The sequence below is a fragment of the Rhizomonospora bruguierae genome, from assembly GCF_018397995.1.
GTDB classification, from domain to species: domain Bacteria; phylum Actinomycetota; class Actinomycetes; order Mycobacteriales; family Micromonosporaceae; genus Rhizomonospora; species Rhizomonospora bruguierae.
The window spans coordinates 1-56,693 of record NZ_BBQH01000021.1 but is presented as its reverse complement, the minus strand read 5'-3'; the positions used below and the strand labels follow the sequence as shown (position 1 = coordinate 56,693).

Annotated in this window: 53 protein-coding genes, 1 tRNA gene and 1 pseudogene (1 of these 55 running past the window's edge); 16 read left to right on the top strand and 39 right to left on the bottom strand. The window is 71.0% G+C overall.

Annotation, left to right across the window (positions count from 1 at the left end):
- Both galK and KJS59_RS12215 read left to right on the top strand, forming a co-directional pair.
- Positions 1-1,120, top strand: partial view of a galactokinase gene (galK, locus tag KJS59_RS12220; RefSeq protein WP_213452965.1) — the 3' portion only. The gene continues 29 nt to the left of window position 1, outside the view; 1,120 of the gene's 1,149 nt are visible here — the last part of the coding sequence; the start codon falls outside the window, past its left edge; its stop codon occupies positions 1,118-1,120.
- Positions 1,121-1,160: 40 nt separating this feature from the next.
- On the top strand, positions 1,161-2,318 hold the full coding sequence (locus KJS59_RS12215) for a glycosyltransferase family 4 protein (RefSeq protein WP_249714064.1): 1,158 nt from the start codon (positions 1,161-1,163) through the stop codon (positions 2,316-2,318).
- Here KJS59_RS12215 and KJS59_RS12210 read toward each other — a convergent pair.
- From KJS59_RS12210 to KJS59_RS12170, 9 genes are all read right to left on the bottom strand, one after another.
- Complete coding sequence (locus KJS59_RS12210) at positions 2,260-3,558, bottom strand: sulfate adenylyltransferase subunit 1 (RefSeq protein ID WP_213452963.1); 1,299 nt, start codon at positions 3,556-3,558, stop codon at positions 2,260-2,262. The two genes, KJS59_RS12215 and KJS59_RS12210, sit on opposite strands and share 59 nt — an antisense overlap.
- The gene (gene cysD, locus KJS59_RS12205; RefSeq protein WP_213452962.1) at positions 3,558-4,472 is read right to left on the bottom strand and encodes a sulfate adenylyltransferase subunit CysD; all 915 of its coding nucleotides are present in this window, start codon (positions 4,470-4,472) and stop codon (positions 3,558-3,560) included. The genes KJS59_RS12210 and cysD overlap by 1 nt, the downstream gene beginning before the upstream one ends.
- 41 nt (positions 4,473-4,513) lie before the next feature.
- A complete protein-coding gene (locus tag KJS59_RS12200; RefSeq protein ID WP_213452961.1) occupies positions 4,514-5,338 on the bottom strand; it encodes a 3'(2'),5'-bisphosphate nucleotidase CysQ in 825 nt (274 codons plus the stop codon).
- A complete protein-coding gene (locus KJS59_RS12195; protein WP_249714063.1) occupies positions 5,338-6,879 on the bottom strand; it encodes an exopolysaccharide biosynthesis polyprenyl glycosylphosphotransferase in 1,542 nt (513 codons plus the stop codon). The genes KJS59_RS12200 and KJS59_RS12195 overlap by 1 nt, the downstream gene beginning before the upstream one ends.
- Positions 6,880-6,976: 97 nt before the next feature.
- The gene (pth, locus tag KJS59_RS12190; RefSeq protein WP_213452960.1) at positions 6,977-7,576 is read right to left on the bottom strand and encodes an aminoacyl-tRNA hydrolase; all 600 of its coding nucleotides are present in this window, start codon (positions 7,574-7,576) and stop codon (positions 6,977-6,979) included.
- Between the two features lie 78 nt (positions 7,577-7,654).
- Positions 7,655-8,305 carry a 50S ribosomal protein L25/general stress protein Ctc gene (locus tag KJS59_RS12185; RefSeq protein WP_213452959.1) on the bottom strand — a complete coding sequence of 217 codons (651 nt, stop codon included), beginning with the start codon at positions 8,303-8,305 and terminating at the stop codon, positions 7,655-7,657.
- Between the two features lie 248 nt (positions 8,306-8,553).
- A complete protein-coding gene (locus KJS59_RS12180; protein ID WP_213452958.1) occupies positions 8,554-9,534 on the bottom strand; it encodes a ribose-phosphate diphosphokinase in 981 nt (326 codons plus the stop codon).
- A gap of 35 nt (positions 9,535-9,569) precedes the next feature.
- Positions 9,570-11,057: a bifunctional UDP-N-acetylglucosamine diphosphorylase/glucosamine-1-phosphate N-acetyltransferase GlmU gene (gene glmU / locus KJS59_RS12175; RefSeq protein ID WP_213452957.1), complete on the bottom strand. Its 1,488-nt coding sequence runs from the start codon at positions 11,055-11,057 to the stop codon at positions 9,570-9,572.
- 53 nt (positions 11,058-11,110) lie between these two features.
- Positions 11,111-11,181: transfer RNA gene (locus KJS59_RS12170), tRNA-Gln, on the bottom strand.
- Between the two features lie 165 nt (positions 11,182-11,346).
- Here KJS59_RS12170 and KJS59_RS12165 point away from each other — a divergent pair.
- Both KJS59_RS12165 and KJS59_RS12160 read left to right on the top strand, forming a co-directional pair.
- Positions 11,347-12,312, top strand: coding sequence for an acyl-CoA desaturase (locus KJS59_RS12165; RefSeq protein WP_213452956.1), 966 nt, complete (start codon positions 11,347-11,349; stop codon positions 12,310-12,312).
- A gap of 107 nt (positions 12,313-12,419) precedes the next feature.
- Positions 12,420-13,025, top strand: a complete 606-nt coding sequence (locus tag KJS59_RS12160) for a TetR/AcrR family transcriptional regulator (RefSeq protein ID WP_249714076.1) — start codon at positions 12,420-12,422, stop codon at positions 13,023-13,025.
- Here KJS59_RS12160 and KJS59_RS12155 read toward each other — a convergent pair whose 3' ends face one another.
- The 7 genes from KJS59_RS12155 to KJS59_RS12125 all read right to left on the bottom strand — a co-directional run bounded on the left by KJS59_RS12155 (position 13,026) and on the right by KJS59_RS12125 (position 19,119).
- Complete coding sequence (locus KJS59_RS12155) at positions 13,026-13,496, bottom strand: DUF4383 domain-containing protein (RefSeq protein ID WP_213452954.1); 471 nt, start codon at positions 13,494-13,496, stop codon at positions 13,026-13,028. It abuts the gene before it with no gap.
- 40 nt (positions 13,497-13,536) lie between these two features.
- Positions 13,537-14,025, bottom strand: coding sequence for a DUF4383 domain-containing protein (locus KJS59_RS12150; protein ID WP_213452953.1), 489 nt, complete (start codon positions 14,023-14,025; stop codon positions 13,537-13,539).
- A 92-nt stretch (positions 14,026-14,117) separates the two neighbouring features.
- Positions 14,118-15,890, bottom strand: coding sequence for an ABC-F family ATP-binding cassette domain-containing protein (locus KJS59_RS12145; RefSeq protein WP_213452952.1), 1,773 nt, complete (start codon positions 15,888-15,890; stop codon positions 14,118-14,120).
- Positions 15,890-16,852 carry a 4-(cytidine 5'-diphospho)-2-C-methyl-D-erythritol kinase gene (locus tag KJS59_RS12140; protein ID WP_213452951.1) on the bottom strand — a complete coding sequence of 321 codons (963 nt, stop codon included), beginning with the start codon at positions 16,850-16,852 and terminating at the stop codon, positions 15,890-15,892. The genes KJS59_RS12145 and KJS59_RS12140 overlap by 1 nt, the downstream gene beginning before the upstream one ends.
- On the bottom strand, positions 16,849-17,241 hold the full coding sequence (locus tag KJS59_RS12135) for a Uma2 family endonuclease (protein WP_213452950.1): 393 nt from the start codon (positions 17,239-17,241) through the stop codon (positions 16,849-16,851). Before KJS59_RS12135 ends, KJS59_RS12140 begins: the two co-directional genes overlap by 4 nt.
- Before the next feature lie 32 nt (positions 17,242-17,273).
- Positions 17,274-18,143 (bottom strand): 16S rRNA (adenine(1518)-N(6)/adenine(1519)-N(6))-dimethyltransferase RsmA, encoded by an 870-nt coding sequence (gene rsmA, locus KJS59_RS12130; protein ID WP_213452949.1) that lies wholly within the window; start codon positions 18,141-18,143, stop codon positions 17,274-17,276.
- Positions 18,144-18,216: 73 nt separating this feature from the next.
- Positions 18,217-19,119 carry a TatD family hydrolase gene (locus KJS59_RS12125; RefSeq protein WP_213452948.1) on the bottom strand — a complete coding sequence of 301 codons (903 nt, stop codon included), beginning with the start codon at positions 19,117-19,119 and terminating at the stop codon, positions 18,217-18,219.
- A 99-nt stretch (positions 19,120-19,218) separates the two neighbouring features.
- On the opposite strand from KJS59_RS12125, the gene KJS59_RS12120 reads away from it, so the two are divergent.
- Positions 19,219-20,400, top strand: coding sequence for a hypothetical protein (locus tag KJS59_RS12120; protein WP_213453038.1), 1,182 nt, complete (start codon positions 19,219-19,221; stop codon positions 20,398-20,400).
- On the opposite strand, the gene KJS59_RS12115 is transcribed toward KJS59_RS12120, so the two are convergent.
- Both KJS59_RS12115 and metG read right to left on the bottom strand, forming a co-directional pair.
- On the bottom strand, positions 20,394-20,573 hold the full coding sequence (locus KJS59_RS12115) for a hypothetical protein (protein ID WP_213452947.1): 180 nt from the start codon (positions 20,571-20,573) through the stop codon (positions 20,394-20,396). The genes KJS59_RS12120 and KJS59_RS12115 overlap by 7 nt on opposite strands.
- The gene (gene metG / locus KJS59_RS12110) at positions 20,570-22,366 is read right to left on the bottom strand and encodes a methionine--tRNA ligase (protein ID WP_213452946.1); all 1,797 of its coding nucleotides are present in this window, start codon (positions 22,364-22,366) and stop codon (positions 20,570-20,572) included. The genes KJS59_RS12115 and metG overlap by 4 nt, the downstream gene beginning before the upstream one ends.
- A gap of 77 nt (positions 22,367-22,443) precedes the next feature.
- On the opposite strand from metG, the gene KJS59_RS12105 reads away from it, so the two are divergent.
- Positions 22,444-23,103: a hypothetical protein gene (locus KJS59_RS12105; RefSeq protein ID WP_213452945.1), complete on the top strand. Its 660-nt coding sequence runs from the start codon at positions 22,444-22,446 to the stop codon at positions 23,101-23,103.
- 52 nt (positions 23,104-23,155) lie between these two features.
- Here the strand turns inward: KJS59_RS12105 and rsmI are convergent, their stop codons facing one another.
- A complete protein-coding gene (rsmI, locus tag KJS59_RS12100; protein WP_213452944.1) occupies positions 23,156-23,992 on the bottom strand; it encodes a 16S rRNA (cytidine(1402)-2'-O)-methyltransferase in 837 nt (278 codons plus the stop codon).
- A 65-nt stretch (positions 23,993-24,057) separates the two neighbouring features.
- Here rsmI and KJS59_RS12095 point away from each other — a divergent pair, with 65 nt between their 5' ends.
- Entirely contained in the window at positions 24,058-25,650 is a 1,593-nt protein-coding gene (locus KJS59_RS12095) for a dolichyl-phosphate-mannose--protein mannosyltransferase (RefSeq protein WP_376771157.1), read from the top strand.
- Between the two features lie 210 nt (positions 25,651-25,860).
- On the opposite strand, the gene KJS59_RS12090 is transcribed toward KJS59_RS12095, so the two are convergent.
- From KJS59_RS12090 to KJS59_RS12060, 7 genes are all read right to left on the bottom strand, one after another.
- Positions 25,861-26,376 carry a DUF1360 domain-containing protein gene (locus KJS59_RS12090; RefSeq protein ID WP_213452943.1) on the bottom strand — a complete coding sequence of 172 codons (516 nt, stop codon included), beginning with the start codon at positions 26,374-26,376 and terminating at the stop codon, positions 25,861-25,863.
- Between the two features lie 88 nt (positions 26,377-26,464).
- Entirely contained in the window at positions 26,465-26,638 is a 174-nt protein-coding gene (locus tag KJS59_RS12085; protein WP_213452942.1) for a hypothetical protein, read from the bottom strand.
- Positions 26,639-26,656: 18 nt separating this feature from the next.
- Complete coding sequence (locus KJS59_RS12080) at positions 26,657-28,276, bottom strand: glycoside hydrolase family 13 protein (protein WP_249714062.1); 1,620 nt, start codon at positions 28,274-28,276, stop codon at positions 26,657-26,659.
- 10 nt (positions 28,277-28,286) lie between these two features.
- A complete protein-coding gene (locus KJS59_RS12075; RefSeq protein WP_213452941.1) occupies positions 28,287-29,159 on the bottom strand; it encodes a carbohydrate ABC transporter permease in 873 nt (290 codons plus the stop codon).
- A complete protein-coding gene (locus tag KJS59_RS12070) occupies positions 29,159-30,091 on the bottom strand; it encodes a carbohydrate ABC transporter permease (RefSeq protein WP_213452940.1) in 933 nt (310 codons plus the stop codon). The genes KJS59_RS12075 and KJS59_RS12070 overlap by 1 nt, the downstream gene beginning before the upstream one ends.
- Before the next feature lie 80 nt (positions 30,092-30,171).
- Entirely contained in the window at positions 30,172-31,545 is a 1,374-nt protein-coding gene (locus tag KJS59_RS12065; protein WP_213452939.1) for an ABC transporter substrate-binding protein, read from the bottom strand.
- Positions 31,546-31,800: 255 nt separating this feature from the next.
- Positions 31,801-32,805, bottom strand: a complete 1,005-nt coding sequence (locus KJS59_RS12060) for a LacI family DNA-binding transcriptional regulator (RefSeq protein WP_213452938.1) — start codon at positions 32,803-32,805, stop codon at positions 31,801-31,803.
- Between the two features lie 85 nt (positions 32,806-32,890).
- Here KJS59_RS12060 and KJS59_RS12055 point away from each other — a divergent pair, with 85 nt between their 5' ends.
- Complete coding sequence (locus KJS59_RS12055; RefSeq protein ID WP_213452937.1) at positions 32,891-33,262, top strand: MmcQ/YjbR family DNA-binding protein; 372 nt, start codon at positions 32,891-32,893, stop codon at positions 33,260-33,262.
- Positions 33,263-33,550: 288 nt separating this feature from the next.
- Here KJS59_RS12055 and KJS59_RS12050 read toward each other — a convergent pair whose 3' ends face one another.
- Complete coding sequence (locus KJS59_RS12050) at positions 33,551-34,522, bottom strand: extracellular catalytic domain type 1 short-chain-length polyhydroxyalkanoate depolymerase (RefSeq protein ID WP_213452936.1); 972 nt, start codon at positions 34,520-34,522, stop codon at positions 33,551-33,553.
- Between the two features lie 189 nt (positions 34,523-34,711).
- On the opposite strand from KJS59_RS12050, the gene KJS59_RS12045 reads away from it, so the two are divergent.
- Positions 34,712-35,203, top strand: coding sequence for an SANT/Myb domain-containing protein (locus KJS59_RS12045; protein ID WP_213452935.1), 492 nt, complete (start codon positions 34,712-34,714; stop codon positions 35,201-35,203).
- A 175-nt stretch (positions 35,204-35,378) separates the two neighbouring features.
- Here the strand turns inward: KJS59_RS12045 and KJS59_RS12040 are convergent, their stop codons facing one another.
- Positions 35,379-35,969 carry an anaerobic ribonucleoside-triphosphate reductase activating protein gene (locus KJS59_RS12040; protein WP_213452934.1) on the bottom strand — a complete coding sequence of 197 codons (591 nt, stop codon included), beginning with the start codon at positions 35,967-35,969 and terminating at the stop codon, positions 35,379-35,381.
- Positions 35,966-37,753 (bottom strand): ribonucleoside triphosphate reductase, encoded by a 1,788-nt coding sequence (locus tag KJS59_RS12035; protein WP_249714061.1) that lies wholly within the window; start codon positions 37,751-37,753, stop codon positions 35,966-35,968. The genes KJS59_RS12040 and KJS59_RS12035 overlap by 4 nt, the downstream gene beginning before the upstream one ends.
- 407 nt (positions 37,754-38,160) lie before the next feature.
- On the opposite strand from KJS59_RS12035, the gene KJS59_RS12030 reads away from it, so the two are divergent.
- The 4 genes from KJS59_RS12030 to KJS59_RS12015 all read left to right on the top strand — a co-directional run bounded on the left by KJS59_RS12030 (position 38,161) and on the right by KJS59_RS12015 (position 41,003).
- Positions 38,161-39,042 (top strand): helix-turn-helix domain-containing protein, encoded by an 882-nt coding sequence (locus KJS59_RS12030; RefSeq protein ID WP_213452932.1) that lies wholly within the window; start codon positions 38,161-38,163, stop codon positions 39,040-39,042.
- Between the two features lie 19 nt (positions 39,043-39,061).
- Entirely contained in the window at positions 39,062-39,265 is a 204-nt protein-coding gene (locus KJS59_RS12025; RefSeq protein WP_213452931.1) for a DUF397 domain-containing protein, read from the top strand.
- Between the two features lie 23 nt (positions 39,266-39,288).
- Positions 39,289-40,521, top strand: coding sequence for an MFS transporter (locus KJS59_RS12020; protein ID WP_283775771.1), 1,233 nt, complete (start codon positions 39,289-39,291; stop codon positions 40,519-40,521).
- A gap of 284 nt (positions 40,522-40,805) precedes the next feature.
- Entirely contained in the window at positions 40,806-41,003 is a 198-nt protein-coding gene (locus tag KJS59_RS12015; RefSeq protein ID WP_213452929.1) for a hypothetical protein, read from the top strand.
- A 59-nt stretch (positions 41,004-41,062) separates the two neighbouring features.
- On the opposite strand, the gene KJS59_RS12010 is transcribed toward KJS59_RS12015, so the two are convergent.
- Positions 41,063-42,445, bottom strand: a complete 1,383-nt coding sequence (locus tag KJS59_RS12010) for an MDR family MFS transporter (protein ID WP_213452928.1) — start codon at positions 42,443-42,445, stop codon at positions 41,063-41,065.
- Positions 42,446-42,529: 84 nt separating this feature from the next.
- Between KJS59_RS12010 and KJS59_RS12005 the strand changes: the two genes are divergently transcribed.
- Positions 42,530-43,114, top strand: coding sequence for a TetR/AcrR family transcriptional regulator (locus KJS59_RS12005; RefSeq protein WP_213453035.1), 585 nt, complete (start codon positions 42,530-42,532; stop codon positions 43,112-43,114).
- Between the two features lie 13 nt (positions 43,115-43,127).
- On the opposite strand, the gene KJS59_RS12000 is transcribed toward KJS59_RS12005, so the two are convergent.
- Positions 43,128-43,727, bottom strand: coding sequence for a class I SAM-dependent methyltransferase (locus KJS59_RS12000; RefSeq protein WP_213452927.1), 600 nt, complete (start codon positions 43,725-43,727; stop codon positions 43,128-43,130).
- A 250-nt stretch (positions 43,728-43,977) separates the two neighbouring features.
- Here KJS59_RS12000 and KJS59_RS11995 point away from each other — a divergent pair, with 250 nt between their 5' ends.
- Together KJS59_RS11995 and KJS59_RS11990 are read left to right on the top strand one after the other, a co-directional pair.
- Positions 43,978-44,187: a hypothetical protein gene (locus tag KJS59_RS11995; RefSeq protein WP_213452926.1), complete on the top strand. Its 210-nt coding sequence runs from the start codon at positions 43,978-43,980 to the stop codon at positions 44,185-44,187.
- A 461-nt stretch (positions 44,188-44,648) separates the two neighbouring features.
- Positions 44,649-46,034 (top strand): tyrosine-type recombinase/integrase, encoded by a 1,386-nt coding sequence (locus KJS59_RS11990; RefSeq protein ID WP_213452925.1) that lies wholly within the window; start codon positions 44,649-44,651, stop codon positions 46,032-46,034.
- 1,299 nt (positions 46,035-47,333) lie between these two features.
- Here KJS59_RS11990 and KJS59_RS32200 read toward each other — a convergent pair.
- The 8 genes and pseudogenes from KJS59_RS32200 to KJS59_RS11950 form a co-directional block, all read right to left on the bottom strand.
- Positions 47,334-47,792 carry a MucR family transcriptional regulator gene (locus KJS59_RS32200; protein ID WP_376771161.1) on the bottom strand — a complete coding sequence of 153 codons (459 nt, stop codon included), beginning with the start codon at positions 47,790-47,792 and terminating at the stop codon, positions 47,334-47,336.
- Between the two features lie 109 nt (positions 47,793-47,901).
- Complete coding sequence (locus KJS59_RS11980) at positions 47,902-49,452, bottom strand: tetratricopeptide repeat protein (protein ID WP_213452923.1); 1,551 nt, start codon at positions 49,450-49,452, stop codon at positions 47,902-47,904.
- Positions 49,453-50,277: 825 nt separating this feature from the next.
- On the bottom strand, positions 50,278-50,637 hold the full coding sequence (locus KJS59_RS11975; RefSeq protein WP_213452922.1) for a hypothetical protein: 360 nt from the start codon (positions 50,635-50,637) through the stop codon (positions 50,278-50,280).
- Between the two features lie 211 nt (positions 50,638-50,848).
- Positions 50,849-52,357 (bottom strand): ATP-binding cassette domain-containing protein, encoded by a 1,509-nt coding sequence (locus KJS59_RS11970; RefSeq protein WP_213452921.1) that lies wholly within the window; start codon positions 52,355-52,357, stop codon positions 50,849-50,851.
- The gene (locus tag KJS59_RS11965) at positions 52,354-53,250 is read right to left on the bottom strand and encodes a branched-chain amino acid ABC transporter permease (RefSeq protein WP_249714060.1); all 897 of its coding nucleotides are present in this window, start codon (positions 53,248-53,250) and stop codon (positions 52,354-52,356) included. The genes KJS59_RS11970 and KJS59_RS11965 overlap by 4 nt, the downstream gene beginning before the upstream one ends.
- A gap of 92 nt (positions 53,251-53,342) precedes the next feature.
- Entirely contained in the window at positions 53,343-54,215 is an 873-nt protein-coding gene (locus KJS59_RS11960; protein WP_213452919.1) for a branched-chain amino acid ABC transporter permease, read from the bottom strand.
- Between the two features lie 27 nt (positions 54,216-54,242).
- Complete coding sequence (locus KJS59_RS11955; protein ID WP_213452918.1) at positions 54,243-55,055, bottom strand: class I SAM-dependent methyltransferase; 813 nt, start codon at positions 55,053-55,055, stop codon at positions 54,243-54,245.
- Between the two features lie 16 nt (positions 55,056-55,071).
- Positions 55,072-56,402 (bottom strand): annotated as a pseudogene (locus tag KJS59_RS11950) (ABC transporter substrate-binding protein).
- Between the last annotated feature and the right edge of the window lie 291 nt (positions 56,403-56,693).

Genomic DNA, 56,693 nt, shown 5'->3' with positions numbered 1-56,693 from the left:
GGCGTTCGCCGAGCGGTACGGCGAGCCGCCGGCCGGCGTGTGGGCGGCGCCGGGGCGGGTCAACCTGATCGGCGAGCACACCGACTACAACAACGGCTTCGTGCTGCCGTTCGCGCTGCCCGCCCGGACGGCGGTGGCGGCGGGGCGGGCGGGCGAGGGCTGGGCCGCGTGGTCGGAGCACGCCGGCGGCGAGCCCGTCCGGTTCGGCGTCGATGACCTGACCCCCGGCGCGGTCCAGGAGTGGGCGGCGTACGTGGCGGGCGTGGTGTGGTCGCTGCGAAAGAACGGGCACCGCCCGCCCGGCGCCCGGCTCGCGATCGCCTCGGACGTGCCGACCGGCGCCGGGCTGTCCTCCTCCGCCGCGCTGGAATGCGCGGTGCTCACCGCCCTCAACGACCTCGGTGACCTCGGCATCCCCGAGGCGGCCCGGCCGGCGCTGGCGCAGCGGGCGGAGAACGACTACGTCGGCGTGCCCTGCGGGATCATGGACCAGACCGCGTCGGTGCGCTGCCGCTCCGGGCACGCCCTGCTGATCGACTGCGGGCGGGACGAGGTCGAGCAGGTCCCGTTCGACCCGGCGGCCGAGGGGTTGGCGATGCTGGTCATCGACAGCCGGGCACCGCACCAGTTGGTCAGCGGGGAGTACGCGACGCGCCGGAAGGCGTGCGAGGCGGGCGCCGCCGCGCTGGGGCTGCCCAGCCTGCGGGAGGTCGGCGACCTCGACGCCGCCCTGGCCCGCCTGGACGACGAGGTGATCCGGCGCCGGGTCCGGCACGTGGTGACCGAGAACCAGCGGGTCCTGGCCGCGGTGGCCGCCCTGCGCGCCGGCCGGATCCGGGCGATCGGCCCGCTGCTGACCGCGTCGCACGCCTCGATGCGGGAGGACTTCGAGATCACCGTGCCGGAGGTCGACACGGCGGTGGAGACGGCGCTGGTGGCCGGGGCGCACGGGGCCCGGATGACCGGCGGCGGCTTCGGGGGCTGCGTGATCGCCCTGGTGGAATCGGGTGCCGCCGGGGCGGTCGGGGAGGCGGTCCGGGAGGAGTTCGCCCGCCGCGGTTTCCGCCCGCCCGCCCCGTTCGTCACCGTTCCGGGCGCCGGAGCAGAACGAATCGGTTGAATCACCGTTTATGGTGACCGATCCTTGGTATCGGTCAGTCGTGGAAGCGCACAGTACCGGCGGGCGACCCCTGCGGGTCGCCCTCGTCGCCCCGCCCTACTTTGACGTGCCCCCGGCCGGGTACGGCGGCGTCGAGGCGGTGGTGGCGGACCTGGCCGATGCTCTCGTCGAACGGGGCCACCACGTCACGCTGCTGGGAGCCGGCCGCAGCGGTACCCGCGCCGAGTTCGTGCGCCTGTGGGACCGCCCGGTGGCCGACCGGATCGGTGAGGCGTTCCCGGAACTGGCGCACGCCGCGATCGCCCGCGCGGCGATCCACCGCCTCGACCGCTCGCACCGGTTCGACGTGGTGCACGACCACACGCTCGCCGGCCCGCTGAACGCGGCCTCCTACAGCGCCGCCGGGCTGCCCACGGTGGTCACCGTGCACTGCTCGGTCAACGACGACCTGCGCCGGATGTACGGCTCGCTCGGCAGCGACGTGGGGCTCATCGCGATCAGCGAGCGGCAGCGCGCCCTGGCCCCCGAACTGAACTGGGTGTCCACCGTCTACAACGGACTACGGGTCGGCGGCTGGCCGTACCGCAGCCGCAAGGGCGACTTCGCCCTGTTCCTCGGCCGGTTCCACCCGCAGAAGGCGCCGCACCTGGCCATCGAGGCGGCGCACGCGGCGCAGATCCCGCTGGTGCTGGCCGGCAAGTGCTCCGAGCCGGTCGAGCGCACCTACTACGCCCGCGAGGTGGCGCCCCGGCTCGGCCCGGACGACCGGGTGTACGGGGTCGCCGACGCCGCCGCCAAGCGCATCCTGCTCTCCCAGGCGCGCTGCCTGCTGTTCCCGATCGTCTGGGAGGAGCCGTTCGGGATGGTGATGATCGAGGCCATGGCCTGCGGCACCCCGGTCGTGGCGCTGCGCGGCGGCGCCGTCCCCGAGGTCGTCGTGCCCGGCGTGACCGGGCTGATCTGCGAGGACCCCGCGCAGTTGCCGGCGGCCCTGACCCAGGTGGGCGAACTGGACCCGGCCGCCTGCCGCACGCACGTGGCCACCGCGTTCAGCGTGGACCGGCTCGCCGCCGGCTACGTGGCCGCGTACCGGCGGGCGATCGCCGGGCGCACCAGCGAACCCAGCCTCGTGCTGCCGGTCAGCCGGCCTCGAGCACCATACCGGCGCCTACCGTCCGGTTCGTCGACTCGTCGATGACGATGAACCCGCCGGTGCTCCGGTTCCGGCGGTAGCCGTCGGCGAGCAGCGGGACCGTGGTGCGCAGCCGGACCCGGCCGATCTCGTTCAGCCCCAACTCGGTGGCGCCCTCGTCGCGGTGCAGGGTGTTCACGTCCAGCCGGTACTGGAGGCCGCGCACGATCGCCCGGGCGGACCGGGTGGTGTGCTTGATCGCGTACTTGCCGCCGGTGCGCAGCGGCGCCGTCTCGTCCATCCAGCAGATCATCGCCTCGATGTCCTGCGCGGTGGACGGCGCGTTGTTCGGCCGGCAGATCATGTCGCCGCGGGAGACGTCCAGTTCGTCCGCGAGGCGCACGGTCACCGACATCGGCGGGAACGCCTCGGCGACCGGGCCGTCCGCGGTCTCGATCGCGGCGATCCGGGTGGTGAACCCGGACGGCAGCACCATCACCTCGTCGCCCGGCTTCAGCACACCCGAGGCGACCTGCCCCGCGTACCCCCGGAAGTCGGTGACCGTGGTGGACTGCGGCCGGATCACGTACTGCACCGGGAACCGCACGTCGACCAGGTTGCGGTCCGAGGCGATGTGCAGGTGCTCCAGGTGGTGCAGCAGCGAGGGGCCTTCGTACCAGGGCATCTTCTCGGACCGGCTGACGATGTTGTCGCCGAGCAGCGCGGAGACCGGGACGACGGCCAGGTCGGGCGCCTCCAGCTTCGCCGCGAACGAGGTGAACTCGTCCGCGATCCGCTCGAAGACCTCCTGCGAGTAGTCGACCAGGTCCATCTTGTTCACACACAGCACGATGTGCGGGACACGCAGCAGCGAGCAGAGGAACGCGTGCCGGCGGGACTGCTCCACCAGCCCCTTGCGGGCGTCGACCAGGATCAGCGCCAGGTCCGCGGTGGACGCCCCGGTCACCATGTTCCGGGTGTACTGGATGTGCCCGGGCGTGTCCGCGATGATGAACTTCCGCCGCGGGGTGGCGAAGTACCGGTACGCCACGTCGATCGTGATGCCCTGCTCCCGCTCGGCGCGCAGGCCGTCGGTGAGCAGCGCCAGGTTGGTGTACTCGTCGCCGCGCGCCGCGCTGACCGCCTCGACCGCCTCGAGCTGGTCGGTGAACAGCGACTTGGTGTCGTACAGCAGGCGACCGATCAGAGTGGACTTGCCGTCGTCCACACTGCCGGCCGTGGCGAACCGGAGCAGGTCCATCGGGCGGGACTCGGCGGCCCGGCCCTCGGTGAGCGTGGCGGTCATCAGAAGTACCCCTCCCGCTTGCGGTCCTCCATGGCGGCCTCGCTGACCCGGTCGTCGCCCCGGGTGGCACCGCGCTCGGTGATCCGGGTGGCCGCCACCTCCTCGATCACCGTGGCGACCGTGTCGGCGTCCGAGCGTACGGCCGCGGTCTGCGAGGCGTCGCCCACGGTGCGGTACCGGACCCGGGCCGTGAACGGCGTCTCCCCCGGCCGGGTCCGGAAGAACTCGTTGACCGCGTACAGCATGCCGTCCCGCTCGACCACCTCGCGGTCGTGCGCGAAGTAGATCGACGGGAGTTCCAGCCGCTCGCGGGCGATGTAGTGCCAGACGTCCAGCTCGGTCCAGTTCGACAGCGGGAACACCCGGATGGACTCGCCCGGGTGATGCCGGCCGTTGTACAGCGCCCACAGCTCGGGGCGCTGGTTCTTCGGGTCCCACTGGCCGAACTCGTCGCGGAAGCTGAACACCCGCTCCTTGGCCCGCGCCTTCTCCTCGTCCCGGCGGGCGCCGCCGAACAGCGCGTCGAACCGGTACTTCTCGATCGCGGCCAGCAGCACGGGGGTCTGGATGCGGTTGCGGGTGCCGTCCGTCAGCTCCCGGACCAGGCCCGACTCGATCGCCTCCGGCACGCTCGCGACCACCAGTTGCAGCCCCAACTCGGCGACCCGGGCGTCCCGGAAGGCCAGCACCTCCGGGAAGTTGTGCCCGGTGTCGACGTGCATCACCGGGAACGGGACCCGGGCCGGGGCGAACGCCTTCTCGGCGAGCCGGAGCATGACGATCGAGTCCTTGCCGCCGGAGAACAGCAGCACCGGCCGTTCCAGCTCGGCGACCACCTCGCGCATGACGAAGATGCTCTCCGCCTCCAGCGCGTCCAGATGGGAGACGCGGTATGCGGCTGCTGCCTGGCTCATGGTTTCCAGACCTCTCAACTAGATCACGCCAACGACGAGCGCTACGCCACCGTGTGCGCCCGCAGCGCCGCGAGCAGGCGGGGTCCCAGGTCCTTCCGACAGACGATCAGGTCAGGCAGCCGGGGATTCGCCTGATTGTATTTCAGCGTGGCGCCGTCGATCCGGGAAGCGTGTAGGCCCGTGGCCATGGCCACAGCCACCGGCGCGGCCGAGTCCCACTCGTACTGGCCGCCGGCGTGCACGTAGGCATCGACTTCACCGGATATCACTGCGGCGATCTTAGCGCCGGCCGAGCCCATCGGGACCAGCTCGGCGCCCACCTCGTCGGCCAGGCCCGCCAGGAACGCGGGCGGCCGGCTGCGGCTCGCGGCCAGCCGGATCGGCCCGCCGGCGGCGGACGTCGCGCTCATCGGCGGGTACGGCGGCGGCGGGTCCGAGCCGAGCACCCGGTGCTGGGCGGGCAGGGCGACGGCGCCCGTGGCCAGCCCGTGGCCGGCCCCGGACCCGCGGGACCACAGCGCCACGTGCACCGCCCAGTCGGACCGGCCCGGCTCGCTGTACTCGCTGGTGCCGTCCAGCGGGTCGACGATCCACACCCGGTCGGCGGTGACCCGGGACGGCCCGTCGTCGCGCACCGCGGCCCGGGCGTCCGCGTCCTCCTCCGACAGCACGGCATCCCCCGGCCGCCACCGGGCCAGTTCGCTGCGCAGCAGGTCGTGGGCGAGCTTGTCGCCGGCCTGCCGGAGCCCGGCCGGGTCGTCGAAGCCCACCTCGGCGCGGGTGGCCAGGAGCAGTTCGCCGGCCCGCTCCGCCAGCCAGCGGGCGAACGCGGCGTCCGACACGGGTGGGTGTGGATCGTGGACCATCAGTACGCTCCCGAGCCTCGCGCGACCGCCGTGAGCGTCCGCAGCAGGATCACCACGTCGAGGGACAGGGACCAGTTCTCGACATACCACAGATCCAACCGGACCGCCTCCTCCCAGGGCAGGTCCGAACGGCCGGAAACCTGCCACAGCCCCGTAAGCCCCGGCTTGACCGCCAGGCGCCGCAGCGCGTCGTCCGGGTAGGCCGCGACCTCGCGCGGCAGCGGAGGGCGGGGACCGACCAGCGACATGTGCCCGAGCACGACGTTGCCCAGCTGCGGCAGCTCGTCCAGAGACAGCCGTCGAAGTATACGGCCGGCGGGGGTGATCCGCGGATCTTGCCGGATCTTGAACAGGACGCCGTCCGACTCGTTCAGGTGCGCCACCTCGCGCCGGCGCTCCTCGGCATCCCCGTACATCGTGCGGAACTTCAGCATGACGAACTCGCGGCCGCCGCGGCCCACCCGGCCCTGCCGGAACAGCACCGGACCGGGCGAGGTGGCGCGCACCAGGGCGGCCAGCGCGAGCAGGACCGGGCAGAGCAGCACCAACATCGCCGAGGCGGCCACCCGGTCCACCAGTTCCTTGACCACCCGGCTGCCGCCGGCCAGCCGGGGATGCTCCACGTGCAGCATCGGCAGCCCGTCCACCGGGCGGATCGTGGTCCGGCCGCCGGCCACGTCGACCAGCGCGCTCGCCACGATCAGATCGGTGTCGTCCCGCTCCAGGTGCCAGGCCAGCCGGCGCAGCCGCACCCCGTCCAGTTCGGGGCAGGACAGCACGATCACCGTGTCCGCCCCGGCTGCCGCGACCGCCTCCGCCACGTCGTCGAACGTCCCGTACACCGGGACGCCGGCCACGCCGTCGTGCACCGGCGGCAGGCAGGCGCCCACCACCTCCAGCCCGTGGTACCGCTCGCGGCGCAGTTGCCGGGTCAGGTGCAGGACGGCCAGTTCGTGCCCGACCACGATCACCCGGCGCAGGCACTCGCCCCGGCGGCGCGCCCGGTGCAGCCGCTTGCGCAGCGCGAACCGGACCAGCACCCCGGTCGCCGTGGCGGTGGGCAGCGCCAGCACCACGTACGAGCGGGCCAGCGGCAACTCCAGCGCGTACGCCACGATCGCCGCCGCCGCGATCAGCCCCAGCCCGGCCCGGATCACCCGGGCGTACTCCTCCGAGCCGACGAACAGGTACCGGCGCTCGTAGGCGCGGTTCAGCGCCAGCGCGCCGGTGAACACCAGCGGCAGCAGCACCGTGAGTAGGAAGTAGATCCGGTTGTACGCGGTGACCGTCTGCCCGAACCGCACCCCGAACGCCAGCCCGCCGCCGGCCAACCCCACGGCCAGGTCGGCCAGGACCAGCCCCCGCACGTACCGCCCCGCCCAGCCAAGCCGGCGCCGCGGCGCGGCCGGCGCGCGCCGGAACAGGCTCCGGTACGGCGGGTTGATCGGGGCCGCGACCGCGGCGGGATCGGGTGGTGGTGGACCCGCCGACGCCAGCGTCAGCGTGGTCTCGTCGGGTTCCTCCGGCGACCCTGCGCGCACGAGTCCTCCCCGCGGGTTCCCGGACGCGTCCCGGCACGCGTCCGAGATGACCAACGGGTGAGCGCGCAGAGCGACACGGGAGTGGCCGGTGGGGCGGTCAGGCGCCGTTGTAGGCGTTCTGCGCCCAGGCGACGCCCTTCGTGATGACCGCCTCGGCCACGTCGGCCGTCCGGTCGACCAGGAACTCCAGTTCCTTGCGCTCGGCGGCGGAGAAGTCCGACAGCACGAAGTCCGCCGGGTCCTGGCGGCCGGGCGGGCGGCCGATGCCGAACCGCACCCGCGCGTACTGCTTGCCGCCCAGCGACTTCGACATCGAGCGCAGCCCGTTGTGGCCGCCCTCGCCGCCGCCGAGCTTGGTCCGCACCTGCCCATACGGCAGGTCCAGCTCGTCGTGGACGGCGATCACGTGCTCCAGCGGCACCTTGTAGAACTGGCACAGCGCCGCGACCGGGCCGCCGGAGAGGTTCATGTAGGTCAGCGGCTTGGCCAGCACCAGCCGGGGACCGCCGAGGCCCAGCCGCCCCTCGGCCACCGCCGCGACCGCCCGGCGCGACCGGCCGAACTTCGCGCCCACCCGCCCGGCCAGCAGGTCGGCCACCATGAAGCCGACGTTGTGCCGGTTGCGGGCGTACCCCTTGCCGGGGTTGCCCAGCCCGACCACCAGCCACGGCCCGGCGGCGTGGGTGTCGGCGTCCATCCCGGCCTCCTGACACGTCGAGGCGCCCCCGGCCGGACACGCCGGGGACGCCCGATCCCGCTCCGCTCGTTACCCGGCTCAGCTCTCGGCGGTCGCCTCGGCCGGCACGTTCTCGGTCGGCTCCTCGACGGCCTCGGCCGCCTCGGTCTCCGCCGCCTCGGTCTCGCCCTCGAGCTGCTCGGCCGACGGCGCCACCGACACCACCGCGATGATGGCCTCGGGGTCGCTCACCAGCTCGACGCCGCTCGGCAGCTTCAGCTGCGCCGCGGTCACCTGCGAGCCCGCCTCGAGGCCCTCGACCGAGGCCTCCAGGTTCTCGGGCAGGTGCAGCGCCTCGGCGGTGACCGACATCCGGTCCAGCTCGTGCATGACCAGGGTCCCCCTGGCCGCCTCGCCGACCACGATCACCGGCACGTCCACGGTCACCTTCTCGCCCCGGCGGACCAGCAGCAGGTCCACGTGCTCGAAGCTGTCTTTGATCGGGTCCTTCTGGATCGCCTTCGGCAACGCGAGCGCCTGGGTCCCGTCGGACAGGTCGATCGCGAACACCTGGTTGATGCCACCGTGCCGGAGCGCGGCGGCGAACTCCCGCGCGGGCAGCGCGATGTGCTTGGGCTTCTCGCCGTGGCCGTACAGCACGGCGGGCACCTTGCCGGCCCGGCGGGTACGGCGGGCCCCACCCTTGCCGAACTCGGTACGCAGTTCGGCGCTGATCTTCACCTCGGACACGGAAGTGCTCCTGTTGTTTCGTCAGACTGGCTGCTGCGGTGCCGGGGAGAGGGAGGTGCGCGCGGGGCACGGGCCCGAGCACCGCGTCGATCACGGAACCCTGGTCGGCCCAACCGCCGCGTGACGGGGGCCGCCCACGAAGCACCCTCGCCGTGGCAACCGTCCTAGCCTACCCTGACAGACCCCTGCCGTTCACGCCGGGTCCGCGAATCCGACTCCGCGCGCTGTGGCGGGAGGGCCGGGTGAGGTCAGCTCAGCCCGCCGAAGAGGGTGGTGACCGAGCCGTCGTCGAAGACCTCGCGGATGGCCCGGCCCAGCAGCGGCGCGATCGACAGCACGGTGATCTTGTCGAGTCGCTTCTCCGGGGGCAGCGGCAGCGTGTTGCAGACCACCACCTCGCTGATCTGGCTGTTCTTCAGCCGCTCGGTGGCCGGGTCGGACAGCAGCGGGTGGGTGGCGGCGACCACGATCTCGGCGGCGCCGGAGGCGCGCAGGATCTCGGCGGCCTTGGTGATCGTGCCGCCCGTGTCGATCATGTCGTCGACGATCAGGCAGACCCGGTCCTCGACCTCGCCCAGCACCCGGTTGGCGACCACCTGGTTGGGCTTGAGCGGGTCGCGGGTCTTGTGGATGAAGGCCAGCGGACAGCCGCCGAGGCGGTCGGTCCAGCGCTCGCCGACCCGGACCCGGCCGGAATCGGGGGCGACCACCGTCATCGGCCGGCCGGCGTACTTGCGCTCGATGTAGCTGGCCAGCGTGTCCATGGCGAACAGGTGGTCCACCGGGCCGTCGAAGAAGCCCTGGATCTGGGCGGTGTGCAGGTCGACCGTGAGGATCCGGTTGGCCCCGCAGGTCTTGAGCAGGTCGGCCACCATCCGGGCGGAGATCGGCTCGCGGCCGCGGTGCTTCTTGTCCTGTCGCGAATACGGGTAGTACGGGAGCACCACGGTGATGCGCTTGGCGGAGCCGCGCTTCAGCGCGTCCACCATGATCAGGGTTTCCATCAGCCAGGTGTTCACGCCGTGGGTGATGGACTGCACCACGAACGCGTCCGAGCCGCGGACCGACTCCTGGTACCGGACGAAGATCTCGCCGTTGGCGAACTCGTACGCCGTGGTGGGCGTCGGGGCGATCCCGAGGATCTCACCGATCTCCGCGGTCAACTCCGGAAAGGCGCGGCCGGAGAAGAGCATCAGGCTCTTGCGGTTCTCGGCGACGATGCTGCCCATGAACGAGGCTCCCGTGCGGGTGGGGGGTGGTCGGATTACGCACCTGCAGTATCACCCGCGGGACCCCCGGCTCCGCCAGCCGACTCTCGGTGCGATGTCTCACCTCGCGCGCCCGCGCGAGCGGCGGCGTCGGCGTATGTGGTACCCGGGCGCTTGCGCGGCGTCCAGCCGGCGGAGTTGTGCTGGGGCGCCCGGGTGATCGCCAACGCCCCGGGAGGGACGTCCTGGGCGACCGCGCTGCCGGCGGCGGTGAACGCGCCCGCCCCGATCCGGACGGGCGCCACGAGCACGCTGTTGCTGCCGACGAAGGCGGCCTCGCCCACCTCGGTGTGGTGCTTGTTGACGCCGTCGTAGTTGGCGAAGATCGTCCCGGCGCCGACGTTGGCCTTCGGACCGATCGTGGCGTCCCCGGCGTAGCTGAGGTGGGGCACCTTGGCGCCGGCGCCCAGGGTGGCGTTCTTGGTCTCCACGAACGCCCCGACCTTCGCCCGTTCCTCCATCCGGGTACCCGGGCGCAGGTACGAGAAGGGACCGACGGTGGCGCCCTCCCCGATCACCGCCTCCTCGGTGTGGCTGCGCAGCACCGTGGCGCCCGCACCGATCGTGGTGTCGATCAGCGTGCAGTCCGGACCCACGACCGCCTCCGCGCCGACCACCGTGGCGCCGCGCAGCTGGGTGTTCTGGTCCACCACCGCGTCCCGCTCCAGCCGGACGGTCACGTCGATCCAGGTGGTTGCGGGGTCGAGGATGGTGACCCCGGAGAGCATCCACTCCCGGTTGACCCGGTCGCGCAGCAGCGCGCGCAGGGCGGCGAACTCGGACCGGTCGTTGCAGCCGAGCGTCTCGGTGACGTCCGTGGCCAGGTGCGCGGCGATCGGGTGACCGGCCGCGCCGAGCAGGCCGAACACGTCCGTCAGGTACTCCTCGCCCTGGTCGTTGTCGGTGGACAGCTTGCCCAGGGCGGCCCGCAGCAGGGCGGCGTCGAACGCGTAGATGCCGGCGTTGATCTCCCGGATGGCGAGTTCCTCGGCGGTGGCATCCCGGTGCTCGACGATCCGCTCCACCCCGCCGCCGGGGGCGCGCACGACGCGGCCGAGGCCGGTCGGGTCGGGCACCTGGGCGGTGAGCACGGTCGCCGCGGCCCCGCCCGCCTCGTGCGCCTCGACCAGCGCGGTCACGGTCCGTGAGCGCAGCAGGGGCACGTCGCCGTTGAGCACGACGACGGTGCCGGTCGGCTCCGGTACCGCCGCCAGGGCGACGCGCACGGCGTGCCCGGTGCCCCGCTGCTCGGCCTGGAGCACCGCGGTGGCCTGCGGGGCGATCTCGGCGAGGTGCGCGGTGGCCTGGTCGGCGCCGAAGCCGACCACGACGACGGTGCGGTCGGCCGCCGCGGGCGCCGCGGCGGCCAGCACGTGACCGAGCAGCGTCCGGCCCAACAGCGGGTGCAGGACCTTCGGCAGTGCCGACTTCATCCGCTTGCCCTCGCCGGCGGCGAGGACGACCACGGTGCGGGCCTGGCTCACGATGGGACTCCCGTCACGGCGACAGCGAGGCGATACGGAGAGTGATGTGACTGCTCCCGGGAGAGGATTCGAACCCCTATAATCAGGACCAAAACCTGACGTCCTGCCATTAGACGACCCGGGACGGGCGGCGTCGGCCGCAGGTACACCTTACCGGTCCCGACCGTGGTGATTAGCCCACGGCATCCAGGGAACGCACAGTCAGCCGACATTCGCGGAGCACTGTCACACTACGGTCCCGTAGGTTACGGTGACGTAAGCGTAACCAGACCCCTTTGGTGAGGTGCCAATGCCGTCCACTATGGTCGATCAGCAGACAACCCCGAGTCAGGGCGGCCCCAAGCCGCTGACCGAGGGCCGCCAGTCCCTGGGCATCCTGATCGGCCTGTGGTCGTTCGTGGTGATCCCGTTCCTGGCCCTGATCGCGGCCGTGCCGGTCGCCTGGGGTGGCTGGCTGAGCTGGACCGACGTGGCCATCGGGGCGGTCATGTACGTGATCTCCGGGCTGGGCATCACGGTCGGCTTCCACCGGTACCTCACCCACGGCTCATTCAAGGCCAAGCGCTGGCTGCGGATCACCCTGGCGATCGCCGGCACCCTCGCCGTGGAGGGCAACGTGACCCAGTGGGTCGCCGACCACCGGCGCCACCACGCCTTCTCCGACCTGGCGGGTGACCCGCACTCACCCTGGCGGTTCGGCGCCACCTTCTGGGGCCTGACCAAGGGCCTGCTGCACGCGCACGTGGGCTGGCTGTTCCACCGCGAGTTGTCCAACCGGTCGCGGTTCGCCCCGGACCTGCTCGCCGACAAGGACATCCGCCGCGTCGACAAAGGCTTCCCGCTGCTGATCGCCACCACGCTGATCGCGCCCGCCGCCGCCGGCGGGCTGGTCACCTGGTCGTGGCAGGGCGCGCTGACCGCGTTCTTCTGGGCCGGGCTGATCCGGATCGCGCTGCTGCACCACATCACCTGGTCGATCAACTCGGTCTGCCATGTGTACGGCGAGCGCCCGTTCGAGGTGCGCAACGGCGACAAGGCCACGAACTTCTGGCCGCTGGCGATCGTCTCGTTCGGCGAGAGCTGGCACAACCTGCACCACTCCGACCCCACCTGCGCCCGGCACGGCGTCGACCGGGGCCAGATCGACATCTCGGCCCGGGTGATCTGGCTGTTCGAGAAGGTCGGCGCGGTGTCCGACGTGCGCTGGCCGAAGGCGGAACGGCTGGACGCGAAGCGCGTCAAGATCGCAGCATGAGCGCCGCGGGCCGGTCCCAAGCCGGCCCGCCTGGCAGGATGGGTCCGGTGACCGATATCCCGCCCGTCCCGCCCGCGTCGCCCCCCAAGAACAGCTCCCGGGTGCGGATGTCCGCGACGCAACGGCGCGAGCAGTTGATAGCGATCGGGCGGCAGCTGTTCGCCGAGCGCGGTTTCGATGCCACCTCCATAGAGGAGGTGGCCTCCCGCGCCAAGGTCTCCAAACCCGTCGTGTACGAGCACTTCGGGGGCAAGGAGGGCCTATACGCGGTGGTGGTGGACCGGGAGGTCCGCTCGCTGCTGTCCCGAATCACCACCGCCCTCACCGCCGGGCACCCCCGCGAACTGCTGGAGCAGGCCGCCCACGCGCTGCTCACGTACATCGAGGAGGAGACCGACGGGTTCCGGGTGCTGGTCCGCGAGTCGCCGCCGATGTCCGCCACCGGCAATTTCTCCAGCGTGCTCAACGACATCGCGCACCAGGTCGAGCACATACTCGGCGCCGAGTTCAAGACCCGCGGGTACGACCCGAAGCTCGCCGAACTGTACTCGCAGGCCCTGGTCGGCATGGTGGCCCTGACCGGCCGGTGGTGGCTGGAGGTGCGCAAGCCACGCCGCGAGACGGTCGCCGCGCACCTGGTGAACCTGGCCTGGAACGGCCTGTCCCACCTCGAGGCGAAGCCGACGATGCCGACCCGAAGCGGCGGGCGGTAGCTACCGGCTCACGTCCGCGCCGGCCTCGCGCAGGCGGTGCATGGGTACCGTGTCCGCGAGGTTGCCCGTCTGGCTGTAGAGCCCCGCCGCGATCAGCAGCAGGCCGAACACCAGCATGGCGAGCGCGTTGACCATGGAGAGCGCGAAGACGTTCGCCCGCGTCTGCATGACCGCCATGGCCGCGAAGCCGGCGCCCACGAAGATCCAGCCGATGACCATCAGCGGGAAGTGCAGCAGCCGGCCGTCGACCAGCGCGCAGGCCAGCACGACCGCGCCCGTGACGATGGACAGGATCGCGAACGCCAGGTTCGTGCGCAGCAGCAGCACCCAGGTGCCGTGCCGGTCGAACGCCGGCTGGCCCCAGGTACGGGTCGCGCCCAGGATCCCGAAGGCCAGCACGTACGCGCCGATCAGGAAGGTCAACACCCGGTAGAACGGCCGTAGCGGGTGGTTGACCGGGTAATGCGCCATATCCGGATTGTGCGCCCGATACCGGGGGCGCGCAGCCGGGTCACACGGACGCGCGCTCCGCCTCCCGGTCGACTGCCTGGACGGCGCCACCCTCGGCGGGCGGGACGGACGCCGGCCGCACCGGGCCGACCTTGCCGTACAGGCCGGCGGTCACCAGCATCAGGCCGACCGCGTACGCGACGATACAGGTGATGATCGTGAAGTTGAGGACGTTGGCGTCGGTGTGCGACACCAGCATCGACAGCGTGCCGATCCCGATCAACGACCAGCCCAGGTAGTTGTTCAGCAGGACGTCCAGGTTGCGGCCGACCAACACGCCGGCCAGCACGACCACGCCGAGCACCAGGAAGATCACCGCCAGCGTGAGGTTCGCGCCCTGACCGAGCACGCGCGCGTCGCTGCGGCCGATCCCCTTCTCGTCGCCCGTGGTGACCAGGCCCACCACGCCGAAGACCACCAGGTACAGGCCGGTGAGCGCGACCAGGGTCCGGTAGAACGGGCGGAGCGGGTGGTTGACGGGTGTGTGCATGCTGATCTCCCGCGCGGGTCGGCTGCTCGGTTAGCCAAGATTGTTGCGTACGTCGGCTCCGGCAACCCTATCGGGGCCGCTCGAGCGCCCGCTCACGCCTCCGGTGCGGTCTCCGCCAGCGCCAACCACGCCTCCTCGACCCGGGTCCGCTCGGCCTGGACCTCCTTGAGCCTGGCGTCCAGTTCGGCCAGGCGGGCGTAGTCCGTGGCGTGCTCGGCGAGCTGCCCGTGCAGCCGGGCCTCCTGCTGCTCCAGCCGCTCCACCTGCCGCTCCAGCCGGGCCAGCTCCTTGCGGGCCGCCCGACTGTCGACACCCGGGGTCCGGGGCGGCGCCGGGACCGCCGCCGAGGGCCGCTGCGAAACGCGCTCCAGGTACTCGTCCACGCCGCCCGGCAGGTGGGTCAGCCGCCCGTCGCCCAGCAGCGCGTACGCGGCGTCGGTGACCCGCTCGACCAGGTACCGGTCGTGGCTGGCCACGATCAGCGTCCCCGGCCAGGTGTCCAGCAGATCCTCCAGGCTGGCCAGGGTGTCCGTGTCCAGGTCGTTGGTGGGCTCGTCGAGCAGCAGCACGTTCGGCTCGGCGGCCAGCAGCCGCAGCAGCTGCAACCGGCGCCGCTCGCCGCCGGACAGGTCCGCGACGTGGGTCCAGAGCCGCCGGTCGGTGAAGCCGAAGACCTCGGCGAGCTGCGCGGCGGACAGCTCCCGGTCGCCGAGCCGGACCCGGCGGGCGACCTCCTCCACCGACTCCAGCAGGCGCAGCTCGCCGGACAGCTCGGCCAGCTCCTGGGACAGGAACGCCGGGCGCACCGTCGACCCGACGGTCACCCGCCCGCCGTCGGCCCCGCGGACGCCGGCCAGCACCCGCAGCAGCGTGGTCTTGCCGCTGCCGTTGGCGCCCAGCAGCGCGACCCGGTCCCCCGGCCCCACCTGCCACGTGACGCCGGAGAGGATCCGCTTCGGGCCGGCCGCCAGGTCGACGTCGCGCAGCTCGTACACCTGCTTACCGAGCCGGGAGACGGCCAGCCGCTGAAGCGACACCGAATCCCGCGGCGGCGGCACGTCGGCGATCAGCGCGTTGGCCGCGTCGATCCGGAACTGGGGCTTGGACGTGCGCGCCGGCGGGCCCCGGCGCAGCCAGGCGATCTCCTTGCGGAGCAGGTTCTGCCGGCGCGCCTCGGCCGCCGCCGCCAGCCGCTCCCGCTCCGCCCGGGCCAGCGTCCAGGCGGCGTACCCGCCGTCGTACACCCGGACCGTCTCGTCCGCGACCTCCCAGGTGCGGGTGCACACGGCGTCCAGGAACCAGCGGTCGTGGGTGACCACCGCCAGCCCGCCCCGCCGGCCGTTGAGGTGCCCGGCCAGCCAGTTGATGCCGGCCACGTCCAGGTGGTTGGTGGGCTCGTCCAGGATCAGCAGGTCGGCGGCGCGCACCAGCAGCGCCGCCAACGCCACCCGGCGCCGCTCACCGCCGGACATCGGGCCGACCGGCTGGTCCAGGCCCAGTCCCGGCATGCCGAGCCCGTCCAGGATCGTGCGCACCCCGGCGTCGCCAGCCCACTCGTGCTCCGCGCCGAACCCCTCCGGCAACCACGCGGTACCCAGCACGACATCCCGCACGGTGGCCTCGGGGGCCAGCTCCAGTGCCTGCGGCAGGCTCGCCACGCGCAGGTCCCGCCGGTGCGTCACCCGCCCCTCGTCCGGCTCCTCCGCCTTCGTGATCAGCCGCAGCAGGGTGCTCTTGCCAGCGCCGTTGAGGCCGACCACGCCGACCCGGTCGGCGTCGTCCAGGCCCAGGGACACATCGGTCAGCAGCCGCCCGGCCGCGCCGTACCCCTTGGACACCCGGTCCAGGTTGACGATGTTGACCATCAGACGATGCGCGCCCCGGCCACCGGACCGTGTGCCGTGCGGGCCGCCCGACACACCCCCGCCGCCGCCAGGTCCGCGGCAAGCTTCTCGGCGCCCGGCCGGTCCCGGGCCAGGAACACGCAGGACGGGCCCGATCCGGAGACGATCGCCGCCAGGGCGCCCGCCTCCAGGCCCGCCGAGAGGGTCTTGCCCAGCGCCGGCCACAGCGCCAGCGCGGCCGGTTGCAGGTCGTTGCCGAGCGCGGCGCCCAGCACCGCCGGGTCCCGCTGCCGCAGCGCCGCGAGCAGGTCGTCCGGGGCGTCGACCGATCGGGGCGCCTCCCCCGCCGCCCGCATCCGGTCGATCTGGGCGTACACCTCCGGCGTGGCCAGGCCGCCGTCGGCCAGCGTCACCACCCAGTGCCACGAACCCGCCCGGGCCAGCACCGGGCTCACCGCCTCACCCCGCCCGGTGCCCAACGCGGTACCGCCGTGCACCAGGAACGGCACGTCCGAGCCGATCCGTCCGGCGATCACCGCCAGTTCCTCCCGGCTCAGCCCGGTACCCCACAGCGCGTCGCAGGCCACCAGCGTGGCGGCGGCGTCCGCGCTGCCCCCGGCCAGCCCGCCCGCCAGCGGGATCTGCTTGCGCAGGTGCAGCCGCGCGTGCGCCCGCACCCCGGCGTAGTCGGCCAGTTCCCGGGCCGCCCGCATGATCAGGTTGCTCTCGTCGAGCGGCAACTCGCCGGCGCCCTCCCCCTCCATGGTCAGCGTGAGGGTGTCGCCCCGGCGCGCGGTCAGCTCGTCGTACAGGGAGATGGCGTGGTAAACCGTGCTGACCTCGTGGTAGCCGTCCCCCCGCAACGGGCCGACCCCGAGGTACAGATTGATCTTCGCGGGGACCCGTACCCGGACCGAGCCGGCCCCCGCCGGCCGCGGCCGGTCGCCCCCCTCGCCCTCCGGCGGCCACCAGGCTTCGGTCACGGAGTGACGTCCCGGATCGGCAGGCGGATGTCGAACGGCCGCTCCAATACCAGCTCCACGGTCGAATCCGCGACCGGCTTGTCCGCGCCGCCGACCAACTCGTCCGCGAAGACGTGCACCGGGTCCTGCTCGATTCGCCAGTAGTGGCGGATGCCAGCCGCGGCGTACTGCGCCGGCTTTTCGATCCGATCGCGCCGCCACGTGCCGGGCGACACCACCTCGACCGCCGGCACGACGTGCTCGACCGGCACGTCGTGCCGGTCGAACGCCACACCCTCGCGCCGCGCCAGCAGCACGTCCGGCTCGAAGCTCTGGTCGCCCAGCCGCTGACGGTGCAGGTCGGGGCCAGCCCAACCACGGCGCTCGGGCGGAACCGCTTCGGCGCTCATGGAGCCCACCTCCTTGCCGGCACCCCGCCAGCCTACTCGGGGGCGGTGTGGCGGGCGGGGCCGGCGGCGGCCACGGCGGTGAACTGCCCGACCGTGAGCTGCTCGCCGCGGACGCCCGGATCCACGCCGGCGGCGCGCAGCACCCGCTCCGCGCGGTCCGGGCCGCCGGCCCACCCCGCCAGCGCGGCGCGCAGAGTCTTGCGGCGCTGGGCGAACGCGGCGTCGACGACGGCGAACACGGCGGCCCGCGGGACGTCCGGGCGGGGCGGCTCCCGACGGGCGAAGGCGACCAGGCCGGAGTCCACGTTCGGGACCGGCCAGAAGACGTTCGGCGGCACCCGGCCGGCGGGGCGGGCGGACGCGTACCAGGCGAGCTTGACGCTGGGCACCCCGTAGACGCGGCCGCCGGGCGCGGCGGTGAGCCGGTCCGCGACCTCCTTCTGCACCATGACCAGCCCGTGCCGGATAGTGGGCAGCTCCGCCAGCAGGTGCAGCACCACCGGGACGGCGACGTTGTACGGCAGGTTCGCCACCAGCGCGGTCGGCGGCGGGTCCGCCAGGTCGGCGGCGGTGACCCGGAGGGCGTCGGCGGCGTGCACCCGGAGCCGGCCGGCCAGGTCGGGGGCGCGCGCCGCCACCGTGACCGGCAGGGCGGCGGCCAGGGTCGGGTCCAGTTCGACGGCGTGCACCACCCGGGCGGCCGGCAGCAGCGCGAGGGTGAGCGAGCCGAGGCCGGGGCCGACCTCGACGGCCACGTCGTCGGGTTCCAGCGCGGCGGCGGCGGCGATCCGGCGGACGGTGTTCGGGTCGTGGACGAAGTTCTGGCCGAGCCGCTTGGTGGGGGTGACGCCGTGCCGGGCGGCCAGTTCGCGGATCTCCGCCGGGCCCAACAGCCCGGTCACGGAATCAATCTTTCGCCCGGCGCGCTCACGGGGCACTGCGCGCCGCCCGGCCCGCTCCGGGCGCTTCTCGCGCTCACGGGCGCCACGGGCCGAACACCCGCTCGCCGGTCGCCGAGATCGCCGCGCACAGCCCGTCCAGGTCCGCCCCGGTGACCTCGGCGAGCGCGCGGACGGTCAGCGGGATCAGGTACGAGGCGTTGGGGCGACCCCGGTACGGGCTGGGGGTGAGGTAGGGGGCGTCGGTCTCGACCAACAGCTGCTCCGGCGGCGTCACCCTCGCGGCGGCGCGCAGGTCACCCGCGCTGGTGAAGGTGACCGTGCCGGCGAAGCTCAGCACGTACCCCCGCCGCACGCACTCGGCGGCGAACGCCTCGTCGCCGGAGAAGCAGTGCAGCACGACCGTTTCGGGGGCGCCCTCCTCGTCCAGGATCTCCAGGACCCGGGCGTGCGCGTCCCGGTCGTGGATCACCAGCGCCTTGCCGTACCGCTTGGCGACGGCGATGTGGGCCCGGAAGCTCGCCTCCTGCGCGGCCCGGCCCTCCTCCCCGGTGCGGAACGTGTCCAGGCCGGTCTCGCCGACGCCGCGGACCCGCTCGTGGCCCGCCAGCGCCTCGATCGCGCGCAGCGCCTCGTCCAGCGTGCCGGCGGCGGCCAGGGTGGGCGCCTCGTTCGGGTGCAGCGCCACCGTGGCCAGGATCGCCGGGTGCCGCTGGGCGGCGGCCACGCCCCAGCGGGAGGATCCGACGTCCACCCCGACCTGGACCAGCCGGTCCACCCCGGCGGCCGTGGCGATCTCGATGGCGGTGGCGAGCGGGTCGCCGCCCGGCGGGGTGCCGGGGATGCCCGCCTCCGCGACGGTGATGTCCAGGTGCGTGTGGCTGTCGAGCACGGGTGCGGGCAGCGGCGGCGGCGCCGGCGGGAACTCGCCCCGGCGCTGGCGGGCCCGCTCCCGGCGGGACTCGGTGACCTCGCTCATCGCCGCCCAGCATCACACAACGACCGGGCCGGCATGTTTACGGGGAGTTCATGAGCGGACCGTAGCGTGCGGGGCGTGACCGTAAGCTCTCCGACCGCAATGGCCGGAATACGGGTGCTGTACGCCGGTACGTCCTACCCGGCGGAGCCCGTGGCCGGCGGCGCGGCCTACGAGATCTTCAGTGACGGGCCGGCCGAGGGGTTCGTCCTCGGCCGGGGCGGTCGCCACCGCCGGTTCGTGCACGCGTCGGAGGTCAGCGCGGTCGAGGGGACCGTCGAACTGGCCGCCGACCAGCCGTTGACCGCGCCGGTCAGCCGGGCCGTCGGCTGGGAGCAGATCCAGCGGCTGAGCCAGGGGCGGGTGCGCAACCCGCTGCTGGCGGCGGTCCGCGCCAGCGCGACCGTGCGGCGCGGCACCCGCATGGTCAAGCCGCTGTCGGCGCGGCAGGTCGCCGGGTACCTGGGCGGCTGGCAGCCGCACGGCTTCTGCTACCGGCAGTACGACGTCGCCCACCTGCGCACCCCGGCGGGTTTGGTGATCCTCAGCGGGACCGGCGAACCGCCCGGCGAGGTCGCCTTCGCGCTGCGCTGGCGGGCGGTGGACGCCAGCGACTACCACGTGCCGGCCGCCGCGTACGCCGGGCTGACCGCGCTCCCGCCGCACGACCGGGTGGGCCCACCGGTGCTCGGTACCGGCTTCGCGCCCAGCGGGTCCCAGCTCATCCCCGAGTTCGTCACCGCCGACCTCGCCGACCTGCCGCTGCCGGCCAACGCCGCCTTGCTGGCGTACACCGAGGACGCCAGCGAGGTGGTGCTCTACACGTACCAGCCGGAGCAGCGCGGCTGGCTGCGGATGGCCGGTCCACAGTGGCGGCAGCTGCTCGCGGCGCTGCCCGGCGTCGCCCCGGACCAGGAGTACCTGCCCGTGCCGGCCGGCGCCGGGCCCAGCCGGCTGGTGGGGCGCTACCAGGGCGCCGAGTACGAGGCGGTCGCCGACCCGCCCGAGGAGTTCCGGGTGCTGGCGATGACCCGCGCCGCCCGCTACCAGGTCGAGTCGCTGAGCCGGCGCACCCCGTACGCCACCTGGCGCGGCACCGCCTGCACGGTGGTCCGCTCCGAGGGCGCCTGGTCGCGGCTGCGGCTGTGTCGCCCCGAACCGGACGCGGTGGCCGCGCTCGGCGCGCAGTGCTACGAGCGCGGCGTGTACGAGGCGTGGGCTCCCACCGCCGAGATCGGCGACGCGGTCGAGGCCGACTTCCCGTACCCGATGGCCGATCAGTAGGGGTGGCGCATCAGGTCGCCGACCCACTCGGGCTGGGCCACCGGCCCGGTCGCCGCGAACTCCCGCGGGTACGGCTTGATGTCCAGCACCGGGGGCACGTCGCCCCAGCCGTCCTCGCACCACTCCTCGCGCCCGCCGATGACCCGCCCGACCGGGTTGACCGTGAAGCTCACCCGCCCAGCCTCGCCAGCTCCTCGTCCACGATGGACGGCTCGAGCTTGCGGAAGACCGGCTTCGGCGGCGCGAGCGGCGTCCCCGGCACCAGCGGCACCGACTCCCACCGCGTGCCCTGCGCGTAGTCGCCGGTCAGGATCGGGTACGACCCGTCGGTGTCGAGATCCTCCACCTCGACGATCCGCGGCATCGGTGCGTGCACCCCCGTGCCGCCCAGCAGCTCGTGGACCTTCTGCGCGGAGTGCGGCAGGAACGGCGTGAGCAGCGTGTTCGCGTCCTTGACCACCTGGAGGGCGACGTGCAGCACCGTGCCCATCCGCTCCCGGTCCTCCTTGAGCTTCCACGGCGCCTGCTCGGACAGGTACTTGTTCGCCTCCGCGACCACCCGCATCGCCTCGCCGATCGCCTGCTTCTGGCGGTGCCTGGCGATCAGGTCGCCCACCGCGGGGAAGCCGCCGCGGGCGACCGCGAGCAGCGCGTCATCCTCGACCGTCAGCCCGGCCGCGCCGACCGGCGGCACCGCGCCGAAGTTCTTCGCCGCCATCGAGACGGACCGGTTGACCAGGTTGCCCCAGCCGGCCACCAGCTCGTCGTTGTTGCGGCGCAGGAACTCGGCCCAGGTGAAGTCCGTGTCCTGGCTCTCCGGGCCGGCCACCGCGATGAAGTACCGCAGCGCGTCCGCGTCGTACCGCTCCAGGAAGTCCCGCACGTAGATGACCACCTGGCGGGACGAGGAGAACTTGCGCCCCTCCATGGTCAGGAACTCGCTGGAGACCACCTCGGTGGGCAGGTTGAGCAGCCCCAGCTGCCCCGGCTCGCCGCCCCGGTCGCCCTCCCCGTCGTACCCGAGCAGCAGCGCCGGCCAGATCACCGAGTGGAAGACGATGTTGTCCTTGCCCATGAAGTAGTAGCCGCGGGCCTCGCTGCCCTCGGCGCCCGCCGACCACCAGCGCCGCCACGCCTCCGGGTCGCCCGAGCGCCGGGCCCATTCGATGGACGCGGACAGGTAGCCGATGACGGCGTCGAACCAGACGTAGATCCGCTTGTCCGGCCGCTCCCGCCAGCCCTCGATCGGGATCGGCACGCCCCACTCCAGGTCCCGGGTGATCGCCCGGGGCTGGAGGTCGTCCAGCAGGTTCCGGCTGAACCGCAGCACGTTGGGGCGCCAGCCCTCCCGCCCGGCCAGCCACTTGCCGAGGGCCTGCGCGAACGCCGGCAGGTCCAGGAAGAAGTGCTCGGTCTCGACGAACCTGGGCGTCTCACCGTTGATCTTCGACCGGGGGTTGATGAGCTGGTCCGGGTCCAACTGGTTGCCGCAGTTGTCGCACTGGTCGCCGCGGGCGCTGTCGTACCCGCAGATCGGGCAGGTTCCCTCGATGTACCGGTCGGGCAGGGTGCGCCCGGTGGACGGGGAGATCGCGCCCATCGTCGTCTTCGGCACGATGTACCCGTTGCGGTACAGGCCCTCGAACAGCTCCTGCACGACGGCGTAGTGGTTGCCGGTGGTGGTGCGGGTGAACAGGTCGTACGACAGGCCCAGCCCGTGCAGGTCCTGGACGATCACCCGGTTGTACCGGTCGGCCAGTTCGCGGGGGGTCACGCCCTCCTTGTCCGCCTGCACCTGGATCGGCGTGCCGTGCTCGTCCGTGCCGGAGACCATGAGCACGTCGTGCCCGGCCATCCGCATGTACCGGCTGAACACATCCGCGGGTACCCCGAAGCCGGACACGTGGCCGATGTGGCGCGGGCCGTTGGCGTAGGGCCAGGCGACCGCGGCGAGAACGTGGCTCATGTGGTCCAAGCGTAGTTTCCCTCCGACACGCGCCGTCAAATCCACCCGGCAGCGACGGAAAGTAGTGCAATGAGCACATGGCGGAGGCGGATGTTTCTGGCAAGCTTCACGATTCGGGCGGGACGGCCGTGGCGGCCACCGGCTCGGCGGCCCACGATCGGCCGCTGTGGACGACCGCCGGCGGCCCCGACGACGGCTGGCTGCTCAGCCGACCCGCGCCGACGCCGTCCCGCGCCCCGCGCCCGCCCCGGCGCCCGGTGTTCGGGCTGCCCGCGACGGTCGTCTTCGCGCTGCTCGCCGCGTTCTTCGGCTGGGTCAGCGCGGAGCCGCTGTGGCTGGCGCTGGGGCACGCCGAGCGCGGCACCGCCACGGTCATCCGCTGCGCCGGGGACGGCGTGACCGAGCGCTGCGTCGGCGACTTCTCCGCACCCGGCTTCACCGCCGAGGGCGTCGCCCTGCTCAACCTGCCGCCCGGCGAGCACGGCGCGGACTCGCGGGTCCCGGCACTCATGGTGTCGCCGGGTAGTTCGCGCGCCTACGCCGGGGCGGAGGTGACCGCGGGGGTGCACGTCCGCTGGGCGGTCGGGCTGGCGCTGACCCTCCTGTGCGGCCTCGGCATCGCCTGGGCCACCGGCGCCCGCCGCCTGGACCCGGCCCGCGCCCGGCACCTGGCGGTCCTGCTCAGCCTCGCGGCCCCCCTCGCCCTCGCCGCCACCTTCCTGGCCCTGGCCTTCTGAACCCACACCCGTGGCGCCCCGGTTCCGGGTGGTATGCCCGCTTTGGCCGGGGCTAGGAGTGGGCGGCGGTGTAGACGCGGCGGCGGGGGAGGTTGAGGGCGGCGGCGACGGCGGCGACGGCGTCCCGGCGGCTCAGGCCCGCCGCCTCGCGCTCGGCGACGGCGGCGCGCACCCGCTCGTCCGAGACCTCGGCGGCGGGCGCCGCCGGGGCGCCGGCCACCACGAGGGTGATCTCGCCGCGGAACGGCTCCCGCCCGGCGAGGTCCGCCAGCTCGCCGAGGGGCGCGCGGCGGATCTCCTCGTACGTCTTGGTCAGCTCCCGGCACAGCGCCGCGGGCCGGGCCGGGTCGAACGCGGCGGCCAGGTCGGCCAGCGTGGCGGCCAGCCGGTGCGGTGCCTCGAAGAAGATCAGGGTGCGCTCCTCCGCCGCCAGGACGGCCAGCCGGGACCGGCGCGCCCCGCCGGTACGCGGGAGGAAACCCTCGAAGCAGAAGCGGTCCGACGGCAGGCCGGAGAGCGCGAGCGCGGTGGTCACGGCACTGGGGCCCGGGGCGGCGGTGACCGGGACCCCCGCGTCCAGGGCGGCGGTGACGAGTCGGTACCCGGGGTCGGAGACGCTCGGCATGCCGCCGTCGGTGACCAGGGCGACCAGGGCACCCGCCAGCAGCGTGGCCAGCAGCTCGGGCGTGCGCCGCTCCTCGTTGCCCTCGAAGTAGGAGACCACCCGGGCGGTCAGCGGCACGTCCAGGTCGCGGGCCAGGCGGGCCAGGCGACGCGTGTCCTCGGCGGCGATGACGTCGGCGGCGGCGAGCGTCTCGCGTAGCCGGGCGGAGGCGTCCGCCACGTTGCCGAGCGGCGCCCCGCACAGGACCAGCCGTCCATCGGACACCTCGACACTCCAATCCCGCGGGACGGTAACCGCGCGTACCAGCTTGGCAGCCTACGATCACTGTCGTGACCCCGGCGGCGACAGACATCACGGTGAGCGCGAGCACCAGCACGGGTGAGAGCGACGATCCCCCGGCGGAGCGGGCGGGCGGGAGCATCCCGCAGATCGTCCGGCGCCGGCTCGCCCCGTTCGATGCCCGGCTCGACCCGTACTCGTGGGTGGCCACCGGCGTGGTGGTGCTGATCGCCGCGATCCTGCGCCTGGTCGGGCTGGACCACCCCAAGGGCATCATGTTCGACGAGACGTACTACGCCACCGACGCGTGGGACATGCTGACCCACGGGGTGGAGTGGGACGAGAACGCCAACGGCCCCGCGTACGTGGTGCACCCGCCGCTCGGCAAGTGGCTGATCGCGGCCGGGGAACGGGTCTTCGGGTACAACGAGTTCGGCTGGCGGGTGGCGGCCGCGGTCGCCGGCATCGTCTCCATCCTGATCGTCATCCGGATCACCCGGCGGATGTTCCACTCGACGGCGCTGGGCTGCGCGGCCGGCCTGCTGATGGCGCTGGACGGCTTCCACCTGGTGCTGTCCCGGGCGGCGCTGCTGGACATCTTCCTGCTGCTGTTCGTGGTGGCCGCGTTCGCCGCCCTGGTCCTGGACCGGGAGCAGCGCCGCGCCCGGTGGCTGGCGGCGATGGCGGAGGCCGCCGGGACGGGCCGCCGTCCTCGCCCCCGCTGGGACTGGCGCACCGGCGTCCCGTGGTGGCGGCTCGCCGCGGCGGTGCTGGCCGGTTGCGCGCTGTCCGTCAAGTGGAGCGCCATCTTCAACATCGTGCTGTTCGGCGTGCTGGTCCTGGTCTGGGAGTGGGGCGCGCGCCGCTCGGCCGGGCGGCGCACCCCGGCGCTGGACACGTTCCTGGACGAGATCGGCTGGCTGGTGCTCAGCGGCTTCGTGATCGCCGCGACGTACGTCGCGTCCTGGTCGGGCTGGCTGTTCACCGACGACGGCTACTTCCGGCACTGGCTGCGGGACACGGGCCAGCCGGAGCCGCCGATCATCGGCGCGCTGCGCAACCTGATCCACTACCACACCGAGGCGCTGAACTTCCACACCGGCCTCAGCACCACGCACCCGTACCAGTCGGAGCCGTGGCAGTGGCTGCTGCTGGGCCGGCCGGTGGCGTTCTCCTACACCGGCGACCTGCCGTGCAGCGCGCCGCCGTGCTCGTCGGAGGTGCTGCTGCTCGGCACGCCGCTGCTGTGGTGGTCGTTCATCCCGGCGCTGGTGGCGCTGGTCTGGTTCGCGATCGCCCGCCGCGACTGGCGCGCCTGGGCCATCCTGCTCAGCGTCGCCGCCACCATCCTGCCGTGGTGCTACTACGCGCTCCACGACAACCGCACGATGTTCTACTTCTACATCGCGCCGGCCCAGCCGTTCCTGGTCATGGCGGTGGTGTATGTGCTCGGCACGATCGTCACACCCGGCCCGGGTACGCCACCGACGGCGGACCGCCGGCTCATCGGCGGGGTGATCGTGGGCGCCTACGTGCTGCTGATCGCCATCTGTTTCGCGTACTTCCATCCGCTGTACGTGGGGACATCGATCCCGTACGAGGATTGGGCCAAGCACCTGTGGCTCGACGGCCGGTGGCGGTAGGCGACCGGCCGGCCCGCCCGGGGCGGAAAACCGGAGGCGAAAAGGGGCGCGCCCCGATCGCCTGCCACGGGGGAAGCGGGCGATAGGGGCGCGCTGGAGGCAAGCTTAGGGCACGGGGAACGGCGAGACAACGGGGAGTTTTCCCCGACTGAAAAGCGGACATTCCGCCGCCCTGCCCAAACCCGGCCGACGCGGCACCACCGGCCGGGTTTATTCGCCGGCCCGATGCTTCACCCCGTCGTACGCGAACTGGAGGAAGTCGGACGCGGCGATCGTGCTGAACGCCACCGCCACCAGCCGGGTCAGCCGGGGCGCGAACACCAGGCCCGAGGTGAGCCCCGTGCCGACCCAGACCGCCAGGCAGAACGGGCAGCTGATCAGCTCGCCGACGGCGTGCCGGAGCGGGTCGTGGTGCCGCACGTCCTCGTTCAACTCGCTCGCGCCCGCCGGCTCCCGGTACCGGGTGAACGGCGCCCGCAGCGGGCTGGTCACCGAGTCCTTGGCCAGGGCCCGGCTGAGCTTGTGGGTCGCGACGCCAAGCAGCACCACGTCGAACGGGCTGACCCGCTCCGGCGGGGTGCGCCCGGTCAGCCGGGCCAGGCCGGCCAGCGCGGCGACCACCCCGCCGTAGGCGCCCAGCGCCACGAGGTAGCCGCCGAGCGGGCGCTGCTCCCCGCCGGCGTAGCCGCGCTTGGCCCGTCGCGCGCGCTCGATCACCTCGCTCAACGCCCTACCTCCCGCGGCTGCCCACGACGACGTTCCGGTGCCTCGACGATCCGGTTACGTCCGCCAGTGTTACCCGACGCGCCCTGCGCTAAGCCTGCGGACGGGTGGGCGCGGGGGCATCGGAGTCGGTGACGTTGACGGTGGCGCCCGAGGTGGCGCCGTTCAGGGCGTCGAACCAGATCGCGCCGACAGCGACCGGGACGGAGCCGGCGAGGGCGGCGGTGGCGGCGAGCGCCGCCAACCCGGGACCGGTTCTGTGCATCGTGGAACCCCGTGCGTCTTAGGTGCGCAGCCAGACGGCGGTGTCCGGCGGCAGGTGGGCGCCGTCCAGCGGGCCGCTGGCGAGCAGGACGGTGCCCGCCGGCAGGCCCACCGGGGCGGTGGACAGGTTGAGGACGCAGGCGAGGGCCCCGCGCCCGCCGCGCGTGAACGCGAGCACGTCGGGGTCGGCGCCGGGCAGCCAGGCGAACGGACCGTCGCCCAGCTCCGGCTGCGACCGGCGGCAGGCCAGCGCCCGCCGGTACAGCTCCAGCATCGAGTCGGGGTCGCCGGTCTGCGCCTCGACGGTGCGGTCCCGCCACGCGGCGGGCTGCGGCAGCCACGGATCCCGGCCGGCGCCGGGCGGGCTGAAGCCGAACGGCGGCGCACCACCGGACCAGGGCAGCGGCACCCGGCAGCCGTCGCGGCCCAGGTTCGCGCCGTTGGTGCGGACGAACATCGGGTCCTGGCGCAGCGCGTCCGGGATGTCCTCGACCTCCTCCAGGCCCAGTTCCTCACCCTGGTACAGGTAGACGGAGCCGGGCAGGGCGAGAGTGAGCAGCAGGGCGGCGCGGGCCCGGCGCAGTCCGAGCGCCCGGTCGGTGGGAACCCCCAACTGCCGGTGCTCCAGCGTGAACGTGGTGTCCTCGCGGCCGTACCGGGTCACGTGCCGGGGCACGTCGTGATTGGACAGTACCCAGGTGGCCGGCGCGTCGACCGGCGCGTGCACCGCGAGCGTGGCGTCGACGACCGCGCGCAGCGCCTTCGCCCGCCAGGCGCACCCGAGGAAACCGAAGTTGAACGCGGTGTGCAGTTCGTCCGGGCGCAGGTACGCGGCGAAGCGCTCGGGGTCCGGCAGCCACAGCTCACCGATCAGCGCCCGCGGCTCCGGGTAGCCGTCGACGATCGCCCGCCACGCCCGGTAGACGTCGTGCACCTCGTCCCGGTCCATGTACGGGTGCGGCACCGGCGGTTCCGCGTGGTCGAAGTCGCCCAGCTCACCGTCCTTCATGAGCAGCGCGGCCGAGTCGATCCGAATGCCGTCCGCACCCCGGTCCAGCCAGAACCGCAGCACGTCCTCGAACTCCTCGCGGACCTTCGGGTGCTCCCAGTTCAGGTCCGGCTGCCCCGGGTCGAACAGGTGCAGGTACCACTGGCCGTCCCGGACCCGGGTCCACGCCGGGCCGCCGAAGATGGACTGCCAGTCGTTCGGCGGAAGCTCGCCGGCCTCGCCCCGCCCGTCCCGGAACCAGAACAGGTCCCGGGCCGTGGAGCCGGGCCCGCTGTGCACGGCCTCGGAGAACCATGGGTGCTCCGACGAGCAGTGGTTCGGCACCACGTCCACGACGACCCGGATGCCCAGCGCGTGCGCCTGCCGGATCAGCTCCTCCGCCTCCACGAGGGTGCCGAAGACGGGGTCGATGGCCCGGTAGTCGGCCACGTCGTAGCCGGCGTCCGCCTGCGGCGAGGCGTACCACGGGCTGAACCAGATCGCGTCGACCCCCAGCGCCGCCAGGTGGCCCAGGCGCGCCCGGACGCCCGCCAGGTCCCCGATGCCGTCGCCGTTGCCGTCGGCGAAGCTGCGCGGGTAGATCTGGTAGATGACGGCCGAGCGCCACCAGGCGGTCGCGTTGACACCCAAAACAGGTCCCCTACTCCTTCAGACCCCCGGCCGTGAGGCCGGAGACGATGCTCTTCTGGAAGATCAGGAAGAACACCACGGTGGGAACCGCGGCGATGACCGCCGCGGCGACGACGATGTTCATCGGGGTGCCGCCCGAGAACGCGTAGATGCCGACGCTGACCGTGCGCGTCTCCGGCGACGGCATGACCAGCTTCGGCCAGAGGAAGTCCTTCCACACCGCGGTCACCGCGAAGATCGACACCACGCCCAGGATCGGCCGGGAGATCGGCAGCACGATCGACCACAGCGTGCGCAACGGGGTGGCGCCGTCCATCACGGCGGCCGACATCAGGTCCTCGGGGATCGAGTCGAAGAACCGCTTGAGCAGGAAGATGTTGAACGCGTTCGCCACCGCCGGCAGCCAGATCGCGAACGGGGAGTCCAGCAGGCTGAGGTGCACCAGCGGCAGGTCGATGACGGTCACGTACTGCGGGATGATGAGCACCATCGCCGGGATCATCAGCGTGGCGAGCATCAGGCCGAGGATCGCGTTGCCGAACCGTGGGCGCAGCTTGGACAGCGCGTACGCCGCCGCGGTGTCCAGTACGAGCTGGAACAGCAGCGCGCCCAGCGCGTAGTAGAACGTGTTGAACAGCAGCTTCGCCAGGTTCAGCCGGCTCCACGCGTCGGCGTAGTTCTGCGGCTGCGGGTCCGTCGGGAACAGCGTCGGCGGGGTCTGTGCGATCTCGGTGCCGGACTTGAGCGCGCCGGTCACCATCCAGTACAGCGGGCCGATGAAGATCAGCGTGAAGCCCACCAGCACGCCGGCCAGCAGCAGCCCGTAGACGAGCCGGCCGCGGCCGCGGCGTAGTTGGGACTCGGCGATGAGGGTGCGGGTCATCAGTCCTGCCTCGCTGACAGGCGCACGTAGACCGCGGAGAACCCGGCCAGCACGATCAGCATGATCACGCCGAGCGCGGCGGCGCCGTTCAGGTCGTTCTGGAAGAAACCGTGCTGGTAGATCAGGTACGCCACCGAGGTGGCCGAGTCCTGCGTGCCGGCGCCGTTGGCCAGGATCAGCGGCTCGATGAACAGCTGCATGGTCGCGACGATCTGGAGCATCGCCATCAGCGAGAGGATCAGCCGGGTCTGCGGGATCGTCACGGTGACGATCCGCCGCCAGATCCCGGCACCGTCCAGTTCGGCCGCCTCGTACAGCTCGCCCGGGATGTTCTGCAAGGCCGCCAGGTAGATCAGCACCGCGCCGCCCATGTTCATCCAGGTGGACGCGATCACCATGGCCGGCATCGTCGCCGTGCTGGACTGCATCCACTGCGACGTCGGCAGGTGCAGCAGCTTCAGGACCGCGTTGAACAGGCCCGCGTCGCTCGGGTCGTACGCGTAGTACTTGAACAGGAACAGCGCCGACGCCGGCGGCAGCATCACCGGCAGGTACACCAGCGCCCGCAGGTACCCCTTCGCGTGGCGCAGCTCGTTGAGCAGGATCGCCACGAAGAACGGCACCGCGTACCCGAGGATCAGCGCCAGCACCGTGAAGTGCAGGGTGTTCTTCCACGCCGTCCAGAAGCTCGGGTCGTGCACGATCCGGCTGTAGTTGTCCCAGCCGACCCAGGTCGTCACGCCCCGCCGGGTGCGCTGGAAGCTCATCACGACGCCGCGCACCATCGGGTACCAGGAGAAGAGCGCGAAGCAGAAGACGGCGCCGGCCAGGAACGCGTACCCGGTGAGGTCGTTGCGCCCGCGCCTGCGCCGGGCAGAGATCGGCGGCCGGGCGCTCTGGACGTCCGGGCGCGGGGCGGTGATGGTCGCCAATGCTGCTCCTGTCGGAGGTGGGTGCGGGGGCCGCGGCGCGGGGGTGTGCGGGGGCCGTGGCGCGGCCCCCGCACCGGGGATCACCTGGTGGCGAGCAGCCCGTTGACCTTGTCCTCGGCGGTCTTCAGCAGCGCGTCGACGTTCGCGTTCGGGTCCGTCAACACCGCCGACATCGCCGAGTCGAGCACCGCGTAGATCGCCTGCGCGTTCGGCGGCTCGAACCTGACCGGCACCGGGTTGTTCTCGAACGCCGCGAAGTCCTCCACGTTCACGTTCGCGTTCGCCTTCCGCAGATCCAGATCCTGCCGGTAGGCGTCGCTGCCGACCGTGAACAACTGCGGCTGCGGCAGCCCCACCGGCTGGTTCTCCGGCTTGGCCCGCACGTAGTCGAACTGGCCCTTGCCCGGCGTCAGCTTCTCGTACGCCAGCCACATCAGGCCCGCCCTGACCTGCTCCGGCGACAGGCCCTTCTTGACGAAGTACCCCTCACCGCCGCCCAGCGTCGCCTTCGCCGGGCCGTCCTGGCCCGGCATCGGCCCCATCGCCCAGTCCTGGTACTTGCCCTGGAACTGGGTCACGATCGCGGTCGTCGCGTCCGGCGCGCCGATGAACATGCCCACCTTGCCGGCCGCGGCGTTGGTGAGCAGGTCCGGCCACTGGAGCAGTTGCTTGGCGCCCATGCTGTCGTCGCCGTACCGCATGTCCTTCAGGTTTTGCAGGACCTGCCTGCCCATCGGGTTGTTGAAGTCGGCCTTCTTGCCGTCCTCGCTCACCAGCCGGCCGCCCTGCGAGTACAGCTCCGCGGTGAAGTGCCAGCCGCCGGTGTTCGCCGCGCTGTAGTCCGAGTACCCGGCGATGCCGTTGCCCAGGGCCGCGATCCGCTTGGCGGCCGTGCGCACCTCGGCCCACGTCTTCGGCGGGTTCTTCGGGTCCAGACCGGCCTGCTGGAACAGGTTCTTGTTGTAGACCAGCCCCATCGAGTAGTTCTTCGTGGGTACGCCGTAGACCTTGCCGCCGTCGCTGAACGCCGCCTTGGCGCCGGCGTCGAGGCTGTCCCAGGTCGGGATGGTGTCCTTGGTGACGTACTCGGTGATCTCCATCGCCTGGCCCGAGTCCAGCACCTGATCCAGGTCGGTCATGTACCCGTAGAACACGTCGGTGACCGTCCCGCCCTGGAGCCGGGCCGTGAAGTCCGGCGGGTTGTTGCACTGCTCGCCCACCGACACGCTCTTGATCGTGATGTTCGGGTGCAGCTTCTGGAACTCCGCGACGTCGGCGTTCCAGTCCCGCAGCAACTCCTGCTGCGCCCCGACCGGCTGGCAGTCGACGGTGATGGTCACCTTGCCGGACGCGTCCGAGCTGTTGTCGCTCTTCGTGGAGCACGCCGCGAGGCTGAGCCCCAGGCCGGCCACGAGCGCTAACGCCGCGACCCTCCGGTTCTGCGGTGCGGACATCTGACTATCCCTTCAGGGGGTGTGACCAGACTCTCAGCGGTGCCGTGTTTCGTACCGATGACGATACGAAGTCGAATCCGAGAGCGCAAGAAGTCAACTAGATAGCGAAAGGACACGACTTCGCATCGCTCGCGGCGCCGCGGCCCCGTCGCGCATCGTGGAGTTGTCGGCGCGAGTAACGGCGCTTAAGCGCACGAAACCCCCACCGCAACTCCAAGATCGCTCGGAGCCGGGGTGGGGGTGACGCGGAACGGGTTACCGGCGGGGCGCGGGGCCGGTGGAGCCGCGGACGACGAGTTCGGGCTCGAAGAGCAGCTCGTCGGTCGCGACGCCAACGCCCTCCATCTGGTGCACCAGCAGATCCACGGCCGCCTGCCCCATCGCCTCGATCGGCTGGCGGACGGTGGTCAGCGGCGGATCGGTGCAGTTCATGAACGCCGAGTCGTCGAAGCCGATCACGGACACGTCCTCGGGCACCCGCCGACCGAGCCGCCGGACCGCCCGGATCGCGCCCAGCGCCAGCACGTCGCTGGCGCAGATGATGCCGGTCGCGCCCGCCTCGACCAGTTTCGCCGTCGCCGCCCGGCCACCCTCCATCGAGAAGCTGGACCTTTGCACGGCCGTCTCGGGCGCCTTCGCGCCCCGCTGGCAGGCCAGCGCCGCATCCAGTTTGCGCTGCGACGGTACGTGGTCCGCCGGGCCGAGCAGCATGCCCACGTGCTCGTGGCCGAGGCTGCGCAGGTGCCCGTACGCCTGCTCGACGGCGACCGCGTCGTCGGTGGAGACGCTGGCGAACCCGAGGTCGCCCACGCCCGCGTTCACCAGCACGACGGGCAGCCCCCGGTCGGTCAGCCGCCGGTAGTGGTCGTGCCGCGCGTCCGCGAGCGCGTACGAGCCCCCGGCGAAGATCACTCCGGAGACCCGGTGGTCGAGCAGCATGTCGACGTAGTCCGCCTCGGAGACGCCGCCGAGGGTGCGGGCGCACAGCGCGGGCGTGAAGCCGCGCTGCGCCAGCGAGCCGGTCACCACCTCGGCCAGCGCCGGGAAGATCGGGTTCTGTAGCTCGGGGAGCACCAGCCCCACCAGCCGCGCCCGCTCGCCACGCAGCTTGGTGGGGCGCTCGTAGCCGAGCACGTCCAGCGCGGTCAGCACGGCCGTGCGGGTCGCCTCGGACACGCCCTCGCGCCCGTTCAGCACCCGGCTGACGGTCGCCTCGCTGACGCCGGCTTTCTTCGCCACGTCAGTCAATCGTCGAGTCACGGCGGGAGTTTACGCCAGGAGGACCAGAAGCCGTCTCTTTCTTGCAGTGAACAGTACGAAACCGGACAGGTGGTTCGATGGTGCGATGTCCGAGGATTCGCTCTCGCGGGTGCGGGCCATCTGCACCGCGCTCCCGGAGGTAACCGAGCGCCCGAGCCACGGGGCACCGACCTGGTTCGTCCGCGACAAGAGCACGTTCGTCCGGTTCTGGACGGACGGGCACCACCAGCACGACTTCCCACACCTGTGGTGCGCCGCGCCGCCGGGCGCCCAGGAGGCGCTGGTCGCGGCGGAGCCCGAGCGATTCTTCCGCCCGCCCTACGTCGGCGGACGCGGCTGGATCGCCGTGCGCATCGACGAGCACACCGACTGGACCGAGATCGCCGAACTCTGCGCCGACGCGTACCGGGTGGTCGCGCCGAAGCGGCTGGTCCGGCAACTCGACACCGGCCCCTAACCCGTCTCCCCCCGGCGGTGCGCCCGCCCGGCGGCCGTCCCCTTACCGGGCCGGCACCCGCTGTCCGTGGCGGCGCCCGCGGTGGCCGCGGGTGGGAGATCTTGGTACCGATCTGGCCAGAAAGCGGCGTGTCTTACCAAGATCTCGCCCGGGCACGGGCGGGCGCCGACCGACCCACACCGCAACGCCGGCCCGGGAGCGACGGGCGCCACTCCCGGGCCGGCGTCTTACCCGGCAAGCCAACCGTCCGACACGCGCGCCGCCCGGCACCGGCGGTCTACCGGGCGTCTACCGGCCACTCAGGCCGAAGAAGTGAACCGCGTACTGTGCCCACTCGGGGACGTTGAAGCCGAGGTCGTGCGGTTGGCCCTCGATGCTGTAGGCGTCCACCTCGACCTGACCCCAGCCCCTGCTGTACGCGCTGTGCGTCCAGGACGGCCGCGGGTGGTCGGTGACGGACTTGCGCGTATGCAGCACGTTGGTCCACTGCTTGACCGCCTCGCCGAAGTTCGGGTAGGCCAGCACGGTGTCCGCGGTCCCGTGCCACAACTGCATGCGCGGGCGCGGCCCCCGGTAGCCCGGGAAGGCGTTGCGCACCAGGTCGCCCCACTCCTGCGGGGACTTGCTGATCTGGCCCTGCGCGCAGGCGCTGTTCCACATCGAACCGTCGGTGGTGGCGAAGCAGCCGAACGGCACGCCGGACATCGCCGAGCCGGCCTGGAACACGTCCGGGTAGGCGCCGAGCAGAACGTTGGTCATCATCGCGCCGGACGACAGGCCGGTGACGAAGACCTGGTTCGGGTTCGCGTGCCGGTGCCGCAGCACGTAGCGGACCATCGACACCAGGCCCACCGGGTCGCTGTCACCGTCGTGGCGCAGCGCACCGGGCGACGACACGTCGTAGCAGTGCCCCTCGCGCGGTGCCGACGGGTACATCACGATGAAGCCGTACCGGTCGGCCAGCGAGGCGAACTGGGTGGCACGGAACATGTCCGGCCCCGAACCGGTGCAGTAGTGGATCGCCAGCACCACGGCCGGCCGGGGCCGGACCCGCTCCGGCACGTACAGGTACATCTCCAGGCCGGTCGGGTTCGGCCCGAAGTTGGCCACCTGGGTGAGCGTCGCGGTGGGCGCCGGCAGGTTCGCGATGGGTACGAAGGTCTTGGGATGGGCACTCGCGGGCACCGCGGCCAACAGGGTGGCCGAGACCGCCGCGGCGAAGGCGGTTACCGCGGCGAGCAGTGTTCTGGCGCGGCGCATCCGAGGACTCCTTCGGCGCGGTCCAGTCGGAAAGTTTCGATTTGTGAATCGAGACGTTTCAGAAACGTACGCTAGTCGATGGACCCGGTCAACCACCCCGCGACGGTCGGGCGCGGCGGCGGAAATGTCGGTGGGTGTTGGCAGACTCGGCGGCGTCCCGTGACGGCGGGGCGACCTGGGGAGGTTGACATGCGGTACAGCGACGAGTTGGCGGTGTCCGGGCGCCTGTTCCGGATCGAGATCACCTCGGCGGGCCCGAGCGGCATCGGCGGTCGCGGCCCGGATGCGTACGAGATGACCGTCCGCGCGGACGACGACGGTGCCGGCCCGGTGGAGGTGCACGCCTCGATGCCCGCGGGCGACCTGGCGGTGGTCGGGGAGGTGGTCCGGCACAGCCTCTCCGGCCTGGCCCGGCTCGCCGGCTCCGGCGGCGGCGTGGCGGGCGGCGGCGAGAACTTCAAGGTGCGGATCGCGGCGGCCCGCCAGCGCCACCCCAAGGCGTGGACCGCGTGGACACCGGAGGAGGACGAGCGCCTGCTCGCCGGCTACCGCTCGGGGTCCGACGTCAAGCAGCTCGCCGACGAGCTGGGCCGCGGGCCGCGCGCCATCGTGTCCCGCCTGGTCAAGCACGGTGTGGGCGCACAGCCGCCGGCGCCCGACACGGGGGAGGGTGCCGGCTGACCGATCCGGGCCGGCCGCTCCAGATCGGCGGCCGGCCCGGGTCCGAGGTGCGCCCGCGCGAGCCAGGGTGCTTCCCCGCCGCCGTTTCATCCGCGGCCACCGGCCGCTGGAACCGGTGGCCCGGCGGCTACCCTGCGGCGCCAGTTCCCTAGCGTCGACCATTTTCCGCGAGATTTCACCCGACCCGTGCCCGTTGCCACACGTGATCGGGGAGACCTTGCCGGGTCAGCCAGATCTTCAGCTCGGTGACGTCGCCGTCGTTGAGCAGGGCCGGATCAACCGTGGTACGCAACTGGTGGGCGACGTCGGAGTCGAGCAGGAGCCGCAGGCTCCGCAGGGCGGGGCCAGCACTGTTGGGTACCCCGGTCACATCGTCGTACCCGGATGGGGATGCCTTGATGTCGAAGCCGACCCAGTCCACCAGACCCTGGTCGAGGATCTGTCCGAACCGGCGTGGGTAGCTGCCGGCGGTGTGCAGGCCCACCGCGTAGCCGAGGGTCCGCACCTCCCGCATCGCCTCGGCAAGACGCGGCTGCAGCAGCGGCTCGCCGCCGGAGAAGACGACAGCGTCCAACAGACCTTGGCGACGGGCAAGGTGGGTCGTCACCGACTCCCATGGCACGGCGGGTTCGGCGCGCGGGTCGAGCAGTTCCGGGTTGTGGCAGTACCCGCACCGCCAGGGGCAGCCCTGGCAGAAGACGGTGGCGACGAGGCGGCCCGGCCAGTCGCAGGTGGACAGCCGGGACCAGCCACCGATATTGATCATGCGGGAACGGTCACCTTCTCCCGGAAGTGCACGCGCTCGGCATGCTCGCCCCGCTTACCAAGGTTGAAGGACGAAACGGGGCGGTGGTATCCCATGACGCGGGTCCACACCTCGCACTCGCCACCGCAGGTCGGGCAGGCGGCGTGTTCGCCAGCCAGGTAGCCATGGTCGGGGCAGATCGAGAAGGTTGGGGTCACCGTCAGGTACGGCAGCGCGAACCGCTCCAGCGAGCGGCGTACCAGGGTGCGGCAAGCGGCGGCGGTGGAGATCCGCTCGGACATGTACAGGTGCAGCACCGTGCCGCCGGTGTACCTGGTTTGTAGGTCGTCCTGCCGTTCCAGCGCCTCGAACGGGTCGTCGGTCCAGCCCACCGGCAGTTGCGAGGAGTTGGTGTAGTACGGGTTCTGGTCCGTGCCCGCATGCAGGATCCCGGGGAACCGGCGTCGGTCCTCCTTCGCGAAGCGGTAGGTGGCACCCTCGGCCGGGGTCGCCTCCAGGTTGTAGAGGTGACCGGTCTGCTCCTGGAACTCGACCATCCGCTCGCGTACGTGGTCGAGAAGCCGAACGGCGAGCGCGTGTCCCTGCGGGGCGGTGATGTCGTACGCGTCGAACGTGAAGTTGCGGATCATCTCGTTGATGCCGTTCACCCCGATGGTCGAGAAGTGATTGCGCAGGGTGCCCAGGCAACGCTTGGTATAGGGGAAGAGCCCCTCGTCGATCAGGTCCTGGACCGTGACCCGCTTGATCTCCAGGCTGTCGCGGGCCAGCCCCAGCAGCCGATCGAGATCCTCGAACAGCCCCTTCTCGTCGCCCGCGTGCCGGTGTCCAAGGCGGGCGCAGTTGACGGTGACCACGCCGAGGGAGCCGGTCTGCTCCGCGCTGCCGAACAGACCGTTGCCGCGCTTGAGCAACTCGGTCAGGTCCAACTGCAAGCGGCAGCACATCGAACGGATCATGTCGGGGCTGAGATCGGAGTTGATGAAGTTCTGGAAGTACGGGAGTCCGTACTTCGCGGTCATGGCGAACAGCCGCTCGGCGTTCTCACTCTCCCAGGGAAAGTCCTTGGTGATGTTGTAGGTGGGGATCGGGAACGTGAAGACCCGGCCGGTGGCGTCGCCCGTTCCCATGACCTCGATGTACGCGCGGTTGATGAGGTCCATCTCGGCCCGCAGATCCCCGTAGGTGAAGTCCATCTCCACGCCGCCAATCTCCGGCACCTGATCGCGCAGATCCTCGGGACAGGTCCAGTCGAACGTGAGGTTGGTGAACGGCGTCTGGGTGCCCCAGCGGGACGGCACGTTGAGGTTGTGCACCAACTCCTGCATGCACTGATGCACCTCGTCGTACGCCATGGAGTCCTTGCGCACGAACGGAGCCATGTAGGTGTCGAACGAGCTGAACGCCTGGGCGCCCGCCCACTCGTTCTGCAGCGTGCCGAGAAAGTTGACGATCTGACCGACCGCCGAGGAGAAGTGCTTCGGCGGGGCCGAGTCGGTCTTACCGGGCACCCCGTTGAACCCCTCGCTCAGCAGCGTACGCAGGGACCAGCCGGCGCAGTAGCCCGAGAGCATGTCCAGGTCGTGGATGTGAACGTCGCCTTCGCGGTGGGCGCGACCGACCGCGTCGGGATACACCTGGTCGAGCCAGTAGTTGGCGGCGACCTTGCCAGCCGTGTGCAGGATTAGTCCCCCGAGCGAGTAGCCCTGGTTCGCGTTGGCGGCAACCCGCCAGTCGCTGCGATCCAGGTATTCGGTCACCGAGTCCACCGCGTTGATCTGCGTCACGTCAGCCCTCCCATGAGGCAGTACGAGAAGAGCGCATCCCGCGGGATGCGCGGGATGCGCCGGCAGGTGTGCGGCCCCGGACCGCCGCGCGGCCGGACCGACCACCGGGACACTACACCTAGTGGTGCATGTGGAGCACCAACACAATATGTTGAGTGACCTTCGGTCCGTAGAGCAGGACTTAGGTCCCGCGACCCGCTTCGATTTCGCCACAGAGGACCCCGCAGCGGCCGTCTTCGCGCACCGGCAGGTGAGCCCGGACAGCGAGCTGAAGGGGCGCGGGTGGCCGCAGGGTGGGTGGCACCAGGCGCCTATTCGGAGGCGCGGGTAGTTCGGCCCCGAGTTGCGCCGCGGGCCGGCTCGACCGGGAGCCAGATGGGTGGCATAGTGTCGTGCATAATCACAGAGTGCGGCGTGGAAGGTTCACTTTGCAGCCCAACCCTGACCAGATCGCGGCCCGGCGCCGGCTCGGCGCCGAGCTGCGTAGGCTGCGCGAGGAAGCGCTGCGCAGCGGTCAGGATCTAGCTGGCGCGCTGGGGTGGTCGCAGTCGAAGGTCAGCCGGATCGAGCATGCCCGCACGCTACCGACAGTTAGTGACGCCCGCGCTCTGTTAAGCGAGTTGCGGGTCTCCCCGCGGGAGCGCGATCGCCTGCTGCGGCTTGCGGAGGAGGCCGCCGGTGAGCCCGGCACGTGGCGCAACTCCACCGGTGCGGGCCTAACTCGACGGCAGCAGGACTTCATTGCGCTGGAGCGGTCCGCCACCACGATCCACCACTATCAGCCGCTCCTCATTCCGGGCTATCTCCAGACCGAGGAGTACGCCCGCCGTGTGCTGGAGATGGCCGGCTCCAGCAGCGTTGACCGCGGTGTCGAGATGCGGCTCGCCCGCCGAGAGACGCTAACCCGCACAGGCGCACCCGCATACCGCATCGTGTTGCTGGAGACGGCGCTGCACTGGCGCCCAGGTCCCGTCTCGTTGATGGCGGACCAACTGACGCTCGTCGCCGAACTGGCCGGCAGCCCCAATGTCGGGCTGCGGATCCTCAAGCTCGATCACGAGCAGGTCACCTATCTCCAGCACCCCTGCATGGTGTTCGACTTCGGTGCCACCGCTTCGCGCGAGGCGCTGGTCGAAACACTGACGCAAGACGTGCGGGTCACCGACCCGGCCGGGGTCACCCAGCTCAGCAAGTACATTGAGCACCTCTGGTCCTCGTCCCTCTCGTCACGACAGTCGCTAGCCCTCATCCGAGCGACCGCGAAGTCATATAAGGACGGTCGTGCCTAGCCTTCGAGGAGGTCAGCACATGGAACAAGCCCTCGACTTCACTGGTGCACGGTGGTTCAAGAGTTCGTCGTCCGGCGACGGTGGGTGCGTCGAGGTGGCGATGGCGCCCACGGCTGTCGGAATCAGGGACAGCAAGACCGCGAACAGTCCGGTGCTCGTGGTGTCACGGGAGTCATGGGTCCGGTTCGTCGCAGGAGTAAAGGCCGACGAGTTCGGCGTCTAACAGTCCGGGAAAGGTAGTCGACGGTGGCGGGCTCAGGGTCGGACAGGGCCCGGCGCCGTGGGCGCGCCGGCTTCGGCTACCTCTGGACCGCGTCTGCCGTGTCCAGCCTGGGCGACGGCGCCTACCTGGTCGCCGCGCCCTTGCTGGCCGCCGTGCTCACCAAGAATCCGATGGGCGTGGCCGTCGTGAGCGCTGCGGCGGCCGCGCCCTGGTTCCTGATCGGGTTCTGGTCCGGCGCGGTCGTGGATCGCGTCTCACGACGCCTCGTCATGGTCACGGCAGATGTGGTTCGGGCTATCGGCCTGGTGCTGCTTGCGCTTCTCGTGGCAACGGCAAACGCGAGCATCACCGCCTTGGCCATCACATCGTTCCTCGTGGTCGCCGGCAAGACCTTCCATGATGCTGCCGGCCAGGCACTCGTGCCGCATGTCGTCGGACGCTCGGAGGATGAGCTGACCCGCGCCAACGGCCGGCTTTTCGCAGGCGAAACAGTCAGTCAGACCATCGCCGGGCCGCCCTTGGGTGGCGCAGCCTTCGGCCTCGCACCGTGGCTGCCGTTCGCACTCGATGCGGCCTCCTTCGCCGGCTCGGCGGCACTGCTACGGGGCGTGCCCGCGCCCCCGAAGCCGAACCGCCCGGACGGCCAGAGCGTTGCCGCCGCAGTACGCGAGGGCTTTCGGTACCTGTTTCGCAGTAGAGACCTGGTCGCCCTGGCGCTCAGTTTGGCCGCGTTCAACATCGCCTTCAACCTCGCCTCAGCCACCTTCGTTCTGTTCGCGAAGGAAACGTTGGGCGTCACCGACCTCGGGTACGGGCTCATCGTGACGGCCCAGGCCGTGGGCGCCGCCGTCGCCGGCTGGTTCGCCAGACCGGTCGTTCGCTGGCTGACCACCAAGGGCGCCGTAGCGGCCGCGCTCGTCGTCCAGGCGCTCGGCTGGCTGGCCGTTGCCGTTGGCTCATCAGCCTGGATCGGCGGCGGCGCCTTCATGATCCTCGGCATGAGCACGACCCTTGTCACGGTGGCTGCCGTCTCCGCCCGCCAGAGGATCGTGCCCGATCATCTGCTGGGCCGCGTCGTCTCGGCGTTCCGACTGATCGGCAACGGGGCAGCCCCGGTCGGCGCGACTCTCGGTGGCGTAGTCGCTGGCCTTGCCGGGCTACGCGCGCCCCTCGTTCTGGCTCCGATCGTCCTCGCCCTGTCGTTGGCGCTGCTCGCGGGACCCCTGCTGCGTCGCTCTCGCGATCTTCAAGCCTGACGCGTGGCGCCACTCCTCATCGGAGGATTCACCTTGCTTCACGCATAGTCACGTCGTTATTATCGTGCATATGCACGGGGATTGATTGAAGGGATGACGCGGATGGCTCTGAGCGGCGGGACGAGGGTTCTCGGCCGGGTGCGAGGACGTGTTTCCGGCCGGCTGTTGCCCCGGCGCAGGAGTCACTGAGCGAGGCGGAGGAGCAATGGGCGCCGAAGACGATGGCCGGGCCGCGATCGAGGAGGAGGGCCAACTGATGCACGGGGTGAAACGTCGACCTGCTGATGGGCGAGGCAACGCGCGTGGAGGTCATGTCGCTGCTGGGACGGCCGGACACCGTGGTGGTCCGTATCGGGGAGTTCGGTCAGAAGGTGGCGGTGTTCGTTCGCCTGGCGGATGTCGACCGGCTGGAGGTCGCGCTGAGCGAAGCGCGGGAGCTATTGGAGGCACGAGCCGCTGCCGCGCCGGTACTGGCGGCTTGAGTGTGGATGGCGAGTTGGTCTGTAACGCTCGATGTTTCGCTGATCGCCGCGCCTGAATGTCACCGGGCCGCAGCGGTCGCGGGGGCGGCGGGTGCCGGCGTCGGGGCGGGGCGCCCGGGAAGAAAGACCGACAGGAGCAGGGCCAGCCCGGTGAAGCCGACGGCCCACCAGAATGCCTTGTCGAACGAGTGGGTGGCGGCGAGGATGACGGCCAGGATGGCCGTACCGAAGGAGCCGCCCACCTGCTGGGCGATGCGCGTGAGGATGCTCGCGTGCGGGACCTCCGAGCGCTCCAGCCCGAGGAACGCGACCGCCATGACCGGCACCGTCACCACGCTCAGGCCGAACCCGCGGACCAGCAACGCGGTCAGCAGCCACACTTCGCTGGTGTGCGGGCCGGCCAGCGCGAACGGTACCGTGGCCAGCCCGACAAGAAGGAAACCGGCCGTCACCACCGGACGAGCGCCCAGGGAGTCCGTCAGCCGCCCGGTCAGGCCCCGGCTCAGCAGCGACCCGATGCCTTGCGGTACGAGCAGCAGCCCGGCGGTCAGCACGCTGGCCCCGCGCGACTCCTGGAAGTACAGCGGCAGTAGCAGCATCGCGCCGTAGAGGGATGCGCCAGACAGGAACAGCATGGCCGAGGACGAGGCGATCGGCCGATGGCGCAGCAGCCGTACGTCGACCAGCGCGCCGCCCCTCGCCCGGATCGCCCGCCCCGCGAACGCCGCGGTGAGCACGACGCCGGCGATCAGCGGTACGAGCGTGTCGGCGCGGCCGAACCCGCCGTGCCGGCCGACGTTGGACAGGCCGTACAGCAGACCTACCGTGCCCGGGCCGAGCAGGGCGAGGCCGGGGAGGTCGAGGCGGACGCGGTCGGTCGGCGGGTCGTCGGGCAGCAGCCGCAGCGCGAGGACGATGCCGACGACGCAGAACGGCACGTTGACCCAGAACAGCCAGCGCCAGTCGAGCCAGTGCAGGATCACGCCGCCGAGGACCGGTCCGAGGATGGGTCCGAGCACGGCGGGGAGGCCGATCACGGCCATCGTGCGGCCCAGGTTGCGGCCGCGAGCCGCCTGCATGACCAGCGTCGACATCAGCGGCAGCATGAGGCCGCCGCCGACGCCCTGCACGACCCGGAACGCGATGAGACTGTGCGCGTTCCAGGCCAGGCTGCACAGCACCGACCCGACCAGGAAGACGGCCAGCGCGATCACCCACAGCCGCTTGCCGCCGACCCGGGCCTGGGCCCACGCCCCGAGCGGGATGACGACGCCGAGCGAGAGCAGGTAGCCGGTGCTGACCCACTGGATCGTGACCAGCGATGAGTGCAGCGCCTGGACCAGCGTCGGCAGGGCGATGCTGGTGATCGTGGTGTCGAAGATGACGGCCAGCGCGCCGACGATCAACGCGATGGCCGTACGGAGAACGTCGCGGTCGATCATGCCGACCCCCAGACGATAAGATGCAAGCGCGTATCTCTCCGTGCCGAAGGTACGCCTCCGCGATAAGATGCACAAGTGACTCTTATGCGACGCCGCGGCCAGGAACTCGAGGACGCTCTGCTCGAGGCGGCCTATGCCGAGCTGACCGAGGGCGGGCTGGCCGCGTTCACGCTGGACAGGGTGGCCACCCGGGCACAGACCAGCCGCCCGGTGCTGTACCGGCGCTGGCCGAACCGCGAGGAACTCGTCATCGCCGCGATCCGCCATCACGACGACCGCAACCGCCCGCCGATTCCGGACACCGGCTCACTGCGCGGCGACCTGATCGCCCTCCTGAAGGGGGCCAACCGGCACCGGATGCAGTTGATCACACCGGTACTTGCCCAGCTCAGCGGCTATTTTCTCGAGACCGGGCGCACGCCGGCCGAGCTGAGACGCGAGCTGATCGGCGAGCGCGTCACCTCGGACCTGACGATCATCCGGCGCGCCATCGACCGCGGCGAAATCGACCCCGCCCGGATCACACCCCGGGTCGCCGCACTGCCCTTCGACCTGTTCCGGCACGAACTCCTGATGACCCAGGCCGCGGTGCCGGACGAGGTCATCGAGGAAATCGTCGACCACATCGCCCTGCCGATCATGACGGGAACGATCCCACCCCCGCGATAGCCGGGACAACGGGTCAGAACGGGTGGAACTGCTCGAACGGCGGCTCGACCAGGGAGTCGGGAAGCCGGATGGCGCGGCAGCGGGGCACCGTTTCGGCTGTGGGGTCGCCGCCAATGTTCCGTAGCGTTCCGCCGGCGAAGGCGTCGGGAATAGCCGTCCAGCCCAGGTTCTGCTCGTAGTACCGCACTGCGGTGCGCACCGAGGGTGTCCAGTCGTCATCCATCACGATCAGCCCGCCCGGTCGGACGATCTTACGCAGATAGTAGAGGTCCACGAAGACCTCGTGGAAACGGTGACTACCGTCCACAAACGCCGCGTCGGCGCGGAAACCTTCGGTGACAAGTTCCGGGAGCGCGATGGACGACCACGCGCGCACGAGCCGGGCGATCGAGTCCAGTCCCGCGACGCACAGTAGATCCCAGCCGACATCGGCATACTCGCGGTCCTGGAAGGGGTCGATGACGACGTGCCGAGGGTGCGGCGGGTTGAGGGTCACCAGCGCCTCCCCGACCGCGAGTGCGGAGCTGGCGTATGCAAGTCCGACCTCGACAACCGTCTCGACTCCCTCGGAGATCAACAGGTCTCGAAGCAGGTCGCAGTCCCGCTCCGGCATCGTGACCGTTTCGAAGTCCCGCTCGTGAGGTCGCGACCACGGCGGACCCTCCTGCACAAGCCGGCGACGAACCTCCCGGACTCGTGCCCCGCGTTCATCTATCTGCATCCCGCCAGTTTGGATCAGCTTCACTGCCGGGCCGGCAGCACACCGAGCAAGCCGCTCTCGACGCCCGCGCGGACCGCACGTGGACCTGTCGTGCGTAAGGTCGCCCGCGGCGAAGGCGAAAGGCCAGCCCGCCAGGTCGACGGTGAAGATCAGCAGTGCAAGCTCGCACATCCTCGGACAGCTCGGCGCCAGCCCGACGACAACCGGCCCCGAGCACCGCGACCATGGGCGTCCCGGCCAGCGTAAAAACGCACGAATTGCCGTGACCATGAACATCTACAGCGAAGCCACGTCGAAGGCGACCCCAAGCCGCCCTGAAGGCTTGGTGGACGACTCGATCCCTGTCCGGTAGTCAGCCGACCGAAGCCAGCAAATCCTCAGCCAAAGCAGAAGCGGCGGCCGAAACGACAGGAGGATCTCCGATACCTTCCTCAGCTCTCCCCGCCATTGCAGATCCCGGCGCATCGGGGCCTGCCCCGAATAGCTCGGCAGCGAACCCCAGGGCTTGGTCAGTGACTTGTCCAGCTAGATCATCAGCGCGCAGCTCCCGCAGCTTGACAGCCGCACAAGATCGAAAAGGCCGTCTCAGACGAAACGGCCTTTGAGCTGGGTGGAGCTGAGGGGATTTGAACCCCTGACCCCCTCGATGCGAACGAGGTGGAAGCTAGTCCATTGAGGTTAGCAAGATCGCGGAATCCGGACTAATCTGCAGGTCAGAGGCCAACACTGGGTGCCGCTCAGTGATGGCCGATGAGGCTCCATGGGGCCTCATCCACGGACAAGGGACGGACAGGCGATCTTGGAGGCGGCCACGTGGGCTGGCTGAAGGAACGTGTGACGCGGGACGGCAAGGTCCGGTACACGGCCGTGTATCTCGATATCCGAGGCAAGGAGCAATCGGCCGGAACCTTTTCAAACAAGAAGGAAGCGAACAAATCATGGCAAGCCGCCGAGGCCAAGGTGGCAGAGGGACGCGCGGGCGACCCACGCCGAGGACGCCAGACGTTCGAGCGCTACGTCCGAGAGACCTGGCTGCCCAACCACGTGATGGAACTCCGTACCCGCGAGAACTACACCCTCTATCTTGAGAGGGTCATTATTCCGGAGTTCGGGCCGATGAGGATGCGAGAAATTGTATCCACCCACGTCCGGGAATGGGTCACGAAGTTCCATAAAGGAAACTTGGAACTACCTCAACGCCAGAAGGGGCAGAGGGCCAAGATTAGCAACAGTCCCGCCGTGATCGAGTACTGCATGGTCATCCTCAGCGCAATATTCACCACAGCACTAATAGACCAGGTCATCACGGTGCATCCTTGCAAAGGAGTCAAGACGCCAGCAGTACCCAAGAAGGTCCGTCGGATTATTACGCCCGAGCAATTCGACGACGTGTACGCGGCACTCCCAAACAATGACATGCGGCTATTTGTGGAAACTGACATCGAGAGTGGCCTCCGGTATGGAGAGCTAACAGAACTACGAGTCAAGGATCTTGACCGGGCAACCAGGGTACTTACAGTTAGCCGTGTAGTCGTCGAGCTTACAAAGCAGTTCCAGACGGATGGCAACCGGTTCGTCGTGAAGGGGTACCCGAAGGACGAGGAGGAGAGACAACTTCGCCTCAGTGTCCAGATCGTCAAGAAGATTGACGCGCACATCAGGGAGAACGGCCTCCAGGCAGAGGATCTGATCTTTGCGATCCGCAGTCCCGAGGCCCTACATGAGCCCCCACTTCGAGTCGTCCCTAACCCCGATGAACTGGGGCTCACAGAACCCAACCAAAAGGGCCGTCAATACCAGCACGGCACTAAGACAGCATACATCTCCGCAAAGTGTAGGTGTGAGTATTGCAGGGCGGCGTTCTCGATCTACCGGGCTGAACGACGAGCGGTAGGTAAGGACCAGCCGCGCCAGCGGCGCACGGTGACCACCGATGGGCACATCCCTCGTTCATGGTTCCGCCAAAACGTTTGGCTCCCCGCACGCTCGGCCGCAGGCCTCGACTCAACCGTTCAGGTAAAGGGTCTTCGCAGCGCCCATGCCTCCTGGCTTCTTGCAGGCGGCGCGGATATCCAGATCGTCAAGGAGCGCCTCGGACACGGCAGCATCCTTACCACACAGAAGTACCTCGGCAGCTTGCCTGAGGCCGACGATGCTGCGGTGGATGCCTTCAGCCGGATTCGGCGACGGAGCGCTTGATGGAAACCCATGGGATCACGCCGAGAGGGCTCTGCCAGGTGTAAAGGTGGATCGCCGTGTAGTCCCCGGTAGGGGCGGAGGCCTGCTGACCCCAGCCCCCAACCGGCTACCGGAAGGCAGCGACCACCGCAGCGAACGCCAGCAAGATTGGAGGAAGGAGCTTCAATAGCTCCACGCGCCGCCTGTGACGCCGCTCCGCCTTGCTCTCCCGGGCGTCAGGTGTGACACCCCCTGGCTTCTCGGATGTGTCAGCGTTGACGCATTCCGGGGGTGTGGGTACCTTCATACCGACTCCAACTTCGTGCGGACTGTCCGAACAAGTTCCGACGCGGAGTCACAAGCAGCGCCCGGGATGGCCCCCGGGCGTTTGCTGTTATGGGCGAGCTACACCCGCGTAACTCCTCATCGCCGCCGTCAATGTTGAGCCGGTCCCTGAGTCGAACGCAACCCCCAGCAGTGAGCGGCTGATGACCCCTCCTCCGAACGGTCACCCATTGACGACACCCTCTTGTGTTAGCGACACTTCGGTGGTACGTCACCATCGACGTCCGGACTCCATCCCGGACGTCGCTCGCTTTTCAGGTGCTGGCACCCGTGCAACTCCCCGTGGTCGGCATCAATCTCAACCCGGGCAGCGAGGCGAGGTCAAGTTGGCCACCCGCGTCCGGCGCGTTAACCAAGTCACGAGTCGCACAGACAGACTCCCTAATTGCCGGCCAGCGCAGAGCAGTGCAGAACAGTGCGGCCAGGCAGCCCGAAACGGGCGAGCATCCTCCTCATCCGTTCGGCTGGCAGGGTATGGAGGTTTGGCGGACCCGACTGCGGGGCCCGTTTGGACGGTTTGTCGCTCCTGTCAGCTACCGCAACAACAGGGCCAGTAGCGGGGTAGCCGCCACCAGCACAGCGGCAATCCCCTTGAGTAGCGCTGGAGCCGCCTTGAGGTAGTCCATGACCATCCTGTGACGATCCCGTGACTGATTGTCTTTCCGTTCGTTGGCCACGTGACTCCCTACTCAGACCCAATGAACCGCTTAACGGAGTCAGGGACCAGCTCCAGAATCCGGCGGGTCTGACACCGCAAAACGTCGGGTTCCCGCCTGGAGTGAAGACGTGTTCGTCCAGCACGACACGAACCCGCTGCGGCGTCACGCCGAAGACTCGGTCCTGGCGCGCCAGTCGTAGCCGAAGGACCTCGATCTCGGGGCCATGGTTGAGGAGCCGGCCGAGCCGGTCCGATGGAAGCCGCAGTCGCGGCCTGCGGCAGCGCGGTGCACGTTGCGTGAATTTCCTTCTGTCTGATCACGAGCCTGTTCCGGGGTCAAGCTGTTGGAGGCGCAGGCGGGCACGCGGCTGTGGTGTGGTGCGGCCTTTCTCCCAATTCCTGACGGTGGTGCTGGTGACTTTGCACAAGGCCGCGAAGTGTTGTTGGCTCACGCCTCGGGCGCGTCGAAGTTCGCTGATTCGCAGGGCGGTCCAGGATTCGTGGCTGTCGGGCTGCCGCTGCGCGGCTAGGCGTATGCGGCTGGTGGCGAGGCTGGCTAGGGGGGTGTGGGGCAGGTTGTGCTGGCGGCGGTACTCCGCGACGCTGATCTTGTGGATGCGTGACAGGTGGGTGGCCAGGGCAGCATAGGAGTTCCCGCATTCCAGGCAGCTGATGATGCTGGGTTGAAGATGAGGCGTAGGGGCGGCACGGGGCTGCGGCACGTCGATGCCGTACAGGTACGCGGCGGTGCTGTGGGCGGTGCCGAGGTCTCGCAGCGCGATGTCGCCGCCGACGCGGTGGTGGGCGGCGTCGGCGAGGAGGGCGTGGGGGCGCAGCGCGCGCTCGTGGTCAGCGTCGAGTGCCGCAGCGGCCAGATCAACCCGGTCACGGCCGTCCTCGGTGGGTGCAGACCGGGTCAGCCTGGGCCGCGGTGTCGGTGGACCAGACCACCGCGATCGTGAAGCAGTAGTCGTTGCTGCGGCTCAGCCCGTAGGCGGTGTAACTGTCGGCGCCGGCAGGCAGTTGCGCGAACGTTTGTTGCTGCTGCCCCGAGCGGCCCCCGGCGATCACCACGGGTCCCTCCGCATCGGCCGGGTACCTCCAGTGCAACACGATGCTGTCGCGCCGGTCGGTCAGCCGGACCTGATCGGGCGGGCCAGCGAGGGCCGCGGTAGGCGCGGCAGCCGGTGTACTCGCACGGGAGACAGCATCAGGGACGGTGGGCTCGGGGTTCGGGTGGTGTGGCGCGGAGATCGTGGCGACTACCGTGACGGTGCCGAGCAGTAGCGCCACGATCCCGGCCGTCAGCAGAAGCCATTGGGCCGTCCGCGTCTCCACCGGTGACGAGGGTGCGGGTGCCGGGAGGCGGTCCGAGGACGTGTCGGTTTCAGCGGGGCACGGGAGGTCCGGGACATCCGTTGGCACGTAATCGGTGCGCCCAATCACGGCGCCCGGTGATGCGGTCTGTGCGGGTCGCCACGCCTCGCCGGGCAGCTCGTCCGGTGGCCGCCTGTCGTCGTCGGGCGGGATGCCGGTGGCCTCTGGCCGGGTGTGGGTGTCCTGCTTGTTCGGGGTGCTGCTGTCGGCCCGGTCCGTCGGCTGGTAGACGGGTAGTTCGGGCAGGCGTGGCTCGACTGGCCCTGCGGCGACATGAGGGGGCCGGGTGACCGGAACGGGCATGGTCGGTGTGTCCTGGTTCGGTGGTGTCGGGGCGCCGCAGATGTGTTCCAAGTCGCCGATCGCCTGTGCCAGCCCGGTCACCTGCCTGGCGAGCGGGCTGTCGCCGGGCAGATGCTGGCGGCATAGCTGTTTGGCGAGCGTCAGGTGCTCGTGGGACTCGGCCCACCGGCCGCAGTCGCGTTCCATCGCGCCGAGCTTGGCCAGCATTTTGATGCCGCTGGGGTGGCCGTCGCCGTACGCCTTGCGGTGCAGCTCCCAGGTGTTCTGCAGCCGCTCACGTGCGACATCGCACTGGCGGCGGGCGTATTCCACCGTGGCCAGATCGGCGTGAGCGGCCAGCACCCGCTGCGACTCCGGGCCGTCGCGCGCGGTCAACTCGAGGATGACCTCGGAATAGAGCCGGGTGGCCCGGGCGTCGGCGCCGACCCGGTGCAGCACCGCGGCCAAAGTCACGGCGGCGGTGACGGTGCGCTCGTCCGAGCGGCCGTACAGGCGGATGGCGGCCGCATGGGCGGAGGCGGCCCAGATGCGCGCGCTGTGCGGCTCGCCGAGGGTGGCCAGCACCCTGGCGTGCAGGGCAGCGGCCTCGACCATCTCGGGCGAGGCGGTGGCAGGATGCAAGTCCGCGCCGGCTAATACGTCGGCGAGCAGATGCTGGGCCTTGCCGAGATCGCCTTCAGCGACCAGGTGGTGCGCCTTGGCCATGAGTTCGCCGATGCCGGGGGCCGCGCCCCATCGTGGCGGCCGTGACGGCATGTCGTACTCCTCTCGGAAAATCGAGTGGTGGGAGCGAGGCCAGCGCAAGGGCGGGGCAGCCACGCTGCTGCCGGCGGCTGATTTGGCAGCCGGCTGTGACGACTGCGGGGTGGGGCTCTACGCCAAGGCTGGTTCGGCTGCCAGCGCTTCCTTGCGGAGATGAACTGGTGAGGCCGTGGCGAGGGTGTCTCGGGCGGCTCGTGCCTGCGGGCAGGGCGCCACGGCGAAGTGCGCCATGTCTGCGCAGCCCGTGCACATGCTGTCGTCGCCGGCCCGGTGGACGATGAGCGTGGTGTGGGCCTGCTCGATGGCCCTCGTGTCTGCCAGCGACGGCTGAAGGGCAGAGCGCGCAGCGCGGATACGGACAGGAGGTGCCGCTGGTGGTGTCTGAATCACAATGCGATTCCCGTCTTCAGGGCGTCTCGTGGGTTGACCGCCCATCGGGGTGATGCCGGCCTCACATTGATGGAGCGCCAGCGTGATACCGCCAGGATCACGCTGGCTGAGGTCTGGGCGTCCTGCCTCTCAGCCGGGCCACCCGGCGCTTCCGTTGATCGGGTGAGGTGGGCCAGGCGGACGGTGGCCTGGCCGGCACCGGCGCCGATCTCCCACGTCCGCCGACCGGGTCTGGCGTTGGCTCGGTCCAGGTCTGCGGGAGTGCTCGGGTTGAGTAGGTGTCTCGGCCAGGGATGGGCCGGCAGGGTGGCGGTCATGGTGTTCCTCCGGGTGCCGGTGTGGTTGGTGATGCCGGCGGCATCAGGTTGAGGGGGCATCGTGGTGGGGTTTGTTGCTCCGGCGCGCTGGTGATCGTCACGCTCCTCTTCCTTAAGGCTGGTAGACCGCGCTGGCTACGGGTGCGTGACGGTGCCAGTGCAGCTCGACGGTGTCGGGTGTGTGGATGAGGGCTTGGCCGACCAGACGGACGAGGTGCTGGCGTAGGTCTGCCCGGGTGGACTGGTGCCACCGGCTGTAGGTGATGAGAGGTCGTTCCGTGGAGGTGCGCCGGTCGTGGGCGGCGGCGTATCCAACGACGATGGCCTCGACATGCGGTGCGTCGTAGAGGGTGAAGCAGAAGCAGGCGTAGAAGCGTCGACGTGCGCAGGTGTAGGGCTGGAGGAGCTGCCAGCAGGTGGTGCAGCGGGCGAGGTCGGTGAGGAGCCAGAGGCTGGTGTCGTCGTCGGTCACGCCGCCTCCAGGCGGACGTCGTCGAGGGGTGGGTTGGTTGGCGACGGTGTTCGGGTCAGCGCCGCCAACCACCCGCCGCCGCCCGCTACGGTCACGCGGGGTGCCGTGCGAGTGGCGGTGTCCACCGGGCGCGGTCGGGTCGTCGCGTCGGGTGGACGGTGGCGAGGCGCGGGGGTGGCCTCGCGGGGTCGGTGAGGGTCGCGGGTCGCAGTCATGACGGTGTCGGTGTGGTGGTTGGGACGGTGAGCGGGTCGTGGAGTTCGGCGGGGTCTTCGCGGATGTCGGCCGTGGTGATGTGGCGGACGATGCGGGTGCGGTCGAGGACGGCGATGTCGTGTGCGACTTGGCAGGCCAGGGCGAGGTTTTGCTCGGCGAGCAGTACGGCGGTGCCGGTGGCGGCGAGGCTGGTGATGATGGTGGCGAGTTGGCCGACGACGGCGGGGGCGAGTCCTTCGGAGGGTTCGTCGAGTAGCAGCGCGTCGGGGGCGGCAAGGAGCGCACGGGCCAGGGCGAGCATCTGCTGCTCTCCTCCGGAGAGCTGGTGGGGTTGGTGATGGCGTCGCTGCGCGAGTGCGGGGAACAGGTCGAGCACGTGGCGGGTGTCGACGGTTTTGGAGCGGGTGGGGTGTGGTCGGGGCAGGGTGAGGTGTTCCTCGACGGTGAGTCCGGCGAACAGGCGGCGTCCTTGCGGGACCGTGCCGAGGCCGGCGCGGGCGCGGCGGCGGGCGTCGTACCCGGTCAGGGGCTGCCCGTGTAGGAGGATTTCGGTGCCGGGCTGGGCGGGGTGCAGGCCGGCGATGGTGTTGATCAGGGTGGTTTTGCCGGCGCCGTTGCGGCCGACGACTGCGGTGACCTGGCCGGCTGGCACGTCGAGGGTGATGTCGGTGAGCACCGGTGCGCCGGTGTACCCCGCTTGCAGGTTGCGCACGCGCAGGACCGGCGTCCCGACCGCCGCAGTGGTGGCCCGGCTGTCGGGTGTGGGGCTGGTGGGGGTGTCGGTGCCGAGGTAGACGCGGCGGACGTCGGGGTGGTCGCGGATCTCGGTGGGGGTGCCGGTAGTGATGTGCTGGCCGTGGTGCAGGACGGTGACGGTGTTGGCGACGGCGGAGACGAAGTCGAGGTTGTGGTCGACCAGAAGCACGGCGATGTCGGCAGGCAGGGTACGGATCAGGCCGGCGAGGCGGGTGACCTCGCTGGTGGCGAGGCCGGCGGAGGGTTCGTCGAGCAGCAACAGCCTGGGCTGGGCGGCGAGCGCGACGGCGATATCCAGGCGGCGCTGGTCGCCGTAGGCGAGCTGCGCGGCGGTCCGCTCGGCCAGCTCGGTGAGGCCGACCTGAGCCAGCGCCGTATGGGCGGCGGCCACGGCGCGGGGCTGGGGCCGTATAGCCGTGAGGCGCTGTCCGGGGACGGCGAGCAGGACGTTCTGCACGGCGGTGAGTGGGCGGGCGAGGGCGGGGTGCTGCCAGGTGCGGGCGATGCCGGCGCGGGCGCGGCGGTGTGCCGGCCAGCGGCCGATGTCGTGTCCGGCGTAGTGGATGCGGCCGCCGGTGGGCCGCAGGCTGCCGGCGATGAGGTGCAGCAGGGTGGATTTGCCGGCGCCGTTGGGGCCGATGATCGCGTGTCGGGCCCCGGAGTGCAGGTCGAGGCTGACCTCGTCGACGGCGTGGCGGGCGCCGTAGGAGCGGCTGACAGCCTCAAGGCGTAGCAGCGGGCTGCTCATGTCCGCCTCCTGGGGAATCGGGTGGTGAGGCCGGCCAGGCGGTGCCGGGGTAGGTAGGCCAGCAGCAGGAATGCCAGGCCGAGCAGGGTGGGGCCGTGGCCGCCGAGCAGGCCGCTGGCCCAGTCCCGGGCGGCGACGAGGAGGATCGCGCCGGCGCAGGCGCCGGTCATGCTGCCGGAGCCGATGAGCGCGGCGGCGAGAGCGAGGGCGGAGATGCCCATGGCGGCGTCGGCGGGTGAGACGTAGCGGGTGACCGCGATAGCCAGGGCGCCAGCGGCCCCGGCGATCCCGCCGGCAAGGGTGTACGCGGCCAGGAGCATCCAGCCGGTGTGGTGTCCGGCGGCCTGCACACGAGGCTCGTGCGCGGCGATACCCCGCAGGAGCAGGGCGAAACGGGTCCGCACCAGGATGGCGACGGCGACGCCGATGACCAGGGTGCAGGCCAGTACGTACAGGTACACCCAGCCGGGCCGCACCATCGGTGGCAGGCCGGGCAGCGCCACGACCGGCGGGGCGTGGACACCCTCGCTGCCGCCCGGCGCCCACTGGTTCGCTGCGGCATGCACGAGTTCGCCGAGGCCGAAGGTGACCATGAGGAAGGTGGTGCCCCGGGCCCGCACCGCCAGCAGGCCGGTCACGGCTGCCGCGACGGCCCCGGCGGCGGTGGCCGCGAGTAACTGGAGCGGGCCGAGGCTGGTCGCCGTGGCGATGCTCGCGGCGGTGTACGCGCCGACGACCAGGTAGGCGGCTTGTCCCAGCGGCGCCAGTCCGGCCCACCCGACCAGGAGTTGGGCGCTCATCGCGAGGACGGCCATGACCAGGGCGGTCGCGGCAAGCGAGATCACGTATGCGTTGACCAGCCACGGCAACGCCCCCGCAGCCGCCAGGCCCAAGGCCCCGACCGCAGACAGGCCCCATGACGGCAGCCGACCACACCGTCGGGTCGAGGTGCCCGTGGGGACGGGCGTCGGTGTGAGGGTGGTGGTCATGAGGGCCGTCCCGGGAGCGCGGTGCGGTGGCGGACGGTGAGCACGGCGAGCATGGCGGCGGCGAGGATGAACGCGGCAGCGCCCGGGACGATCGCGACGCCGAGGGTGAGGATCTGCCCCACGCCGAGCGCGGCGAGCAGGGCGCCGCGAATGCTGCCGAGCCCGCCGACGACGCAGACGATCAGCGAGTAGACCAGGATGGTGGTGTCCACCCCCGGCGCGGGGCCGATGACCGGTGCACCGAGCACCCCGGCGGTCACGGCGAGGGCTCCCCCACCGGCCAGCACGCTGGTGCGGACGATGCCGATGCGCAGGCCGGTGGCCGCGGCCATGCCCGGGTCAGCGACCACCGCGCGCACGACCGCCCCGACACGGGAACGTTCGACGAGCCAGAACAGTGCCGCCACCACGGCGAGGCCGATCGCGATGAACAGCAGCCGGTAGATCGGGTATTGGTAGTCGCCCAGGCTGATCGAGCCGGCGACCGCCCGGGGCGGGTCGACCGACCGCGGTTCCGCGCCGAACACGGCGCTGAACTGGTCGGCGGCGATGTAGGCGATGCCGAGGGTGGCCAGCACCTGATCCAGCGGCCGGTCGGTCAGCGGTCGCACGGCGGCGGCGAGACCCGCGCCTCCAAGGACGCCGACCACCACTGCGGCGGCCAGGGCGAGGGCGAGGCCGGTCCAGCCGCCGTCGGCGAGGTGCCAGGCGAGGTAGGCGCCGGCAAGGTAGAGGGTGCCGTGAGCCATGGAGAACACCCCGGCCACGCCGACGATCAACGTTAGCCCGGCGGCGATGGTGAACAGCAGCAGCCCGTACGCGACACCGTCCAGCGCGGTGATCGTGTAGGGGGTGACAAGCCCGCCCACGGCACTCCTCCTCTTCCGCAGGGTTGGTCAGGCCTGGGTGGCGCGGCGACCGACGGTCGTGTGCATGAGGTAGCCCGACATCACCAGGTCGGGATCCATCAGCACCTCCCGCAACTCCGTCAGGTCCTCGCGGGTCATGCCGGCCTCGAGCAGTTCGGCTTCGCGCTGGATGGAGTTGGAGCGGTGCAGCAGACAGATGCCGGTGCCGCCCCGCCACGAGCGGGACTCGATGTAGCTGACGACATCGACCAGGCCGGCGCGCAGCATGGCCTCCGGCGCCCGCTTGGCCCAGCCCATGTCCGCCCCCCGCGACTCCCCGAACGCGAGCAGGCCGTCGTGGAAACGTTCGATCAGTGCGGTCGCGCGAGGGCTGGGGCTGCGGCGGACCATGTCCCGCCACGTGCAGTCCCAGTCCGCCACCACGAGCACCCCACCCGGAGCGAGAGCTTCCATCAGCTGGGCGAGGACCTGCTGGCGTTCGGGCAGGTGCATCAGCACCAGCCGCGCCACGACCGCCTGCTGCGACCCGTCCAGCGTCAGTTGGCGGATGTCGCCGGCCCGCACGGTGATGTTGGGGGCGGTCGGGATGTGGCGGGGGTCGAGGTCCACGGCGGTGACGTGCCCGCCCGGGGCGACCTGGTCGGACAGCCAGGCGGTCAGCGTGCCCGCCCCGGCGCCGACGTCGGTGACGGTCCAGCCCGGCGCCAAGCCGATCTCGGTCAGGGCCCGGCGGGTGCCGGGGTCGAGGATCTCACCGAGGAACCGCAGCTGGTTGGCGGCTTCGTCGGTGGCGTTGTCGAACATGTAACCGGCCTGCTCGCCGGCGGTGGTCGTGGTCATCGCGTTGATCTCCGTTTCAGGAGCCGAGGGTGGTCAGGGTCTGCACGGTGCGGTTGACCCACACCTGGCCGTCCTGGGCGACCTCGCGCAGGTAGTAGGCCTGCACCGGCGTGTGGTTTTGCGATCCGAACTGCCAGGCGCCCCGGGGTGAGTCAATCGACCCGACCCGCGACAGCGCCGCCGTCAGCGACCGCCCGGTCAGCTCACCGCTCGCCTCGTCCACGCCGGCCGTTGGGGACGGGCTGGTCGCCGTGGAACCGCTGGGCGTTGGCCCGGTTACGGCGGCCGCGGCCCCGGCCGGCGAAGCGCCGGGGTTGTTCAACGCTTCAGGGATGGCCTTGTCCAGCACGAGCGCCGCATCCCACGCACACACGTGGTACAGATTCGGCAGCTTCCCGTCATTGGCCGCCGTGTAACGGCGCACGAAGTCCCTGTTCGCGGCGTTGTCCAGGGTGGTCGAGTAGTTCAGGGCCGTATAGATCCCCTTGGCCTGCTGGCCCAACGCCGCCAAAGGTGCGCCCTCGGTGAGGAAACCCGAGGCGTACAACGGCACGTCAACGCCGTACTGCCGGTACTGCTTGACGAACTCGATCGCAGACGCGCCGGCATAGAAGGTGTACACCGCTGCCGCCCCCGACTCCTTGATCTTCGTCAGGTACGGGGAAAACTCGGTGGTCGGGGCCGGCGCCCACGGCGTCCACGTCGGCTCCCCACCAGGATTGGCGAGCTTCCCACCCGCCTTACGGAACGCGTCGACGAAACCTTCGATCTGGTCGTGGCCGCCGATGTAGTCCGGACCCATCACCCACACCCGGCCGTCGCCGACCTTCTCGCGCAGGTATCCGGCGATCGACGCGCCGGTCTCCTGGCTCAACCACGACGTCGACCACAGGTACGTCGGATCCTCCACGGTCGACGGCCGTCCGCCGGTGCCGATCAACGGCACCCCGGACTCCTTCAGCAGCGGATACAGGGTCTGCACAGTGTCAGCGGACCCTCCACCGACCAGGGCGAGGACCTTGTCCTGCTCGATCAGCTTGCGCGCCGACGCGAGTGCGGTGGCCTTGCCGTCGCCCTCGTCGGCCTCGATCACCTTCACCGATCGGCCGCCGAGCTTGCCGCCCAGCTTGTCCAGGGCCAGCCGCCACCCGGCGGCCTGGTCGTCACCGATCGCCTTTAAGGGCCGGACTTCGGCACGATCAGGCCGATACGGATCTCCTCGCCACTGCTGTCCGAACCACCGAGGCTCGACCCGGTGCAGCCGGAGACAGCGAGAAGAGCAGCGGCGCCGGTGGCGGCAATCCAGGCACGCCAGCGATGCCGGCGGGCGGGTCGTTGAGGGGTCACAGGAATCCTTTCGTCGATGGGTTCGCTTGAGGGAGCGGACGCCGGTGCTGGCCGGCGTGTTCGGGGGCGATGAGGTGGCTCCTCGCGCTCGGGGGTGATGCCGGCGGCATCACGTGTGGGTGGCGGCCGTCCTGCTCGGCGGTGATGAAGTGGTCCAGGACGGCCAGGACGGAGGCGGGCTCGGTGGCGTCGCAGGTCAACACGGGGACGCAACCCACTCACGCCCCCTCCCCCTCTCCAACCCCAACCCGAGCCCCAACCCCAACCCGAGCCCCAACCCCAACCCCAGCC

Bases quoted from the DNA above. Each gene is read 5' to 3' on its own strand.
- KJS59_RS12210 (WP_213452963.1), bottom strand. From the start codon at position 3,558: ATGACCGCCACGCTCACCGAGGGCCGGGCCGCCGAGTCCCGCCCGATG.
- cysD (WP_213452962.1), bottom strand. From the start codon at position 4,472: ATGAGCCAGGCAGCAGCCGCATACCGCGTCTCCCATCTGGACGCGCTG.
- KJS59_RS12200 (WP_213452961.1), bottom strand. From the start codon at position 5,338: ATGGTCCACGATCCACACCCACCCGTGTCGGACGCCGCGTTCGCCCGC.
- pth (WP_213452960.1), bottom strand. From the start codon at position 7,576: ATGGACGCCGACACCCACGCCGCCGGGCCGTGGCTGGTGGTCGGGCTG.
- KJS59_RS12180 (WP_213452958.1), bottom strand. From the start codon at position 9,534: ATGGGCAGCATCGTCGCCGAGAACCGCAAGAGCCTGATGCTCTTCTCC.
- KJS59_RS12165 (WP_213452956.1), top strand. From the start codon at position 11,347: ATGCCGTCCACTATGGTCGATCAGCAGACAACCCCGAGTCAGGGCGGC.
- KJS59_RS12160 (WP_249714076.1), top strand. From the start codon at position 12,420: ATGTCCGCGACGCAACGGCGCGAGCAGTTGATAGCGATCGGGCGGCAG.
- KJS59_RS12155 (WP_213452954.1), bottom strand. From the start codon at position 13,496: ATGGCGCATTACCCGGTCAACCACCCGCTACGGCCGTTCTACCGGGTG.
- KJS59_RS12150 (WP_213452953.1), bottom strand. From the start codon at position 14,025: ATGCACACACCCGTCAACCACCCGCTCCGCCCGTTCTACCGGACCCTG.
- KJS59_RS12145 (WP_213452952.1), bottom strand. From the start codon at position 15,890: ATGGTCAACATCGTCAACCTGGACCGGGTGTCCAAGGGGTACGGCGCG.
- KJS59_RS12135 (WP_213452950.1), bottom strand. From the start codon at position 17,241: ATGAGCGCCGAAGCGGTTCCGCCCGAGCGCCGTGGTTGGGCTGGCCCC.
- KJS59_RS12125 (WP_213452948.1), bottom strand. From the start codon at position 19,119: ATGAGCGAGGTCACCGAGTCCCGCCGGGAGCGGGCCCGCCAGCGCCGG.
- KJS59_RS12120 (WP_213453038.1), top strand. From the start codon at position 19,219: ATGGCCGGAATACGGGTGCTGTACGCCGGTACGTCCTACCCGGCGGAG.
- metG (WP_213452946.1), bottom strand. From the start codon at position 22,366: ATGAGCCACGTTCTCGCCGCGGTCGCCTGGCCCTACGCCAACGGCCCG.
- KJS59_RS12105 (WP_213452945.1), top strand. From the start codon at position 22,444: ATGGCGGAGGCGGATGTTTCTGGCAAGCTTCACGATTCGGGCGGGACG.
- KJS59_RS12085 (WP_213452942.1), bottom strand. From the start codon at position 26,638: ATGCACAGAACCGGTCCCGGGTTGGCGGCGCTCGCCGCCACCGCCGCC.
- KJS59_RS12075 (WP_213452941.1), bottom strand. From the start codon at position 29,159: ATGACCCGCACCCTCATCGCCGAGTCCCAACTACGCCGCGGCCGCGGC.
- KJS59_RS12065 (WP_213452939.1), bottom strand. From the start codon at position 31,545: ATGTCCGCACCGCAGAACCGGAGGGTCGCGGCGTTAGCGCTCGTGGCC.
- KJS59_RS12055 (WP_213452937.1), top strand. From the start codon at position 32,891: ATGTCCGAGGATTCGCTCTCGCGGGTGCGGGCCATCTGCACCGCGCTC.
- KJS59_RS12050 (WP_213452936.1), bottom strand. From the start codon at position 34,522: ATGCGCCGCGCCAGAACACTGCTCGCCGCGGTAACCGCCTTCGCCGCG.
- KJS59_RS12045 (WP_213452935.1), top strand. From the start codon at position 34,712: ATGCGGTACAGCGACGAGTTGGCGGTGTCCGGGCGCCTGTTCCGGATC.
- KJS59_RS12040 (WP_213452934.1), bottom strand. From the start codon at position 35,969: ATGATCAATATCGGTGGCTGGTCCCGGCTGTCCACCTGCGACTGGCCG.
- KJS59_RS12025 (WP_213452931.1), top strand. From the start codon at position 39,062: ATGGAACAAGCCCTCGACTTCACTGGTGCACGGTGGTTCAAGAGTTCG.
- KJS59_RS12015 (WP_213452929.1), top strand. From the start codon at position 40,806: ATGGGCGAGGCAACGCGCGTGGAGGTCATGTCGCTGCTGGGACGGCCG.
- KJS59_RS12010 (WP_213452928.1), bottom strand. From the start codon at position 42,445: ATGATCGACCGCGACGTTCTCCGTACGGCCATCGCGTTGATCGTCGGC.
- KJS59_RS12005 (WP_213453035.1), top strand. From the start codon at position 42,530: ATGCGACGCCGCGGCCAGGAACTCGAGGACGCTCTGCTCGAGGCGGCC.
- KJS59_RS12000 (WP_213452927.1), bottom strand. From the start codon at position 43,727: ATGCCGGAGCGGGACTGCGACCTGCTTCGAGACCTGTTGATCTCCGAG.
- KJS59_RS11980 (WP_213452923.1), bottom strand. From the start codon at position 49,452: ATGCCGTCACGGCCGCCACGATGGGGCGCGGCCCCCGGCATCGGCGAA.
- KJS59_RS11970 (WP_213452921.1), bottom strand. From the start codon at position 52,357: ATGAGCAGCCCGCTGCTACGCCTTGAGGCTGTCAGCCGCTCCTACGGC.
- KJS59_RS11955 (WP_213452918.1), bottom strand. From the start codon at position 55,055: ATGACCACGACCACCGCCGGCGAGCAGGCCGGTTACATGTTCGACAAC.